This window comes from Mycobacterium sp. (assembly GCF_965277065.1).
Classification (GTDB): domain Bacteria; phylum Actinomycetota; class Actinomycetes; order Mycobacteriales; family Mycobacteriaceae; genus Mycobacterium.
In genome coordinates this window covers 338081-393914 of record NZ_CBDIBT010000016.1, presented here as the reverse complement: position 1 = coordinate 393914, position 55834 = coordinate 338081, and the positions used below count along the sequence as shown (strand labels likewise).

At 67.1% G+C, this 55834-nt stretch carries 54 protein-coding genes, 1 tRNA gene and 3 pseudogenes (2 of these 58 cut by a window edge); 25 read left to right on the top strand and 33 right to left on the bottom strand.

Annotated elements, in window-relative coordinates:
• Positions 1-178: the 3' end of an aminodeoxychorismate/anthranilate synthase component II gene (locus ACQY5A_RS07680; protein ID WP_428339776.1), read on the top strand. 515 nt of this gene lie to the left of the window's left edge; 178 of the gene's 693 nt are visible here — the last part of the coding sequence; the start codon falls outside the window, past its left edge; it ends in the stop codon at positions 176-178.
• Here ACQY5A_RS07680 and pknB read toward each other — a convergent pair.
• The 7 genes from pknB to ACQY5A_RS07645 all read right to left on the bottom strand — a co-directional run bounded on the left by pknB (position 156) and on the right by ACQY5A_RS07645 (position 9800).
• On the bottom strand, positions 156-2036 hold the full coding sequence (pknB, locus tag ACQY5A_RS07675) for a Stk1 family PASTA domain-containing Ser/Thr kinase (protein WP_428339775.1): 1881 nt from the start codon (positions 2034-2036) through the stop codon (positions 156-158). The two genes, ACQY5A_RS07680 and pknB, sit on opposite strands and share 23 nt — an antisense overlap.
• Positions 2033-3343: a serine/threonine-protein kinase gene (locus ACQY5A_RS07670; RefSeq protein ID WP_428339774.1), complete on the bottom strand. Its 1311-nt coding sequence runs from the start codon at positions 3341-3343 to the stop codon at positions 2033-2035. Before ACQY5A_RS07670 ends, pknB begins: the two co-directional genes overlap by 4 nt.
• The gene (gene pbpA / locus ACQY5A_RS07665; protein ID WP_428339773.1) at positions 3340-4821 is read right to left on the bottom strand and encodes a D,D-transpeptidase PbpA; all 1482 of its coding nucleotides are present in this window, start codon (positions 4819-4821) and stop codon (positions 3340-3342) included. The genes ACQY5A_RS07670 and pbpA overlap by 4 nt, the downstream gene beginning before the upstream one ends.
• The gene (locus ACQY5A_RS07660) at positions 4818-6227 is read right to left on the bottom strand and encodes an FtsW/RodA/SpoVE family cell cycle protein (RefSeq protein ID WP_428339772.1); all 1410 of its coding nucleotides are present in this window, start codon (positions 6225-6227) and stop codon (positions 4818-4820) included. The genes pbpA and ACQY5A_RS07660 overlap by 4 nt, the downstream gene beginning before the upstream one ends.
• A complete protein-coding gene (locus tag ACQY5A_RS07655; protein WP_428339771.1) occupies positions 6224-7699 on the bottom strand; it encodes a protein phosphatase 2C domain-containing protein in 1476 nt (491 codons plus the stop codon). Before ACQY5A_RS07655 ends, ACQY5A_RS07660 begins: the two co-directional genes overlap by 4 nt.
• Positions 7696-8163, bottom strand: coding sequence for an FHA domain-containing protein FhaB/FipA (locus ACQY5A_RS07650; protein WP_428339770.1), 468 nt, complete (start codon positions 8161-8163; stop codon positions 7696-7698). The genes ACQY5A_RS07655 and ACQY5A_RS07650 overlap by 4 nt, the downstream gene beginning before the upstream one ends.
• 116 nt (positions 8164-8279) lie before the next feature.
• Positions 8280-9800: an FhaA domain-containing protein gene (locus ACQY5A_RS07645; protein WP_428339769.1), complete on the bottom strand. Its 1521-nt coding sequence runs from the start codon at positions 9798-9800 to the stop codon at positions 8280-8282.
• Between the two features lie 218 nt (positions 9801-10018).
• Here ACQY5A_RS07645 and ACQY5A_RS07640 point away from each other — a divergent pair.
• The 4 genes from ACQY5A_RS07640 (at position 10019) to ACQY5A_RS07625 (ending at position 12053) form a co-directional block, all read left to right on the top strand.
• Positions 10019-10101: transfer RNA gene (locus tag ACQY5A_RS07640), tRNA-Leu, on the top strand.
• 440 nt (positions 10102-10541) lie between these two features.
• The gene (locus ACQY5A_RS07635) at positions 10542-10748 is read left to right on the top strand and encodes a CopG family transcriptional regulator (RefSeq protein WP_428339768.1); all 207 of its coding nucleotides are present in this window, start codon (positions 10542-10544) and stop codon (positions 10746-10748) included.
• Entirely contained in the window at positions 10745-11128 is a 384-nt protein-coding gene (locus ACQY5A_RS07630; protein WP_428339767.1) for a type II toxin-antitoxin system death-on-curing family toxin, read from the top strand. The genes ACQY5A_RS07635 and ACQY5A_RS07630 overlap by 4 nt, the downstream gene beginning before the upstream one ends.
• A gap of 43 nt (positions 11129-11171) precedes the next feature.
• Positions 11172-12053: a TIGR03854 family LLM class F420-dependent oxidoreductase gene (locus ACQY5A_RS07625; protein WP_428339766.1), complete on the top strand. Its 882-nt coding sequence runs from the start codon at positions 11172-11174 to the stop codon at positions 12051-12053.
• On the opposite strand, the gene ACQY5A_RS07620 is transcribed toward ACQY5A_RS07625, so the two are convergent.
• The 3 genes and pseudogenes from ACQY5A_RS07620 to ACQY5A_RS07610 form a co-directional block, all read right to left on the bottom strand.
• Entirely contained in the window at positions 12050-12382 is a 333-nt protein-coding gene (locus ACQY5A_RS07620) for a GNAT family N-acetyltransferase (RefSeq protein ID WP_428339765.1), read from the bottom strand. The genes ACQY5A_RS07625 and ACQY5A_RS07620 overlap by 4 nt on opposite strands.
• 5 nt (positions 12383-12387) lie before the next feature.
• Entirely contained in the window at positions 12388-13770 is a 1383-nt protein-coding gene (locus ACQY5A_RS07615) for an acyl-CoA dehydrogenase family protein (RefSeq protein ID WP_428339764.1), read from the bottom strand.
• An 81-nt stretch (positions 13771-13851) separates the two neighbouring features.
• Positions 13852-14067 (bottom strand): annotated as a pseudogene (locus tag ACQY5A_RS07610) (transcriptional regulator); the annotation flags it as partial.
• On the opposite strand from ACQY5A_RS07610, the pseudogene ACQY5A_RS07605 reads away from it, so the two are divergent.
• A pseudogene (locus ACQY5A_RS07605) lies at positions 13979-14818 on the top strand (AAA family ATPase); the annotation flags it as partial. The pseudogenes ACQY5A_RS07610 and ACQY5A_RS07605 overlap by 89 nt on opposite strands.
• Here the strand turns inward: ACQY5A_RS07605 and ACQY5A_RS07600 are convergent.
• Both ACQY5A_RS07600 and ACQY5A_RS07595 read right to left on the bottom strand, forming a co-directional pair.
• A complete protein-coding gene (locus ACQY5A_RS07600) occupies positions 14819-15262 on the bottom strand; it encodes a nitroreductase family deazaflavin-dependent oxidoreductase (protein WP_428339763.1) in 444 nt (147 codons plus the stop codon). It lies immediately after the preceding pseudogene.
• A gap of 15 nt (positions 15263-15277) precedes the next feature.
• Positions 15278-16113: pseudogene (locus tag ACQY5A_RS07595) on the bottom strand (NAD(P)H-binding protein).
• Between the two features lie 104 nt (positions 16114-16217).
• Here ACQY5A_RS07595 and sigI point away from each other — a divergent pair.
• Positions 16218-17081: an RNA polymerase sigma factor SigI gene (gene sigI / locus ACQY5A_RS07590; RefSeq protein ID WP_428339762.1), complete on the top strand. Its 864-nt coding sequence runs from the start codon at positions 16218-16220 to the stop codon at positions 17079-17081.
• On the opposite strand, the gene ACQY5A_RS07585 is transcribed toward sigI, so the two are convergent.
• Entirely contained in the window at positions 17078-18199 is a 1122-nt protein-coding gene (locus ACQY5A_RS07585; protein WP_428339761.1) for a MinD/ParA family ATP-binding protein, read from the bottom strand. The two genes, sigI and ACQY5A_RS07585, sit on opposite strands and share 4 nt — an antisense overlap.
• A gap of 697 nt (positions 18200-18896) precedes the next feature.
• Here ACQY5A_RS07585 and gltB point away from each other — a divergent pair.
• The 4 genes from gltB to ACQY5A_RS07565 all read left to right on the top strand — a co-directional run bounded on the left by gltB (position 18897) and on the right by ACQY5A_RS07565 (position 26144).
• Positions 18897-23498 carry a glutamate synthase large subunit gene (gene gltB, locus ACQY5A_RS07580; RefSeq protein WP_428339760.1) on the top strand — a complete coding sequence of 1534 codons (4602 nt, stop codon included), beginning with the start codon at positions 18897-18899 and terminating at the stop codon, positions 23496-23498.
• A complete protein-coding gene (locus tag ACQY5A_RS07575) occupies positions 23491-24966 on the top strand; it encodes a glutamate synthase subunit beta (RefSeq protein WP_428339758.1) in 1476 nt (491 codons plus the stop codon). Before gltB ends, ACQY5A_RS07575 begins: the two co-directional genes overlap by 8 nt.
• A 143-nt stretch (positions 24967-25109) precedes the next feature.
• A complete protein-coding gene (locus tag ACQY5A_RS07570; protein ID WP_428339948.1) occupies positions 25110-25250 on the top strand; it encodes a hypothetical protein in 141 nt (46 codons plus the stop codon).
• A gap of 312 nt (positions 25251-25562) precedes the next feature.
• Positions 25563-26144, top strand: coding sequence for an RDD family protein (locus ACQY5A_RS07565; RefSeq protein ID WP_428339757.1), 582 nt, complete (start codon positions 25563-25565; stop codon positions 26142-26144).
• 99 nt (positions 26145-26243) lie between these two features.
• On the opposite strand, the gene ACQY5A_RS07560 is transcribed toward ACQY5A_RS07565, so the two are convergent.
• Both ACQY5A_RS07560 and ACQY5A_RS07555 read right to left on the bottom strand, forming a co-directional pair.
• Entirely contained in the window at positions 26244-27092 is an 849-nt protein-coding gene (locus ACQY5A_RS07560; protein ID WP_428339756.1) for an LLM class F420-dependent oxidoreductase, read from the bottom strand.
• A gap of 147 nt (positions 27093-27239) precedes the next feature.
• On the bottom strand, positions 27240-27809 hold the full coding sequence (locus ACQY5A_RS07555; RefSeq protein WP_428339755.1) for a TetR/AcrR family transcriptional regulator: 570 nt from the start codon (positions 27807-27809) through the stop codon (positions 27240-27242).
• Positions 27810-27976: 167 nt separating this feature from the next.
• Here ACQY5A_RS07555 and ACQY5A_RS07550 point away from each other — a divergent pair, with 167 nt between their 5' ends.
• The 3 genes from ACQY5A_RS07550 (at position 27977) to ACQY5A_RS07540 (ending at position 31098) form a co-directional block, all read left to right on the top strand.
• Complete coding sequence (locus ACQY5A_RS07550) at positions 27977-28837, top strand: bacteriorhodopsin (RefSeq protein WP_428339754.1); 861 nt, start codon at positions 27977-27979, stop codon at positions 28835-28837.
• Between the two features lie 42 nt (positions 28838-28879).
• Positions 28880-30001 carry a beta-carotene 15,15'-dioxygenase, Brp/Blh family gene (locus tag ACQY5A_RS07545; protein WP_428339753.1) on the top strand — a complete coding sequence of 374 codons (1122 nt, stop codon included), beginning with the start codon at positions 28880-28882 and terminating at the stop codon, positions 29999-30001.
• Between the two features lie 92 nt (positions 30002-30093).
• Positions 30094-31098 carry a PHP domain-containing protein gene (locus ACQY5A_RS07540; RefSeq protein WP_428339752.1) on the top strand — a complete coding sequence of 335 codons (1005 nt, stop codon included), beginning with the start codon at positions 30094-30096 and terminating at the stop codon, positions 31096-31098.
• 67 nt (positions 31099-31165) lie between these two features.
• Here the strand turns inward: ACQY5A_RS07540 and dinB are convergent, their stop codons facing one another.
• Positions 31166-32383 carry a DNA polymerase IV gene (gene dinB, locus ACQY5A_RS07535; RefSeq protein WP_428339751.1) on the bottom strand — a complete coding sequence of 406 codons (1218 nt, stop codon included), beginning with the start codon at positions 32381-32383 and terminating at the stop codon, positions 31166-31168.
• A gap of 27 nt (positions 32384-32410) precedes the next feature.
• Complete coding sequence (locus ACQY5A_RS07530) at positions 32411-33049, bottom strand: TetR/AcrR family transcriptional regulator (protein WP_428339750.1); 639 nt, start codon at positions 33047-33049, stop codon at positions 32411-32413.
• 76 nt (positions 33050-33125) lie between these two features.
• Here ACQY5A_RS07530 and ACQY5A_RS07525 point away from each other — a divergent pair, with 76 nt between their 5' ends.
• Positions 33126-34595 carry a flavin-containing monooxygenase gene (locus ACQY5A_RS07525; RefSeq protein WP_428339749.1) on the top strand — a complete coding sequence of 490 codons (1470 nt, stop codon included), beginning with the start codon at positions 33126-33128 and terminating at the stop codon, positions 34593-34595.
• Here the strand turns inward: ACQY5A_RS07525 and rraA are convergent.
• The 9 genes from rraA to ACQY5A_RS07480 form a co-directional block, all read right to left on the bottom strand.
• Entirely contained in the window at positions 34592-35083 is a 492-nt protein-coding gene (gene rraA, locus ACQY5A_RS07520) for a ribonuclease E activity regulator RraA (protein ID WP_428339748.1), read from the bottom strand. The genes ACQY5A_RS07525 and rraA overlap by 4 nt on opposite strands.
• 19 nt (positions 35084-35102) lie before the next feature.
• Entirely contained in the window at positions 35103-35657 is a 555-nt protein-coding gene (locus tag ACQY5A_RS07515) for a nucleoid-structuring protein H-NS (RefSeq protein ID WP_428339747.1), read from the bottom strand.
• A gap of 106 nt (positions 35658-35763) precedes the next feature.
• Complete coding sequence (locus tag ACQY5A_RS07510; protein ID WP_428339746.1) at positions 35764-36279, bottom strand: copper resistance CopC family protein; 516 nt, start codon at positions 36277-36279, stop codon at positions 35764-35766.
• Entirely contained in the window at positions 36276-36959 is a 684-nt protein-coding gene (locus ACQY5A_RS07505; RefSeq protein WP_428339745.1) for a YcnI family protein, read from the bottom strand. The genes ACQY5A_RS07510 and ACQY5A_RS07505 overlap by 4 nt, the downstream gene beginning before the upstream one ends.
• Positions 36960-36994: 35 nt before the next feature.
• Positions 36995-37651: a DUF6474 family protein gene (locus ACQY5A_RS07500; RefSeq protein ID WP_428339744.1), complete on the bottom strand. Its 657-nt coding sequence runs from the start codon at positions 37649-37651 to the stop codon at positions 36995-36997.
• 94 nt (positions 37652-37745) lie between these two features.
• Positions 37746-38144 carry a helix-turn-helix domain-containing protein gene (locus ACQY5A_RS07495; protein WP_428339743.1) on the bottom strand — a complete coding sequence of 133 codons (399 nt, stop codon included), beginning with the start codon at positions 38142-38144 and terminating at the stop codon, positions 37746-37748.
• Positions 38145-38612: 468 nt separating this feature from the next.
• Complete coding sequence (locus tag ACQY5A_RS07490) at positions 38613-39146, bottom strand: peptidase (protein ID WP_428339742.1); 534 nt, start codon at positions 39144-39146, stop codon at positions 38613-38615.
• A 202-nt stretch (positions 39147-39348) separates the two neighbouring features.
• On the bottom strand, positions 39349-39972 hold the full coding sequence (locus ACQY5A_RS07485) for a superoxide dismutase (RefSeq protein WP_428339741.1): 624 nt from the start codon (positions 39970-39972) through the stop codon (positions 39349-39351).
• Between the two features lie 152 nt (positions 39973-40124).
• The gene (locus ACQY5A_RS07480) at positions 40125-40283 is read right to left on the bottom strand and encodes a hypothetical protein (protein WP_428339740.1); all 159 of its coding nucleotides are present in this window, start codon (positions 40281-40283) and stop codon (positions 40125-40127) included.
• 481 nt (positions 40284-40764) lie between these two features.
• Between ACQY5A_RS07480 and ACQY5A_RS07475 the strand changes: the two genes are divergently transcribed.
• From ACQY5A_RS07475 to ACQY5A_RS07465, 3 genes are all read left to right on the top strand, one after another.
• Positions 40765-41109, top strand: a complete 345-nt coding sequence (locus ACQY5A_RS07475) for a rhodanese-like domain-containing protein (protein ID WP_428339739.1) — start codon at positions 40765-40767, stop codon at positions 41107-41109.
• Positions 41110-41371: 262 nt separating this feature from the next.
• A complete protein-coding gene (locus tag ACQY5A_RS07470) occupies positions 41372-42496 on the top strand; it encodes a DUF4328 domain-containing protein (protein WP_428339738.1) in 1125 nt (374 codons plus the stop codon).
• Between the two features lie 4 nt (positions 42497-42500).
• Positions 42501-43325: a glycerophosphodiester phosphodiesterase gene (locus tag ACQY5A_RS07465; RefSeq protein ID WP_428339737.1), complete on the top strand. Its 825-nt coding sequence runs from the start codon at positions 42501-42503 to the stop codon at positions 43323-43325.
• A 21-nt stretch (positions 43326-43346) separates the two neighbouring features.
• On the opposite strand, the gene ACQY5A_RS07460 is transcribed toward ACQY5A_RS07465, so the two are convergent.
• Genes ACQY5A_RS07460 through ACQY5A_RS07450 form a run of 3 tightly spaced genes read right to left on the bottom strand, consistent with a single transcriptional unit; the run spans position 43347 to position 46092 of the window.
• Complete coding sequence (locus ACQY5A_RS07460; RefSeq protein ID WP_428339736.1) at positions 43347-44486, bottom strand: LCP family protein; 1140 nt, start codon at positions 44484-44486, stop codon at positions 43347-43349.
• 1 nt (position 44487) lies between these two features.
• Positions 44488-45255, bottom strand: coding sequence for a CPBP family intramembrane glutamic endopeptidase (locus ACQY5A_RS07455; protein WP_428339940.1), 768 nt, complete (start codon positions 45253-45255; stop codon positions 44488-44490).
• A 33-nt stretch (positions 45256-45288) separates the two neighbouring features.
• Positions 45289-46092 (bottom strand): DUF2470 domain-containing protein, encoded by an 804-nt coding sequence (locus ACQY5A_RS07450; protein WP_428339735.1) that lies wholly within the window; start codon positions 46090-46092, stop codon positions 45289-45291.
• Between the two features lie 88 nt (positions 46093-46180).
• Here ACQY5A_RS07450 and pheA point away from each other — a divergent pair, with 88 nt between their 5' ends.
• Both pheA and ACQY5A_RS07440 read left to right on the top strand, forming a co-directional pair.
• Entirely contained in the window at positions 46181-47107 is a 927-nt protein-coding gene (pheA, locus tag ACQY5A_RS07445) for a prephenate dehydratase (protein WP_428339734.1), read from the top strand.
• On the top strand, positions 47104-47781 hold the full coding sequence (locus tag ACQY5A_RS07440) for a histidine phosphatase family protein (protein WP_428339733.1): 678 nt from the start codon (positions 47104-47106) through the stop codon (positions 47779-47781). Before pheA ends, ACQY5A_RS07440 begins: the two co-directional genes overlap by 4 nt.
• Position 47782: 1 nt before the next feature.
• Here ACQY5A_RS07440 and ACQY5A_RS07435 read toward each other — a convergent pair whose 3' ends face one another.
• Genes ACQY5A_RS07435 through ACQY5A_RS07425 form a run of 3 tightly spaced genes read right to left on the bottom strand, consistent with a single transcriptional unit; the run spans position 47783 to position 49790 of the window.
• The gene (locus ACQY5A_RS07435) at positions 47783-47983 is read right to left on the bottom strand and encodes a hypothetical protein (protein ID WP_428339732.1); all 201 of its coding nucleotides are present in this window, start codon (positions 47981-47983) and stop codon (positions 47783-47785) included.
• Between the two features lie 60 nt (positions 47984-48043).
• On the bottom strand, positions 48044-48394 hold the full coding sequence (locus tag ACQY5A_RS07430; RefSeq protein WP_428339731.1) for a metallopeptidase family protein: 351 nt from the start codon (positions 48392-48394) through the stop codon (positions 48044-48046).
• Positions 48395-48398: 4 nt separating this feature from the next.
• Positions 48399-49790 (bottom strand): septum formation family protein, encoded by a 1392-nt coding sequence (locus ACQY5A_RS07425; RefSeq protein ID WP_428339730.1) that lies wholly within the window; start codon positions 49788-49790, stop codon positions 48399-48401.
• A 98-nt stretch (positions 49791-49888) separates the two neighbouring features.
• Between ACQY5A_RS07425 and serS the strand changes: the two genes are divergently transcribed.
• The 3 genes from serS to ACQY5A_RS07410 all read left to right on the top strand — a co-directional run bounded on the left by serS (position 49889) and on the right by ACQY5A_RS07410 (position 53600).
• On the top strand, positions 49889-51148 hold the full coding sequence (serS, locus tag ACQY5A_RS07420) for a serine--tRNA ligase (protein ID WP_428339729.1): 1260 nt from the start codon (positions 49889-49891) through the stop codon (positions 51146-51148).
• Complete coding sequence (gene purT / locus ACQY5A_RS07415; RefSeq protein WP_428339728.1) at positions 51148-52347, top strand: formate-dependent phosphoribosylglycinamide formyltransferase; 1200 nt, start codon at positions 51148-51150, stop codon at positions 52345-52347. Before serS ends, purT begins: the two co-directional genes overlap by 1 nt.
• Before the next feature lie 119 nt (positions 52348-52466).
• On the top strand, positions 52467-53600 hold the full coding sequence (locus ACQY5A_RS07410; protein WP_428339727.1) for a diguanylate cyclase domain-containing protein: 1134 nt from the start codon (positions 52467-52469) through the stop codon (positions 53598-53600).
• Here ACQY5A_RS07410 and ACQY5A_RS07405 read toward each other — a convergent pair whose 3' ends face one another.
• On the bottom strand, positions 53601-54095 hold the full coding sequence (locus tag ACQY5A_RS07405; RefSeq protein WP_428339726.1) for a DUF2834 domain-containing protein: 495 nt from the start codon (positions 54093-54095) through the stop codon (positions 53601-53603). It abuts the gene before it with no gap.
• A gap of 71 nt (positions 54096-54166) precedes the next feature.
• Between ACQY5A_RS07405 and ACQY5A_RS07400 the strand changes: the two genes are divergently transcribed.
• Positions 54167-54790 carry a TetR/AcrR family transcriptional regulator gene (locus ACQY5A_RS07400; protein WP_428339725.1) on the top strand — a complete coding sequence of 208 codons (624 nt, stop codon included), beginning with the start codon at positions 54167-54169 and terminating at the stop codon, positions 54788-54790.
• 63 nt (positions 54791-54853) lie between these two features.
• Positions 54854-55834, top strand: the 5' portion of a protein-coding gene (locus tag ACQY5A_RS07395; protein ID WP_428339724.1) for a phytoene desaturase family protein. It continues 582 nt past the right edge of the window; the window shows 981 of its 1563 coding nt (coding positions 1-981); its start codon is at positions 54854-54856; the stop codon falls past the right edge of the window.

The window sequence follows — 55834 nt, the reverse complement described above, 5'->3', positions numbered from 1 at the left end:
CCCCGAGTCGATCCTCACCGAGGGCGGGCACCGGATGCTGGCCAACTGGCTGGTCGACTGCGGACAGGTCCGCGATGACGGCTTGGTGCGCAAGCTGGAAAGCGAACTGGTGGACAGCCTGGCCTCGGTGCGGCACTCCGCCGAGAACTCGCGGGCTATTGACCGAACTTCAGCGTGATGCTGCCGTCCCGGTTGGCACCCTGACCCGCGCTCGGGCTCTGGAACACCACCCGGTTGTGCTGCGACCCGCCCGCGTCGACGTCGGAACCCTTCACCAGGATCCCGGTCCAGCCCAGCGCGCGTAGTTGCGGCTCAGCTTCGGTCCACACCAGGCCCGACAGGTCCGGCATGATGAATTGGTTGCCCTTGGAGACCTGCAGTTCGATGATCGTGTCGACCGGTACGTTGGCTCCCGCAGGCGGATTGGTGCCGATGACGTCGCCGGCCGGCCGCGGGCTGTCCACCGGCGCCTGGCTGAACTTGCTGAAGCCGTAGACCGTGAGGTTCTTCTGCGCCGAGTCGGCGTTCTGCCCGCCGACATCGGGAACTTGCTTGCTCGACGGACCGGACCCGACGATCACGGCGATCTCGTTGGTGACCGCCGATGTCTGATTGGCCGGCGGGTTGGTGCCGATGACTTTGTCTTTGGTCTCCGGTGTCGACGGTGAGTTCACCTGCTTGAAGCGGTTGAATCCGGCGGCCTTGAGTTTCTTGACCGCCGCTGAATAGCTCAACGAGGAGACGTCGGGCACCTCGCGCTGCTCGGGGCCGGTGGACACGTTGACCGTGATCAGTTCGCCCGCACCGACTTTGGTGTCAGCACCCGGATCGGTGCCGATGACGTGGTCCGGCGGGACGGTCGAATCGGGCTTCTGCTGGGTGCGGGTTTTGAAGCCGTGGTTCTGCAGCGCGGCGATCGCATCGGCGGACGCCTGATTGCGGACGTCGGGCACCTGCACGTTGCGCATGCCGCCGCCGAGGGTGTTGATCAGGACCGTGACGGCGACGGTCAGCACGGCCAGCACTGCGACGGCGATCACCCAGCGGCTCAGCGACCCGGGATTGCGCGGGCGGTTGAAGTCGAGTTGCTGACGAGGCAGCGGATTGGTCTGCGATCCAGACGAATCCGACGAATGCGGGGCGGTCATCAGCGACGAGCGCTCGGCTTCGGTGAAGACCTTGGGCGCCTCGGGTGGCTCCCCGTTGTGCACCCGCACCAGGTCGGTGCGCATCTCGGCGGCGGTCTGGTAGCGGTTTTCCGGGTTCTTCGCGAGCGCCTTGAGCACGACGGCGTCCAGGTCGCCGGAGATGCCCTCGTAGCGCCGCGACGGCGGAACCGGGTCTTCGCGGACATGCTGGTAGGCCACCGCGACCGGCGAATCACCGACGAAAGGCGGTTCGCCAGTGAGCATTTCGTAGAGCACACAGCCCAGCGAGTAGACGTCGGAGCGGGCGTCGACGCTGTCGCCGCGGGCCTGCTCGGGCGAAAGATATTGCGCGGTACCGATGACCGCGGCGGTTTGGGTGACGCTGTTACCGCTGTCGGACAGCGCCCGCGCGATTCCGAAGTCCATCACCTTGACCGCGTTGGTGTGGGAGATCATGATGTTGGCCGGCTTGACGTCGCGATGGATGATGCCGTGCTGGTGCGAGAAGTTCAGTGCCTGGCAGGCGTCGGCGATGACCTCGATGGCCCTTGTCGGCGTCATCGGTCCGTCGGTGTGGACGATGTCGCGCAGGGTCACCCCGTTGACGTACTCCATGACGATGTAGGGCAGCGGGCCGGCGGTCGTCTCGGCCTCGCCGGTGTCGTAGACCGCGACGATCGCCGGATGGTTGAGCGCGGCGGCGTTCTGCGCCTCCCGGCGGAACCGCAAGTAGAAGCTGGGGTCGCGGGCCAGATCGGCGCGCAGCACCTTGACCGCCACGTCCCGGTGTAACCGGACATCACGAGCCAGGTGGACCTCGGACATGCCACCGAAGCCGAGGATTTCACCAAGTTCATAGCGGTCGGACAGGTGCTGCGGGGTCGTCATCGCGGTTTCTCGTGTTGGGACGCCATCGCGCACGAGAAGGTCAGCGCGGACGCCCGCCTGGGTGTGGGCAGGATGCATTGCCCTCTAGAATTACCTGCGTCCCCCCGATACGTCCAATTAGTTGGATGCGCCGGAGCCGACTCTGACTTGCTGGGGGGTGCGCCGGTGTCGGTCACGGTAGGTGCGGATGGTTGCTGCTGCGAATTGTTGCCGTGCGAGTTCATCACGATGAGAATCGCGATGATGATCGCCAGCGCACCCAGTACTCCGGCGGCCCACAGCAGCGCGCGCTGACCGGACGAGAAGGTGCGCCGTGGCGGCGAGGTGCGGTGACCGCCGGTAGTCGGTCGCGTGCGACGCGCGGCGGGCGCTCGGGTGGTGGCCGCGGCGGCGGCCCGGGTCTGCGACCCCGACGGGATGGCGGCCGGGGTGGCGCGGGCTCCCCCGGCGCCCTGATTGGGCCGCGGCGGGCGGCGGCCGGCGCGAACGGCGGCGACCGCGTCGGCGAAGGGTCCCCCGCTGCGGTAGCGCATGCCCGGGTTCTTGACCAGGGTGATCTCGATCAGCTCGCGCACGTTCGGCGGCAAGTCGGACGGCAGCGGTGGCGGGGCTTCTTTTATGTGCTTCATCGCCACGGTTAGGGCGCCGTCGCCGGTGAACGGCCGCTTACCCGAAACCGCTTCGTAGCCAACAACTCCCAGTGCATACACATCGCTCGAGGGCGTCGCGTCGTGGCCCAGCGCCTGCTCGGGGGCGATGTACTGGGCAGTGCCCATCACCATGCCGGTCTGGGTCACCGGCGCGGCGTCGACGGCCTTGGCGATACCGAAATCGGTGATCTTTACCTGGCCGGTCGGGGTGATCAGGATGTTTCCCGGCTTGACGTCCCGGTGCACCAAACCGGCAGCGTGCGCGACCTGCAGCGCGCGGCCGGTCTGCTCGAGCATGTCCAGCGTGTGCCGTAGCGAGAGCCGTCCGGTCCGCTTGAGCACCGAGTTCAGCGGCTCACCGTTGACCAGCTCCATCACCAAGTAGGCGGTGCGGCCTTCGCCGTCCATCTGCGTCTCGCCGTAGTCGTGCACGCTGGCGATTCCAGGGTGATTGAGCATGGCCGTCGTGCGCGCCTCGACTCGGAAACGCTCGATGAACTCGGAGTCTTCCGAGAATTCAGCCTTGAGGACCTTGACCGCGACCCGTCGGCCCAGCCGACTGTCGACGGCCTCCCACACCTGCCCCATGCCGCCGGTGGCAATCAGTCGCTGCAGCCGGTAACGGCCAGACAGCGTCACACCTACTCGCGGGCTCATGGTCCTCCCTGCAGCGCGGCCTCGATGACGGCGCGCCCGATCGGTGCGGCAAGCGCACCTCCGGTCGCCGATGGACTGCCGCCGTCTGCCGTTCCCTCTACGAGCACCGCAACGGCGACCTTCGGAGCCTTCGCGGGCGCAAACGCGATGTACCACGCGTGCGGCGGCGTGTGGCGCGGGTCGGGGCCGTGCTCTGCCGTGCCAGTTTTGGATGCGATCTGCACGCCGGGGATCGCCCCTTTCTGCTGTGTCATATTCTCGGCGCCGACCATCAACTCAGTCAGCTTAGCCGCGACCTGCGGGGACACCGCACGGCGCTGTTGGTGCGGCGCGGTCGTGCTGATGTTAGCCAGGTCAGGTCCCTGCAGGCCGTCGACCAGGTAGGGCTGCATGCTGATGCCGGCATTGGCGATGGTAGCCGCAACGACCGCATTCTCCAGCGGCGTCAAGGCGACATCCTTCTGCCCGATGCTGGACATGCCCAGCGCCGCGGCGTCCGGAATCGGGCCGACAGTGGACTCGGCGACCTGCAGCGGCGTCGGCTCGGGCACCAGGTCCAGGCCGAACGACTGGGCCATGCCGCGCAGCGCGTCGGTGCCGGTCAGCAGGCCTAGCTGCACAAACGCGGTGTTGCAGGACCGCGCGAATGCCTCACGCAGCGTGACGGTTTCGGCGGGGACGCACGGCGTCCCGCCGTAGTTCTCCAGGCTGGCGGTGCTGTCCGGCAGCGGAATCGACGCCGCCGCGGTGAGCTCGTCGTCCTCGGTCATGCCGTTCTGCAGCGCGGCCGCGGTGGTGATCACCTTGAATGTCGAGCCCGGCGGATAGGTCTGGGATATCGCGCGGTTGATCAAGGGCGAGTGCGGATCGTCGCGAAGTTGCTGCCACGTCTTGGCCTGCTGCTCCGGGTCGTGCGAGGCAAGCAGATTGGCATCGAACGACGGCGAGGACACCATCGCCAGGATCTTCCCGGTCGACGGCTCCAGCGCCACGACCGCGCCGCGGCACGGCCCGTTGCAGCCCTGCTGCATGGCGTCCCAGCCGGCCTGCTGGATCCGCGGGCTGATGGTGGTGTCCACGGTGCCACCGCGCGGGTCGCGGCCGGTGAAGAAGTCGGCCAGCCGCCGGCCGAATAGCCGCTGGTCGGACCCGTTGAGCAACGGATCCTCGGCCCGCTCCAGGCCGGAACTGGAGTACCGCAGTGAATAGAACCCGGTCACCGGCGCGTAGACCGCGGCGTTGGGATACACCCGCAGGAAACGGAATCGGCTGTCGGTGGCCACCGAATACGCCAGCAGCTGGCCGCCGGCGGTGATCTGACCGCGCTGCCGGGAGTACTCGTCGAACAGCACGCGCTGGTTGCGCGGGTCTGACCGCAGCCCATCGGCCGTGAACACTTGGGTGAGGGTGGCGTTGAGCAGCAGCAGCACGATCAGCGCCATCACGGTCACTGAGATCCGGCGTAGAGAGGTGTTCATACCCGCTCGATTACCTCGGTGTTGGCACCGGCGATCGGCGACGTGTTACGTGCCGTCGAGCGGAACGGACGGCGGGCGGCGTGGGAGATGCGCACCAGGATGGCCAGCAGCACATAGTTGGCCAGCAACGACGAACCGCCGTAAGACATCCACGGTGTGGTCAGCCCGGTCAGCGGAATGAGGTTGGTGACGCCGCCGACGACGATGAACAGCTGGATCGCCAGGGTGGAGGCCAGCCCCGCGGCGAGCAGTTTGCCGAAGCTGTCGCGCACGGCGATCGCGGTGCGCATCCCGCGGACGATCACGATCGTGTAGAGCATCAGAATGCCCGCCAGACCCACTAATCCAAGCTCCTCCCCGAACGCAGCGGAGATGAAATCCGTTGCGGCCGCGGGCACCGTGTCCGGCTGCCCGTTGCCCAGCCCGGTGCCGAACACTCCCCCGGTGGCGAAGCTGAACAACGACTGCACGATCTGGTAGCCGGCGCCGTCCGGATCGGCGAACGGATCCAGCCAGGTCTGCACCCGGACCCGGACGTGACCGAACGCGAAGTACGCCAGCACGCTGCCGAGCGCGAACAACGCCAGCCCGAGTACCACCCAGCTGAACCGTTGAGTGGCCAGGTAGACGACCACGAGGAAGGACGCGTACAGCAAAAGCGAAGTGCCCAAGTCCTTTTCAAAGACCATCACGGCTATCGACGCGGTCCATGCGCCCAGCAGCGGGGCGAGGTCGCGGGGGCGGGGCAGGTCCATCCCCAGCACATGCTTGCCCGCGCTCGTGAACAGTCCGCGTTTGGCGACCAGGACGGCCGAGAAGAAAATCAACAACAAGATCTTCGAGAACTCTGCGGGCTGAATCGAGAAGCCCGGCAACCGAATCCAGATCTTGGCGCCGTTCTGCTCGGACAGCGATTTCGGCAGCAGACCCGGGATGGCCAGGATGATCAGACCGGTCAGGCCGCATACGTAGCCGTAGCGCGCGAGTTGGCGGTGGTCCTTGAGCAAGATCACCACCGCGGAGAAAGCGCCGACGCCGACCAGCGTCCAGAGGATCTGCGGGTTGGTGACGGCGCGGCCACTCCCCTCGGCCAGCCGCTCGTCGAGATCGAGCCGATGGATCATCACCAGACCCAGTCCGTTGAGCAGTGCCACAATCGGCAACAGCAGCGGATCCGCATATGGCGCATAGCGTCTGATCGCCAGATGCGCGACGGCGAACACCGCAAGGAAGCCGGCGGTATAACTGAACAGCTGCCAGCTGAGCCCACGTTCCTGGTTGGCCTGCACGATGGCGAACGCCGCGGCGGTGATCACTGTCGCGAAACACAGCAGCGCCAGCTCGGCATTGCGCCGGTTTGGCAACGAGGGTGTGACAGTGACGGGCGCCTGCGGCTGCGTCGTCATTCCGGAGTCCGGCAGTCGGTGCCCGGCTGGGGTGGCGGCGGGGATAGTGCTGTGACGGTGGGCGCGGCCGGTGCCGTCGGCACCGCGGGCGAGGTGCTCGCCGAAGGCTCTTGCGCGACGGAGGTTTCCGCGCCCGGCGCGGGTGCGGCCGACGGCACGGGCGTCGGGGTGGGGGCCGGCGACTGGGCGCGCGCCAGCGGGCACAGCGGCAGCAGCGATTCGGTAGCCAGCCTGCGCAGTTGGGCGTTGGCTTGCTCCAGCGTTCCGACTGGAAGCCCGGCGGCGACCTGCGCGCGGGCCGACTCGGCCAGATCGGAGGGCTTCATCGGTCGGCAGTCGTGATTGGCGGCGGCGGTGCCGTAGCGGTTCACCGACAGCTGGTTGAGACTGTTCAGGCAACCTTGCGAATACGGTTGGTGCAGCGGCACACCCAGGATGGACACCTGCACGCCCTGCATGATCGACACCGCGCCGCTGTAGTCGGTGACGTAGTAGTAGCTGCGGATCACCGTGCGGCCGACGGCCAGCGCCGCAAGCACCAGCAAGGTGCTCAGCGCGACGCCGATCAGCAGGCGACGTCGCGACCGCGGTGCGGGCGGCGCCGAATCCATCTGCGTCGGAACACGTTTGGTGACTTCTTTCCGCGGAGTGAACGCCGAGGCGCGTCCGGCGGAGGTGTTCGGCCGGGTCAGTTGATCGTGAACGCCGGAGTCGCCGGACACCGCGCCCGCGATGATCGGCTGGGTGGGGCCGTAGTCGTTGTCGACGACGTCGGCCACCACCACGGTCACATTGTCGGGGCCGCCGCCGCGCAGCGCCAGCTCGATCAGCCGGTCGGCGCTGTCGGTGACGTCGGGAATCTTCAGGGCATCCTGAATAGTCTCGTCGCTCACCGGGTCGGAAAGCCCATCGGAGCAAAGCAGATAACGGTCGCCGAGGCGGACCTCGCGCATGGTCAGCGTCGGCTCGACCTCGTGACCGGTCAGCGCCCGCATGATCAGCGACCGCTGCGGGTGGCTGTGGGCCTCTTCCTTGGTGATGCGGCCGTCGTCGACCAGCGTCTGGACGAACGTATCGTCCTTGGTGATCTGGGTGAGCTCGCCGTCGCGCATCAGGTAGCCCCGCGAGTCGCCGACGTGCGCCATCCCAATCCGGTTGCCGGCGAACAGGATTGCGGTCAGTGTGGTGCCCATGCCCTCGAGGTCGGGCTCCATCTCGACCTGGGCGGCGATCGCCGAATTTCCGGAGTGGATCGCTGAATCGAGTTTGGCCAGTAGATCGCCGCCGGGCTCGTCGTCGTCGAGGTGGGCCAACGCGGCAATCACCAACTGCGACGCGACTTCACCGGCAGCGTGACCGCCCATGCCGTCGGCGAGCGCCAGCAAGCGCGCACCGGCGTACACCGAGTCTTCGTTGTTGGATCGAACCAAGCCGACATCGCTGCGCGCTGCGTAGCGCAAGACCAAAGTCACGGACGCAACTCAATCACTGTTTTGCCGACACTCACCGGCGTGCCAATGGGAACCCGTACCGCCGTCGTCACTTTCGCCCTGTCAAGGTATGTACCGTTGGTCGATCCTAGATCCTCGACGTACCATTCCGAGCCTCGCTGGGAAAGTCGCGCGTGCCGCGTCGAGGCGTAGTCGTCGTTGAGTACCAACGTAGAGTCGTCGGCCCGGCCGATCAGCACCGGCTGGCCGCTCAAGGTGATTCGCGCGCCGGACAATGCGCCCTCGGTGACAACGAGATAGCGTGCCGCGCCACCACGCTGCCGCGCCGGCAACAGCGTTCCGCGCAGCGTCAGACCGCGGCGCACCATGACAGCGCCGGTCGGCGCGTAGATGTCGGTGCGAAGGATCCGCAAGACCGACCAGATGAACAGCCACAGCAACATCAGGAAACCGGCGCGCGTCAGTTGCAGTACAAGTCCCTGCATCCGGCGTCCTCTCCGTCCTGGTGCCGCGTGCCCCATCTGCCCGGCTGTAGCAACGTCACGATACTTGGACGGTGGTCGACGCGGGCTGAAGCGGGATGGCCGCGCGACCTGAGGGCTCAGTGGATGTGCACGACGATCTCCGAGTGCCCCAGCCGGATCACATCGCCGTCGGCCAACTGCCACTCCTGCACGGGTGCGTTGTTGACGGTGGTGCCGTTCGTGGAATTGAGGTCCGACAACAGCGCGACGTGGCCGTCCCACCGAATCTCCAGGTGGCGACGAGACACACCGGTGTCCGGCAGCCGGAACTGGGCGTCCTGGCCGCGACCGATGACGTTGGGGCCCTCACGCAACTGGTAGGTGCGCCCGCTGCCGTCGTCGAGCTGCAACGTGACCGCCGAACCCGAGGCCGAATAGCCGCCTTGGCCGTAGCCGGACTGGCCGTATCCGCCGGGTTCCGCGGGCTGGCCGTAGTCGTAGTCGGGCTGGGGTTCCCCATACCCACCGGCGCTCGGTGCGGCATGTGACTGGCCGTAGTCGGGCTGGCCGTAGTCCTGCCGACCGTATCCGGGTGCGCCGCCGTAGCCCTGGTCGTAGCCGCCACCCTGCTCGGGGTAGCCGCCACGCTGGTCGGGTGCGCCGTACCCACCGCCGTCTTCCGGGCGACCCGGCCCCCGGCCGTAGCCCGCGTACTCGTCGTAGCCCGGACTGCCACCGGCAGGCGGTTGGCCGTAGCCGCCCTGACGGTAGCCCGCGTCCGGGCCGCCGCCGTAGCCCTGGTCGGGATAGCCGCCCCGCGGCTGCCCGTAGCCGGCCTGGTCGGGGTAGCCGCCGTGTTGCTCCGGGTAACCGCCGCGCGGGTCGGGTGCGCCGTAGCCGGGCTGGTCGGGGTAGCCGCCGCGCTGCTCGGGTGCGCCGTAACCGCCGTGGTCCGGGTAGCCGCCGCGCTGGTCGTAACCGCCGCCCTGGTCGGGGTAGCCGCCGCGCGGGTTGGGTGCGCCGTAGCCGGGCTGGTCGGGGTAACCGCCGCGCTGCTCGGGATAGCCGCCACGTGGGTCCGGCGCGGCATGCGGGTCCTCGTGCGGCTGCGCGTACTGGTCGTCGTAGTAGTCGTCGCCGGGCCGACCCTGACCTGGGCCACCGCCATAGCTCGAATTCTCAGTCATCGCTGGCACTCCTGGTTCTGCGTTGAACGCGTGGTCTGATTGTGGCGGGGAGAGTTCGCCGGCCCTTGGCCGGGGCTCGACATCGGGGTTGACAGCACCGCGGGTGCGGAACTGGCCGGTGTGCAGGTTCGATGACTGCTCGAACCGGACGACCAAGTCACCATATGTTTGCCACCCCTGTTCGCCGATGTATCCCGCCAAATCCTTGGCGAAAGCATCCGAAGTGAGGTCCGGGTCGGCGCCCACTTTCTGGTAGTCGTGCATACCGAGGGTAATGATGTATTCGTTGGGAGCCAAAAAGCGGTTGCCGGCGAACGAGCGGATCCCTTCGGCCGCCTCCCGTCGCAGCATCGCCTTGACCTCTTGCGGGACGATGGAGCCCCCGAACACACGGGCCACAGCGTCACCGACAGAGACCTCGAGTCTGCGCTCGATGCGCTGAACAAGCCCCCGCTGGCTGCTCGTGTCCAAACGTCTGCCTCAGTCCTGGTGTGGGTGCTGCACCGCCGACCCCGTTTCGGCGTGTCGCACTACGCGTGTCGTATCGAGCATGCTATCCGGCCACCGCATTGCAGCGGCACCTCCAGAACTCTGAGAATCCCATTGCGGCAGGTCAAACCGTGGCGCTGGATGGTCCATCCGATTTGGGAGTGCCGACCCCTGCAGTGATAGGCTCCACCGGTTGTTTAGGGCGAGTGGCGGAATGGCAGACGCGCTGGCTTCAGGTGCCAGTGTCCTTCGGGACGTGGGGGTTCAAGTCCCCCTTCGCCCACTTAAATGTGGTCTACCGTCGCGGCGGCATGAAGTCACGAACTCGGTAGAGGGCGTGAGCTTTTTGTTAGCCGAGACCTCGGGGCCGCCGTGGCGCGTTCGGTGCCAGCGGCCCCAATATATTTAGCCGGCAGGAAGATTCCCTCGATACTGGACCAGGCCAGTCGACAGCAGCGCACATGGCGATCGCCGTCTTGGTCGGCCGCGGCCGCGCGCACCCTGGTCGCTAGTGCCGCGGGGCGGCGATATGCCCCGGCGGGGTGGATCGCGACCGCGATCATCTACTTGGTCTGGTTGTGAGCCAGCGTCGCCAGCCTCAGCGGCGTTGCCTTCCGGCTCATCGCCATCATTCACCACTACCGTGCAAGTGATCCGGTCGCTGAACGGCCTGTACAGAAGAAGATCGGCCCAAGGATGGTATCACTCAGGTATCGTCGTGACATGGGGATGACTCTGCGGCCCAGCGAGAAACAGGCGGACGCGCTGCGCCGGCAAGCCGCCGACGAGGGCCGGTCGATGCAGGCCGTCGCACTCTCAGCCATCGACGAATACATCGCCCGCCGCGCACACACCGCGAAGGTTGCTGACGCGTTACAGCGCGTTGTACGCGAAGAGGCCAGGGTTCTGGAGCGCCTCAAGGACGCATGATCGAGTACCTGGATCTCGACGATCTGCTCGAGATCGCCCGCGCGGCAATCGGCGACGACGTCGCGGTCCGGGACTACGGCTTGTTGGCATCAGCTTCGGCCAGGCCGCAAGCGTCCGTCTTCGGTGAGGACGCCTACCCCGACCTGCATCTCAAGGCCGCCGCATTGTTCCACTCGCTCGCCCGCAACCACGCTCTGATAGACGGAAACAAACGACTCGCGTGGACGGCCTGCCGGACTTTCTTGGCCGTCAACAAGCAGCGGGTTACCGCCTCGGAAGACGACCGCTTCACCTTCGTGATCGAGGTCGCAACCGGCGCAATGCCCGAACTCGACGAGATCGCCGACCAGTTGCGCGCGTGGAGCTTCCAGGAACAGTGACGCGTCGGGCACAACCGCCGGCTCCCGTGCGTTGGCATGGGGCATGAAGGTTCGCTTTGGAATCAGCCTCGGTGCCGACACTCCACCCGACGAGCTGGGACCCATCGTCGACCACCTGGAAAGCAGCGGGGTGGATTCACTGTGGTTCTCCGAACTGGTCTATTCACCGGCGGTCGATCCGATGATCGGCATGGCCTATGCCGTAGCGCGGACCAAGCGGCTGAAGGTGGGCACCTCGGTCGCGGTGCTGCCGGGGCGTCACCCGGTTCTGGTGGCCAAGCAGCTGGCGTCGCTGGCCGCGCTCGCGCCCAAGCGGGTGCTGCCGGTGTTCGGCCTGCGCTCGGCCATTCCCGCCGAACGTGAGGTGTTCACCGTGCCCGATGGTGAGCGCGGCGCAGTGTTCGACGAATCGCTGCGCATCCTGCGCGCGGCGCTGGTCAAGGAATCGGCCAGCTATGACGGCACGTACTTCTCTGTGACCGCGGCGGCCGTCGCACCCCGCCCCGATCCCCCGCTGGACATCTGGCTCGGTGGCTCGGCTCCGGCGGCCTTCCGGCGGATCGGCGCGCTGGCCGACGGCTGGCTGGGCAGCTTCCTCACCCCGGACGAGGCGCGAGCCGGACGCGAGGCGATCCAACAGTCAGCGGCGGAAGCGGGCCGGCAGATCGAGCCCGATCACTTCGGCATCTCGCTGGCCGTGGCCGGCGGAGAGCTGCCGCCGGAGCTGGCCGCGGCGGTGCGCCATCGTCGCCCGGACGTCGATCCCGCCGACCTGATTGCCGCCGACTGGGATCAGCTGCACCGTCAACTCGACGCCTACGTGGACGCCGGTCTGACGAAGTTCGTTATCCGGCAGGCGGATTCGGCACCGGTCGAGGCGTTCATCGACCGCTTCGCCGCAGAACTCGCCGGCCGGGAGAACTAGAGCGTCCCGACCCACTGCAGAATGCTGGGCGTCACCGGATCAGCGATGTCGCCGAATTCGGGGTGCTTCTTGATGAACGCGGCCACCATGGGGCAGGTCGCGACGACACGTTTCCCATCGGCCCGCGTGGCCTCGAGCGCCTGCTGAATCAGAATCGTGGCCAGCCCGCGGCCGCCGAACCGCTCGTCGACCTCGGTGTGATAGAAAACCCGCTGTTCGCCGCGGTCAGCGACGGCGGCCAGGCCAACGGTGTCACCCTCGACCGCGATCGTGTAGTTCCCGTCGGCGGCGCAGACGGTGGCCTCGGCGCCGGTTTTGTCTGTGGTCATGGCTCCTATTTTCGCGGCGGCTTGATGACCTGCATGGCCAGGCGCATCAGCGGTTCGGGAACCCGGTCCTTGGCGGCCAGCGCCGCGTCGGCGACCCGGCCCCGTACCTGCGTGCCGCGACCGAACGCCCGGTTCAGCGGACCACCGGACGGCTCGAGGACGACGTGCAGCGGCGGCGCGCCTTCGGTGGCACCGAGAGCGGTGGAGATGACGATCCGCTGGATCTCGCTGGTGCCCTCGAAGATGGTGTACAGCTTGGCATCTCGATACCACTTCTCAACCGGATGGTCGTTGATGTAGCCCCAGCCGCCGAGCGTCTGGATGGCCCGCTCGGTGGCCCGCACCGCGACTTCGCTGGCCGCCATCTTCGACATCGAGCCCTCGCCGCGCTCGAACGCGATCCCCTGGGCGGCCATCCACGACGCCCGCCAGGTCAGCAGCCGCGCCGCGTCGATCTGGGTGGCGATCTCGGCAAGCGGGAAGGCGATGCCCTGGTTATCGATGATCGGCGCACCGAACGCCTCGCGATGGGTGGCGTAGGTGGTCGCGTATTCCAGCGCCGCGCGTGCGATGCCGATCGCCTGCGCGGCGACCATCGGGCGAGTCTGCTCGAAAGTGCCCAGTGTGGCTGAGCCGGAACGCTTTCCGCCGGCCACCACCTCGCGCGCCTTCGCCAGTTTGTGCTCGAGCTTCTCTTCCCCACCCAACAGGTTCTCGGCTGGAATCCGGACGCCGTGGAATTTCAGCTCGGCGGTATGCGAAGCCCGACAACCCAGCTTGTCGAGCTTGCGCACCAGTTCCAGGCCCGGGATGCCACCCGGGACAATGAACAACGCCTGGCCGCGGTGGCCGAGTTCTTCGTCGACGACCGCATTGACGACATGGACGTCGGCGATGCCGCCGTTGCCGATCCACATCTTGTGGCCGTCGAGGATCCAGTCGCTGCCGTCGCGGCGGGCCGTGGTCCGCAAATTGCGGACGTCGCTGCCGCCTTCCGGTTCGGAGATCGCCAGCGCCGCGAGCTTGAGGTCGCCAGGTGTGCCGAAACATTTCGGCGCCCACTCCAGCATCTGCTCGGGAGAGGCGGCTTGCCCGATCGCCGACAGTGCCAGCGCCGGCATGACGATCGCCAAACCGATTCCAGCACAACCCCAGAACAGCTCTTCCATGAACATCGGCAGCGACAGCCCGCTGGGGTCGCCGATGAGATCGCGGTAGAACAGCGGACTGTAGAAGCCGCGCTGGGAGGCCTCTTCGAGGACCGGCCACGGGAACTCTTGCTTCTGGTCGTACTCCAGCGCAACGGGACGGATGACGTCCTCGGCGAACGCGTGGGCACGCTGGGCCAGATCGTGCTGCGCGCCGGTCGGCGTCAGGTCGAAACTCATGGAAGCGTGGTCCTCCGGGGTCAGTTGACCGTTTATTACCCCGTGCCCGCTGATTCAACCCTACTCGTGAGTCAGATCGAGTCAGGCCGCCGACCGAGGCTGGCAGACGGGGAGGTGAAACACCGTGGCGGTGACCGGCGCGGTGTCGTTCTCGCGGCGCGTCAGCAGCGCTGCATTCTCGGCGAGCTGCCGGGAGCTGATCTCCCCTGCGGCGATTCGGCGCAGGGTGGCGTGCGCCTCGGCGAGTTGCTCGCGCTTGCGATACTGGCCGCCGGGCAGTTTCACGCCGGCCCACATGGTCTTGGTCGGCCCGCCCGGTACCGGTAAGACGACGACCGCCGAGGCGCTGGGCAAGATCTATGCCGGGCTGGGCATCGTGCGGCACCCCGAGATCATCGAAGTCAAGCGGGCCGATTTCTGCGGGGAGCACATCGGTGCCTCGGGCCCGAAAACCAATGAGCTGATTGCCCGTTCACTCGGCCGCATCCTCTTCATGGATGAGTTCTACAGCCTGGTGGAGCGTCACCACGACGGGCGACCGGACATGATCGGCATGGAGGCGGTCAACCAGCTGCTGGTGGCGCTCGAGGTGCACCGGTTCGACTTCTGTTTCATCGGCGCGGGATACGAGAAAGAAGTCGACGAATTCCTCACCGTCAACCCGGGTTTGGCGGGCCGATTCAATCGTAAGCTGCGGTTCGCGTCCTACGCGCCCGACGAGCTGGTCGAGATTGCCGTGCGTTACGGCGAACCGCGGGCGACGGTGATCGAGCCCGCGGCGCGCGAGGCGCTGAACATGGCCTGCAAGACGCTGCGGGCCTACCTGGCGCCGGACGGCTTGCACGGCATCGACGTGATGCAGAACGGCCGGTTCGCCCGCAACGTCGTCGAGCGCGCTGAGCGGCTACGCGATTCCCGGGTGGCCGCACAGCATCGCACCGACCGCGGCTCGGTGACCGTCGAGGACCTCGAGACGCTGCGCACCCAGGACATCATCGCCGCGGTCACCGATGCCTGCGCGGAAAAGCATGTGCCGCTGCAGCTTTGATCAGGCGATCGGGTCGAACCGGAAGACCGCGATGCGGCCCGCCAGTGCCTCGAACTCGTCGGGTGTTCCCTCGGTCACCATGCCAGAACTCTTCGCGAAACTGACGCCGACCGGCACCTCGGCCGGGTAGATTCGCAGTATCGGGCGGGCTTGCGCTGCAGTCAGTTCCACGATGTTGACCGTCTCCGACCGTCGGCCCTTACTGAGAGTGCCGGTGCCGGCGGCCCGGGCGTTGGCGGCCCAGTCCGCGCCGGGATACCCCGCGACGACGTAGAGGCCGCCGTCGCATCGGAACGGTGTCATTGGTGTGCTGCGCGGCTTACCCGACTTGCGGCCGGGCACGGTCAGCACCATCGCGGGCCCGGTCGGTATGCCGAGCTTCTGCACCGCCATCATCAGCTTGTTCATCGGTTTGAGGTAGCGCGGCGGACGCGGATCGGACATGTGTTGTCTCCTTGGCTAATTGGTGAAGAACTGACGGTGATCGGCAACCCAGTCCGCGAAGGGTGTCGCCGGTTGCCCGGTGATCTTCTCGACGTCGTGGGTGACCAGTGCCGGATTGTCGACCGCGTCGGCGAGCATCAGCAGATACGCGTCGGCGAAGTCGGCGCCCAGACCGATGCTGATGAAGCGCTGCCGTACGGCCTCGAGCGGGGCTTCGGCGTAACGCAGCCGCCGACTCAGCACGGTGCCGATGACACTGACCAGCTCGGCATTGGTGAGTGCCTGCGGCCCGGTGAGCGGAATCCGCTGACCGACGAACTCATCGGTCAGCAGCGCGCGGGTAGCGACCGCGGCGATGTCGGCCTCGACGATCGGCGCGCTGGAGGCTTCAGGATAGGGCCCACCGACGACGTCGCCCGCCCGGATCTGCGCCGACCACATGCCGGCGAAGTTCGTCGCGAACACCGACGGTCGCAGGCTCACCCACGCCAGGCCGGAGTCGACGCAGAGCTGTTCGACCCCTTGTTGCGGTCGCCGCGAACCCGCGACGGTTGCCGCGCGGCATCGTCGTCGGCGTTGATGGCGGACAACGCCACCAGCTTGGTGACCCCGGTCTGCCGCGCCGCGGCCACCACCGCGGCGAGGTCGTCGCCGAGCGCACGGGAGTTCAGGAACACCGCCGATGCTCCGGGCACTGCGTCGAGGGCTGAACTGAGCGCCTGCACCCCGTCGGGAAACCCGGCGGTCTCCGGTTTCCGGGTGATGGCGCGTACCTGGGCGCCCGCGGCGACGAGCAGCGATACCAGCGGGCTCCCGACGTTGCCGGTCGCGCCGGTCACAACAATGGTCACGGTGGCCTCCTTGTCAGGGTTCTTTTCATCAAGGACGGGCCGCGAGGTGGGAAAGTTACGGCTGCACCGTGTAACTTTTCGCCCACCCAGATCGTCGTGAACACATGACCAACTCCGCTTCAGCACAGCTCGCCGAAGCATGGCGACACCATCGCCCTTATCTGGTTAACCTGGCCTACCAGATGCTCGGCGACGTCGGCGACGCCGAAGACGTTGCGCAGGAAGCCTTTCTGCGGCTCTCGCGAACCGACGTCGGCACCATCGACGATGTCCGCGCCTGGTTGACCGTGGTGGCGGGCCGGCTGTGTCTGGATCATGTGCGCTCTGCGCGCGCCCGCTACGAGCGGCCCGACGACATCAGCTCCGAGGCGGTCACGCTCAACCAGCCCGGCCGGCTCAGTCCGGCCGACCGGGTGACCCTCGACGACGAGGTGCGCACCGCGTTGTTGGAGGTGCTGCGCCGACTGAGTCCCGGCGAGCGGGTCTCGTTCGTTTTGCACGACGTGTTCGGGGTGCCCTTCGACGCGATTGCGGAGACGGTCGGACGCCCGGTCGGCACCTGCCGGCAGCTCGCCCGGCGGGCGCGGACGAAAGTCGCTCTCGCGCAACCGAAGCCGGGTGAGGTCTCGGCCGCGGAGCATCAGCTGGTCACCGAGAAGTTCATCACCGCGTGCGCGAACGGCGATCTGCAGGCGCTGGTCGAGGTGCTGGATCCGACTGTGTGGGGCGTCGGCACGGTGCTCGCTGATCCCGCGCCGCCGCCGCAGATCAACCACGGTCCCCACGACGTCGCGATCAATCTGCTGCGCTACCTGGGCCCGGGAGCGACGGTGGTGAGCGGTCCGGCCGGCCAGCCCGTGCTGTTGGCCTTCGCCGAGCGACGGCTGTTCGCCGTCATCGTGCTCACCATCGGCGAGCACCTGGTGACCAAGATCGAAGCCACCGCCGACCCGTCGGCACGTATCTAGCGGTTCTCCCGCGGAGTGTCCGGCCGGGCGGCGAAGAACCCGGCGACGCTGGCGGCGATCTCCAGGAACGTGCGGCGAGTCCGGCGGGCCAACTCGCTCCGCACGTCGATGACCCCGCCGGGCCGCAGATGCGGATCGAAGGGCACCTCGACCACCGTCTGACCGCGCTCGACGAACTGTTGTGCCAGCGCAGATCGGTGGCGTTTGTCCGAGTGACCGTCCGAGTCGTTGAGCACCACCACGGTGCGCTGCAGTAGACCGGTGCGGCCGTGCGCCGCGAGCCATTCCATCGTCTGCGCCGCAGCACCGGCACCATCCGCCCACGGCGAGGACACCACGATCAACGCGTCGAGGTCGCTCAGCGCCTCCTGGGTCACGGGTGCATCCATCGTCGAACCGCAATCGATGATCGCGATCGTGAAATGGCGGTCGAGCCGCGAGGTGGTCTCGCGGTACAGCGCCGGGTCGAGCACCCGCCGGGCGCCGGCGGTCGGTTCGCCGGCGAGCACGTAGAGGCCCGCCGAGTTGCTGCCGACGCGGGTGCTGACGTCGGCAAAGGACCGGAGGTTCTGGTCGGAGGCGATCTCCCAGTAGGAGCCGTTGGTGCGCGGGTCAATCCGGCTGCCGAGCCGGCCGAAGGCGGTGTCGGCGTCGATCGCGACGACGCGGTCCTGCCGGCGCAGCTCGGCGAAGATCGACCCGACGCTGGCGGCGACGGTCGTCTTGCCGACGCCGCCTTTGCCCAGCACGCCGACCTTGTAATTGCCCCGAAGCGTCGCCCCGATGGTGGCCTCGCAGGCGGCGTCCTGCTTCTCCCCGGCCGACGGCCCGAGGTTGAGCAGCCCGAATGTCGCCTTGAATACGGCTCGCCGCCAGCCGTAACCGGGTCCGGGTGGACGGAGCTGATCGTTGCGTGGGGTGAAGTCGATGTTGCTCCACGGAGTGCGCTCCGGGGGCGGCGGAGCTGCCGGGCGTTCCGACGGCGGTGGGGGAGCAGGCCGCGGGGGCCGGGGATCGCCGGTGTGCGGGCGGGGCGGCGGAGGTAGAGGTGGTCCGGCCGGGCCGCTTGGTGGAACAGATCGCTGCCGGTCCCGCAGGAAGTCGTCGGACTCGGTCATCAGCTCCTCGGAATCGGTATGTGGGATCCGCCCAAGCTCATGGAAGCATCGTAGAGGCGCCGGGACCGGGACCGGTGATTGCGCTGGTCACTGACGTCCGGGGCCGGCGGGGCCGAAAAAGATTCGGCAACTTTGCACCGCGGCGACCCGACCGGATGCCGCACCGGCGATTCGGCGCGACCCCGACCTTCGCAGCGTCCCGTTCAGCCCTTGCTGCCACGCCTTTTGGTGAGCTGAGTCACTCGCCGACCGTCGGCGCTGTGAGCCAGGCAGGTTTCACTGCTCGGCGCCGTCGGCAATCACAGCAAACTGCCTGTCCGCATTGCGCGAAAAGCGGCCTTCGGTCCCGCTCGGCGCAGCGGACTCTGCCGCACCCAATTGCCCTGCGGCACAGCCCGACCGGGTGCGGCTGGAAGTGGATGGCGCCACAGCCGCGCGGCGCCGGCCGCCGTCGGGTTATCATGGGCCAAGTTGGCATGTCAGGCGGGTTTTGTCATATCGTTTTACGACTTGTCGAGAACCGGTTACCGGGCCGCCGTTCAGCGCCGTACGGATACTCCCCAGCCGGGATCGTCGTTATCCGGCGAGCAGCACATCGACAGGACCGAGGGGGCTCAGCCCGCAGCCATCAGGGCGCGGCCTCCAACGGACAGCTTGTGAATGCTGCGACAGAATTCTGGTGAAGGAGCAGGTGCGAATGGCGCCCAACCGCCCGGGCTCTCAGGGGCTCTACAACCCCGCATACGAGCACGACTCGTGCGGGGTGGCCATGGTCGTCGACATGCACGGTCGCCGCTCCCGCGACATCGTCGATAAGGCGATCACCGCGCTGGTCAACCTCGAGCACCGCGGCGCCCAGGGCGCCGAACCACACAGCGGTGACGGCGCCGGCATCCTGATCCAGGTCCCCGACGACTTCTTCCGTCAGGTGGTCGACTTCGACCTGCCCGAGGCGGGTAGTTACGCCACCGGCATCGCGTTCCTGCCGCAGTCGTCGAAAGACGCCGTTGCCGCGGCTGCTTCGGTCGAGAAGATCGTCGAGGCCGAAGGCCTGCAGGTGCTGGGCTGGCGCAACGTTCCCACCGACGACTCCTCGCTGGGCGCGCTGGCCCGCGACGCGATGCCCACCTTTCGGCAGATCTTCATCGCCGGCGCCGAGGGCATGCAGCTGGAGCGCCGCGCCTACGTCATCCGCAAGCGGGCCGAGCACGAGCTGGGCACCAAAGGTCCCGGGCAGGATGGCCCCGGACGCGAAACCGTCTACTTCCCAAGCCTTTCCGGTCAGACCTTTGTGTACAAGGGCATGCTGACGACGCCGCAGCTGAAGGCGTTCTACCTCGATCTGCAAGACCAGCGGCTGAGCAGCGCCCTGGGCATCGTGCACTCGCGGTTCTCCACCAACACCTTCCCGTCGTGGCCGCTGGCGCACCCATTCCGGCGCATCGCGCACAACGGCGAGATCAACACCGTCACCGGCAACGAGAACTGGATGCGCGCCCGCGAAGCGCTGATCGAGACCGACGTGTTCAGTGACCACGGGGACGCTGAAAATCCGGTCAAACTGTTCCCGATCTGCACGCCGGGCGCCTCGGACACCGCGCGCTTCGACGAAGCGCTCGAGCTGCTGCATCTGGGCGGTCGCAGCCTGCCGCATGCGGTGCTGATGATGATCCCGGAAGCCTGGGAGCGGCATCCGTCGATGGACCCCGCGCGCCGGGCGTTCTACGAGTACCACGCGTCGCTGATGGAGCCATGGGACGGACCGGCGTCGATGACGTTCACCGACGGGACGGTCGTCGGCGCGGTGCTGGACCGTAACGGCCTGCGCCCGTCGCGCATCTGGGTGACTGAAGACGGCCTGGTCGTGATGGCCTCCGAGGCCGGCGTGCTGGACCTGGACCCGTCGAAGGTGGTGCGCCGGATGCGGTTGCAGCCCGGCCGGATGTTCCTGGTCAACATGACCGAGGGCCGCATCGTCTCCGACGAGGAGATCAAGGCCGAGCTGGCCGCCGCGCAGCCCTATCAGGAGTGGCTCGACAAGGGTCTGATCCCGCTGGCCGAGCTGCCGCAAGGCAACTACGAGCGGATGCTGGAGCACCGGGTTGTGTTGCGGCAGTTGGTGTTCGGCTACACCTACGAAGAACTCAACATGCTGGTCGCGCCGATGGCGCGGACCGGCGCCGAGCCGATCGGCTCGATGGGAACCGACACGCCGGTCGCTGTGCTCTCGCAGCGCCCGCGGATGCTCTACGACTACTTCCAGCAGTTGTTCGCCCAGGTGACCAACCCGCCGCTGGACGCCATCCGCGAAGAGGTGGTGACCAGCGTGCAGGGCACCGTCGGGCCGGAGGGCGATCTGCTCAACCCGAACGAGGATTCGTGCCGCCAGATCATCCTTCCGCAGCCGATACTGCGTAACCATGAACTGGCCAAGCTGATCAACCTCGACCCCGATGTGGAAGTCAACGGTCGTCGGCATGGCTTGCGGTCCAAGGTGATCAGCTGTCTGTACCCGGTCGCCGAGAATGGCGCCGGGCTCAAGGCCGCGCTCGACGCCGTGCGGGAGCAGACCTCCGCGGCGATCGCCGACGGGGCGCGGATCATCATCCTGTCCGACCGGGAGTCCGACGAGAAGCTGGCGCCGATCCCGTCGCTGCTGGCCGTCTCGGCAGTGCACCACCACCTGGTCCGGGAACGCAGCCGCACCAAGGTCGGCCTGGTCGTGGAGACCGGCGACGCCCGCGAGGTGCACCACATGGCCGCGCTGATCGGCTTCGGTGCTGCGGCGATCAACCCGTACATGGCCTTCGAGTCGATCGAGGTCATGCTCGACCGCGGCGACTTGAAAGATCTCGACCGCGAAGCAGCGCTGAACAACTACATCAAAGCCGCCAGCAAGGGCGTGCTCAAAGTGATGTCCAAAATGGGCATCTCGACGCTGGCCTCCTACACCGGCGCGCAACTGTTCCAAGCCGTCGGGGTCGACGAGGACGTGCTCGGCGAGTACTTCACCGGGCTGGCCTGTCCCACCGGCGGAGTCAACCTGGCCGACATCGCCGCCGACGTCGCGACCCGGCACTCGCTGGCGTTCCTGGACCGGCCCGACGAGCGCGCGCACCGAGAACTCGAAGTGGGCGGGGACTACCAGTGGCGCCGCGAAGGCGAATACCACCTGTTCAACCCGGACACTGTGTTCAAGCTGCAGCACTCCACCCGCACCGGCCAGTACAAGATCTTCAAGGAATACAGCGCGCTGGTCGACGATCAGAGCGAGCGGATGGCCTCGCTGCGTGGCCTGCTGAAATTCCGCGACGGGCTGCGGCCGCCGGTACCGATCGACGAGGTCGAGGCGGCCAGCGAGATCGTCAAGCGCTTCTCGACCGGCGCGATGAGCTACGGCTCGATCTCCGCCGAGGCCCACGAGACGCTGGCCATCGCGATGAACCGGCTCGGCGGCCGGTCGAACTCCGGCGAGGGCGGCGAGAGCGTCACCCGCTTCGACCCCGAGACCAACGGCGACTGGCGCCGCAGCGCGATCAAGCAGGTCGCTTCGGCGCGCTTCGGTGTCACCTCGCACTACCTGAGCAACTGCTCCGACATCCAGATCAAGATGGCCCAGGGCGCCAAACCCGGTGAGGGTGGCCAGCTTCCGGCCAGCAAGGTCTATCCGTGGATCGCCGAGGTGCGGCACTCCACTCCCGGTGTGGGCCTGATCTCGCCGCCGCCGCACCATGACATCTACTCGATCGAGGATCTGGCCCAGCTGATCCACGACCTCAAGAACGCCAACCCGTCCGCCCGGATCCACGTGAAGCTGGTCTCGGAGAACGGCGTCGGCACCGTTGCCGCCGGTGTGTCCAAGGCGCACGCGGATGTGGTGTTGATCTCCGGCCACGACGGCGGCACCGGCGCCACCCCGCTGACGTCGATGAAGCACGCCGGCGCGCCGTGGGAGCTCGGTCTGGCCGAGACTCAGCAGACGTTGCTGCTCAACGGGTTACGCGACCGGATCGTCGTCCAGGTCGACGGTCAGCTCAAGACCGGGCGCGACGTGATGATCGCCGCACTGCTCGGTGCCGAGGAATTCGGTTTCGCCACAGCACCTTTGGTGGTGTCGGGCTGCGTGATGATGCGGGTGTGCCACTTGGACACCTGCCCGGTCGGGGTAGCCACACAGAACCCGGTGCTGCGCGAGCGGTTCGCCGGCAAGCCCGAATTCGTGGAGAACTTCTTCCTGTTCATCGCCGAAGAGGTCCGCGAATACATGGCGCAGTTGGGATTCCGCACCGTCAACGAGGCGGTCGGCCAGGTCGGCGCACTGGACACCACGCTGGCGCGGGCGCACTGGAAGGCGCACAAGCTGGACCTGTCGCCGGTGCTGCACGAGCCGGAGTCGGCCTTCATGAACCAGGACCTCTACAACAGCTCCAAGCAGGACCACGGCCTGGACAAGGCGCTGGACCAGCAGTTGATCGTGATGAGCCGTGAGGCGCTGGACTCCAAGAAGCCGGTGAGATTCTCCACCACCATCGCCAACGTCAACCGCACCGTCGGCACCATGCTCGGTCATGAGGTGACGAAAGCCTACGGTGGCCAAGGCCTTCCGGACGGCACCATCGACATCACCTTCAACGGCTCGGCCGGCAACAGCTTCGGCGCGTTCCTGCCCCACGGCATCACGCTGCGGGTCTATGGCGACGCCAACGACTACGTCGGCAAGGGCCTGTCCGGTGGACGGGTCGTGGTGCGGCCTCCGGACGACGCGCCGCCGGACTATGTCGCCGAAGACAACATCATCGGCGGCAACGTCATCCTGTTCGGCGCCACCAGCGGCCAGGCGTTCCTGCGCGGGGCGGTCGGCGAGCGATTTGCCGTGCGCAACTCCGGTGCACATGCGGTGGTCGAAGGCGTCGGTGATCACGGCTGCGAATACATGACCGGCGGCAAGGTGGCGATCCTGGGCAGCACCGGCCGCAACTTCGCGGCAGGCATGTCCGGCGGAATTGCCTACGTCTACGACCCAGAGGATGCGTTGGAAGCCAACCTCAACTCCGAGATGGTCGGCCTCGAGGCTCTCGATGAGGACGACCTCGAGTGGCTGCACACAATGCTGCAGGCACACATCGATGCCACCGACTCCGCTGTCGCTCAACGCATCCTGGTCGACTGGGACGCCCAGCAGCGGTGCTTCGCTAAGGTGATGCCGCGCGACTACAAGCGGGTGCTGGAGGCGATCGCCGAGGCCGAGCGCAACGGAACTGATCCCGACGAGGCGATCATGGCGGCCGCCAGTGCCTGATCCCAAGGGTTTCCTCAAGTACACCCACCGCGAGACGCCCAAGCGCCGGGCGGTGGATCTGCGCCTCAAAGACTGGAACGAGGTCTACGAAGACTTTCCGCACCCGAACCTGCAGCACCAGGCGAGCCGTTGCATGGACTGCGGAATTCCGTTCTGCCACAACGGTTGTCCGCTGGGCAACCTGATTCCGGAGTGGAACGACCTGGTTCGCACCGACCGGTGGCGGGAAGCCGTCGAGCGACTGCACGCGACCAACAACTTCCCCGAGTTCACCGGCCGGCTCTGCCCGGCGCCGTGCGAATCGTCCTGCGTGCTGGGCATCAACCAGGATGCGGTGACGATCAAGCAGATCGAAGTCGAGATCATCGACAACGCCTTCGAAGAAGGCTGGGTGGTCCCGCTGCCGCCGGACGAGCACACCGGCAAGAAGGTGGCCGTGGTGGGCTCCGGGCCGGCAGGTCTGGCCGCCGCGCAGCAGCTGACCCGGGCCGGTCATGCGGTGACGGTGTTCGAGCGCTCCGACCGCATCGGCGGCCTGCTGCGCTACGGCATCCCCGAGTTCAAGATGGAAAAGCGGCACCTGGACCGTCGGCTCGACCAGATGCGGGCCGAGGGAACCGAATTCCGTGCCGGCGTCAACATCGGCGTCGACATCACCGCCGAAGAGTTGCGCTCCGATTTCGACGCGGTGGTGCTGGCCGGCGGAGCAACCGCCTCGCGTGACCTGCCGATCCCCGGCCGCGAGCTGGACGGCATCCACCAGGCAATGGAGTACCTGCCCTGGGGCAACAAGTACGCGGCGGGGGACTTGGACAACTCGGTGCTCGACGCCGACGGGCAGCCGCCGATCACCGCGAAGGGCAAGAAGGTGGTCATCATCGGCGGCGGTGACACCGGCGCCGACTGCTTGGGCACCGCACACCGTCAGGGCGCGACGAGCATCCACCAGTTCGAGATCATGCCGCGGCCGCCGGAGACCCGTGCGTCGTCCACGCCGTGGCCGACCTACGCGATGATGTTCCGGGTGTCCTCGGCGCACGAAGAAGGTGGCGAGCGGGTCTTCTCGGTCAACACCGAGGAATTCGTCGGCCGCGACGGACACGTCTCTGCGCTGAAGGTGCACGAGGTGACGATGCAGGACGGCAACTTCGTCAAGACCGAGGGCACCGACTTCGATCTGGAGGCTGACTTGGTGTTGCTGGCGATGGGTTTCGTCGGTCCGGAGCAGGAGGGCCTGCTGGCCGACCTCGGCGCCGACCTCACCGATCGCGGCAACGTGTCGCGCAGCACCAACTTCGAGACGTCGGTGCCGGGCGTGTTCGTCGCCGGGGATGCGGGTCGGGGCCAGTCTCTGATCGTCTGGGCGATCGCTGAGGGCCGCGCTGCGGCCGCCGGAGTGGACCGGTTCCTGATGGGCGAGACTGCCCTTCCGGCCCCGATCCTGCCGACCGCCGCCCCGCAACGCTAGTCACATTCGTCACAGCAGAAACATTTGATAAATACTGCGGCGCGTCTTACACTGTTTGCCAGCAAAAGGCTGTCTAATAGTTCGATACGGGCGCCGCGGGGTGTGACGTCCGGTTGAGCTGATCGACCGCAGGAGTAAGCGCTGTGTCTATGAACCCGATGACCCGCACCCGGGTCGGACGTATGGCCTGGTCATGGTTCCGCCACCCAGTCAAGAGCCGCGAATTCCCGGCCAGGCTCGAGCGCCTGGTAACCGCCGACGACATGGTTCGCTTCGGCGTCTGACCGCCCTCCGGGCCGCCCGGAGATAACAACGAGCGTTTGCTCGCCGTGGCCGGCCCGTGACTTTCCTGAGATGCGGTAGACGTTCGCATCCTTGTTGTCTGCTTACCAGGTCGGCTCCGGCACCACGCCGTGGAGTCGACCGCCTCAACCCGGCCAAGCGGCGTCCGCGGCGCCTCGACCTGCATCGACGTTGGGTCGGGCGCAATAAACGTCCAACCGTATTCCAACTGGACGTTGTTAGCGTGCGCCGTTGACTGGCAGCCGACTCAGGTTTGCTCGGCACCACGGCCGAGACCTCATAGGAAGGTGTCCATGACCATCACGCCGCCTCAGGGCAACTACCCGCCGCCTCAGGGCGATTACCCGCCCCAGTATGGATACTCGACGCCGCAGGGTGCCGGCCCGGGCGCGCCGCTTCCCTCCGACGCCTACACACCGTGGCTCACGCGGGTGATCGCGGCCCTGATCGACTACGCGCCCTACGCCGCCATCCTGGGTATCGGATTCGGAATCGAGGCGGCCACGCAGGAAACCGTCTGTCTCACAGACACTTCCGGCATGAACCTCGGCGACGTGTGTGCGACCGGAAACTCCACGCTGGGCGTGGCCGCGGTCCTCGTCTCCGCTTTGGCCGGGATCGTGTACGTGATCTGGAATCTGGGCCACAAGCAGGGCACCACGGGCTCCAGCATCGGCAAATCGATCATGAAGTTCAAAGTGGTCAGCGAGCAGACCGGCCAGCCGATCGGATTCGGCATGTCGATCCTGCGCCAGCTCGCCCACGTGGTGGACGGGATCATCTGCTACGTCGGTTACCTGTTCCCGTTGTGGGATGCCAAACGGCAGACGCTCGCCGACAAGATCTTGTCAACAGTGTGCCTGCCGATCGCCTGAGACGCCCTCGACGCATGGGTCCATCAGGTGTGCCCGAGGTGAGCTGGGCCGTTGACGGACCCGACTCGCTCGTCGAAGCACTGCGGGCACGGAAGGGACTCAGGTGATCAGCCCGGAATCCCGGATCGCCTCGGCCAACGGTTCCAGGACGGCCGGGTCGTGCGGCGGTGGGATGTACACGATGCCCAGATCGAGGCCCTCGGCGGCCAGCCCGGCGGCGTCTTCGATGACCTTCGCGTAGTCGAGGTCAGCCTCCAGCCGTAGGTGCGCCGACGTCATGATCTCCTTCGGGTCGCGCCCGATGTCGGCGCAGTGCGACGCCAGCACCTCGCGCTTGTGCCGGAAGAGATCCGGTGGTCCGCCGACGAAGTTCCAATGCTGGGCGTATTTGGCGGTGATCCGCAGCGTGCGCTTTTCGCCGCTGCCGCCGATGCAGATCGGCGGATGCGGACGTTGCGGGCCTTTCGGCTCGTTGCGGGCGTCGTTGAACTGATAGAACTTCCCGTCGAAGTCGGTGGTCTCCTTGCTGAGCAGGCTGGTCAACACTTCGCAGGCCTCTTCGAACCGGTCGAAGCGCTCCTTGATGCTGCCCAGCTCGATGCCGTACGCGCTGGACTCTTCCTCGTTCCAGCCGGCGCCGATGCCCAGTTCCAGTCGGCCGTCGGAGATGACGTCAAGGGCCGCAGCCATATTGGCCAGCACTGCAGGATGGCGGTAGTGGATGCCGGTGACCAGGGTGCCCAGCCGCAGTCGGGTGGTCGCCTGGGCCAGCGCGGTGAGCGTGGTCCAGCCCTCCAGACATGGCCCGGAGCTGTCGCTGAAGATCGGATAGAAGTGGTCGAAAGTCCAGCCGGACTCGAAGACGTCGATATCGTCGGCGGCCTGCCAGACAGCCAGCATCTGTGCCCAGGTGGTGTTTTGGGGTGAGGTTTTGAACGCAAATCGCATGAGCCCGACGGTAGTCCAGCCATTCGAGTCGTGCCGTGATGCGTTGCGTTACGACGTCAGGATCACGCTGCGGGCGCCAGATGCTGCTCGCCGAGATCGAGGACATGCCGATGGTCGTGGCCGTTGATGCCGGCATGCTGCGATACCTCAGCCCACGCTCTTCAAGACGACGTCGACTGCGGCCTCGATGACGTCGTCGTCGGGGAGTGTGCCGAACATCAGCGACGGGCAGGCGACGACGCCGGTGAGCATCGAGATCACCGCTTCCAGTTGTGGGCCCTCAAAGGACTGTTCGAGGATGTCGCGGATCGGTCGCTGACCGTCGGTATTGACTTTGCTTCTGATCTGTTTCATCGTCTCGACCGTCGCCCATTGGGCCATCGCGGCGAGCACTCGGTCGAGCCGCAGGTCGAGCACCGCCTGTCGGAACGTCGTGAGCTGCCCGACCAGATCGGTGCGCAGGTCGCCGGTGAGCTCGTGTTGCCGGACATCTCCAAGGGCCTCCAGCGCCAGGGTGGCGAGGTCTAACCGCGACGGCCAGTGTCTGTAGAGGGTGGTTTTGGAGTAACCGGCCCGTTCGGCGATGCGAGCGTGGCTGAGCGCCTCGGCGCCCTCGTGAATCATCACAGCCAGGGCCGTGCGGGCAACGTCGGCCCGGGTTCGGACGACCCGCGCATCCTCGCCCGCCTCGATCGCCTGGTGCCCACGAGGTGCCATCTGGCGGTCCTCTCTGTAGTGAACGGCGCGACGCTCTGTCACAGATCTTGCCGGATGTAGCTGCTGAACAGGAAGATCACCAAAAGTAACAGGTTGGCCTCTAGTGAACTACCAGTTCATTACTGTACTATTTGACCGTCGGTCCCTACATCGCTCAAAGGTGAGAAATGATTCCCGAACACCTGACTCCGTCTCAATTCAGTACGGTCTACAACGTTTTGTCTTTTTCGATCGCGGCGCAGTTGTTCACCGCGATCTTCTTGTTGGCAATCCAGGCGCGGGTGTTGGCCCGCTATCGGCAGGCGCTGGTGATAGGCGCGATGGTGTGCGGCATCGCCGCATACCATTACTTCCGTATCTTCGATTCGTTTAGGGCAGCGTTCGTCACGGCCGCTCAGGGTGGACGCGGGACCTACGTCCAGGCCGCCGGCGAGTCATTCAACGAGGGTTACCGCTACGTCGACTGGCTGCTCACAGTGCCGTTGCTGCTGACCGAGCTCGTCGTGGTGCTGGCGCTGGCCCGGAAACTGCAGACCTCGCTGCTCTACCGACTGATTCCCGCCTCGTTTCTAATGATCGCCCTCGGCTACCCCGGTGAGATCAGCGGTGACAACGGCCTGCGCAACATCTTCGGGTTGCTGTCCACCATTCCTTTCCTCTACATCCTATACGTGTTGTTCGTCGAGCTGACGCGCTCGCTGGACCGTCAGCCCGAGGCGGTGCGAAACACCGTCGGCAGAATCCGGTTCTTGCTACTGGCCACCTGGGGCGTCTACCCGCTGGTCTACATCATCCCGCTCTACGCGTCCCATTGGGGAGCGGCCGCGTGGGTTGCCAAGCAGGGTGGCTACTCGGTCGCCGACATCTTATCCAAGTGCCTGTACGGCCTGTTGATCTACAAGATCGCCCGCCTGAAATCTGACGCCGATGACCCCGACTTTGCCCACCTGGAGGGTTATCACGGCGACGGGCAAGCCGTCTCTCAGACGACGAGGAGCACGTCGGCCACACCCGCGGCGACGGCCTAGGGCCACTCGAGACCTTGTGGTCTGCGTGAAACGATTCGCCGCATGGTGGTACGGGGCGCCGCGTCCGTCCCCGGGGGAGTAAGCCCGACGGACGGTGGTCTGTGGGCGCCGCCGGCCCGGCCGTCCGTCATTCGGCGGTTGGCGGTCGGGCCGGGAACCGTTTCGGTCGCTGGTGGTCCGTTGGGAATCGCTGCGAGGTGGTCGCGCCTGCTGATCATCGCCGCGGTGCTGCTGAGCACTGGACAGTTTGGGCTGCCCACCGTAACGGCCCCGGTCGTGCTGGTGGTGGCCGGGCTGGGCCTGGTGGCCGGCATCCCGCACGGTGCCGCCGACCACGTGATCGCCACGCAACTTGCCGCTGGCAGACCGATGCCGCTGGTCGTCGCCGCGTACGCCGGGGCGGCCGCGGCGGCTTGGGCGCTGCTGCAGTGGGGTGGTGCGGTTGCTTTGCTGGGTGTGGTGGCCCTGAGCGCGCTGCACTTCGGCCTCGGCGAACTCGAGGTGTCCCACCAGCTCACCGGGTGGCAGCCCTCCCGCGTGGTGGCGGTTTCGCTTGTGGTCGCCGGCTCGGGGGCGCTGATCCTGCCTCTTGCTCGTGCTGGCGATCAGCTCACCGCGGTGGCGACGGCCGTCTCGCCAGCTCTGGCGCAATTGATCGGCGGGCCTACGGTACAGATCGGTCTCGTGGTGACGTGGCTCGTCGCGGCGCTGGTCGCAGTGATCGCGTCGCTCTGGTCGGGTCATCCCACGGTCGCACTCGACGTCGTGCTCCTCGGTGCGCTAGGCATCCTCGTGCCACCGTTACTCGCTTTCGCCCTGTGGTTCGGTGGCTGGCACGCCCTGCGCCATGATGCGCGGATCTTGACCGTCGAGCCCGGCTGCGCCGCGCTGGTCACCACCGGCCGACAACGGGCGGCGGTCCTGCGACTGATCCGACTCGCCGCCGTGCCATCGATTGCGGCATTGACAGCAGTTGCCGCACTCGCCTGGCTCACGGTGACGGCATCTGACCCCACCGCAGTCGTGGCGGAGGTTCTACGCCTTCTGCTCGCCCTCACGGTGCCGCATATGCTAGTCGTGCTGTGGGTCGACCGAACCGCTCGCCAGGACTCGACAATGATCAGCCAGCGCGGTCAACCCGCTTCATCGCGAATGGCTGGATAACTCTGGCGGATAAGTCCCCACTCCCACTAGCTACTCCGTTTCGCCGAGTTCGTCGCCGGACAGTTCGTCTAGCCGGCGGGCACACTGGGACGATGGACCCGGTAGCCGCTCTGCGCCAGATCGCCTACTTCAAAGACCGCGCGCGGGACGATTCCCGGCGGGTGATGGCGTACCGCAACGCCGCCGACATCGTCGAGAGCCTGGACGAAGCGGAGCGTGAGCGACACGGCCAGGCCAACAGCTGGCAGTCGCTGCCTGGCATCGGACCGAAAACCGCCAAGGTGATCGCGCAGGCCTGGTCCGGCCGCGAGCCGGACGCGCTCGTCGAATTACGTTCGGCAGCAACTGATCTCGGCGGCGGTGAGATCCGCGCCGCGTTGCGCGGCGACCTGCACCTGCACTCTAATTGGTCGGACGGCTCGGCGAACATCGACGAGATGATGGCCACCGCTCAAGCGCTGGGGCATGAGTACTGCGCGTTGACCGACCATTCGCCACGTCTGACGATCGCCAACGGACTCTCCCCGGAGCGCCTGCGTAAGCAGCTCGACGTCATCGACGGGTTACGAGATCGGTTCTCGCCCATGCGCATTCTGACCGGCATCGAAGTCGACATCCTCGACGACGGCAGCCTCGACCAGGAACCGGAGTTGTTGGAGCGCCTCGACATCGTGGTGGCCAGCGTGCATTCCAAGTTGTCGATGGATTCCGCGGCGATGACCCGCCGGATGGTCCGCGCCGTCAGCAATCCGGACGTCGATGTTCTCGGCCACTGCACCGGACGGCTGGTCGCCGGAAACCGTGGCATCCGCAAGGAGTCGACGTTCGATGCCGAAGCGGTGTTCAGCGGGTGCCTCGAGCACGGCACCGCCGTCGAGATCAATTCGCGGCCCGAGCGCCGCGATCCGCCGACCCGGCTGCTGAACCTGGCGCTGGAGATCGGTTGCGACTTCAGCATCGACACCGACGCACACGCGCCGGGCCAACTCGATTTCCTGGGCTATGGCGCGCAGCGCGCGCTCGACGCCGGTGTCCCCGTCGAGCGCATCGTCAACACCTGGCCGGTGGACAAGCTGCTGGAGTGGACCCACCAGTAACCAGCCAAGTGGCCAGTTATGGCATGGATTTTCCGGGCGCGCAATAAGCCGCCACTCGGCGACAGCGTCAGTCCGGCAGGTGGGGCATTTCCAAGCCGGCGTCACGCCCGACCAGCACGCCGCGGGTCAGCGCCGCCCTGCCGTAGCGGCGGCGCACGCTGTCGACCGCCGCGTCGACGGCTCCGACGTCCGTGGGCTGCCGCCCCGATGTCGTGAAGGGCAGCACCAGTTGCTCGGCGCCGTCGCGGTCGATCCCGGAGACCGCGAACCCCACCAGCGTCAGCCCCCGTTCGGCGATCAGCGGTGCGGCGGCCGCGACCAGCTGCCGGGCGGCGCCGAGCAGGGCCTGCGTTGAGCACGTCGCCCACGGCAGGGTTTGCGAGCGGGTGGCCCGGCCAAAGTCGTTGAAACGCAACCGCAATGTGACGGTCCGGCCGGTTCGCCCGGCCGCGCGCATCCGGCCGGAGATCCGATCGATCAACCCGATCACCACCGCGTCGACCTCGGCTGCCGACATGCTGTTGCCCGCGCGGCCCAGCGCCCGCTGCGCCCCCACCGACCGCCGGCGAACCCCCGTCGTCACCCGACGGCGATCGATGTTGTGCGACAAGGCATACAGCTGCCGGCCCATCGCGCCACCGACCATCGACGCCAGCATGGACTCGCTGAGCTCGGCGACATCGGCGACCGTCTCGATGCCGTGCACCCGCAGCTTGTCGGCCGTCACCGCCCCGACACCCCACAACCGGCGCACCGGCAGCGGATGCAGGAACGCCAGTTCACGGCCGGGCGGAACCAGCAGCAGCCCATCAGGTTTGGCCTCTTGGCTGGCCACCTTCGCGAGGAACTTGGTGCGCGCGATGCCAACCGTGATCGGCAGCCCGACCCGGTCGCGGACCTCGATGCGCAGTTTGGCCCCGATCTGCACCGGGGTCCCCGAGACCCGCCTCAAGCCGCCGACGTCCAGAAACGCCTCGTCCACCGAGATGGCCTCCACCAGCGGAGAGGTGTCGCGGAAAACCTCGAACACCGCGTCGCTGGCCTGGCTGTAGGCCGACATCCTCGGCGGAACCACCACAGCCTGGGGGCACAGCCGCCGGGCCTGGGCGCCGCCCATCGCGGTCCGCACGCCGAAAGCCTTGGCCTCGTAGCTGGCTGCGAGCACCACGCCGCCGCCGACGATCACCGGCCGGCCACGCAGCCCCGGGTCGTCGCGTTGTTCGACGGAGGCATAGAACGAGTCGAGGTCCGCGTGCAGGATTTCGGCGTCACTCGACACGAACACATGTTCGCATCAATCACCGACTAGTGGCTAGACCTGTTCGCCGTAGATGCTGGTCACCCAGATGTGGACCAGCGTCTCGAGCAGCCGCTCCTTGGGCACCGACGGGCTGTCGCCGGCGAAGGAGCTCAGCATCATCTTCTCGTTCAGCAGGTTCAGCGCCGCCGAGAGTTCGCCGGCCGGCAGGGTCACCGGCGCCGCGCCGCGGGCTCGCTCGGTCTCGATCACCGTAGTGATATGGCCGACCCACTTCTGCATGAACCGCGACCAGAGTTCGCGAAGGTCCTTATTGGCGCGGGCGGAATCGGCAGCCAGTGAGACGGCGCGGTGCGAGCCGAATGTTTCGACGAAGACGTCGATGCCGATGCGCCACAGTGCTTTCAGATCGCCCGTCAGATCGGCGACCATGCCCTCCAGCGCGGAGTCGGCTTCGGTGACCACCTGCTCGAACAAGGTGAGCAGCACTGCGTCCTTGGACGGGAAATAAAAGTAGAACGTCGGGCGGGAGATCCCGGCGCCTTTGGCCAGTTCATCAACCGAGATGTCGGCGAGCGGGCGCTGCTCGAGCAGATGTTCGGCGGTGGTCAGGATGGCTAGCTCGCGGTCGTCGCCGGACGGGCGCGCGGAGCGGCGGCCTCTTGGAGCACGGCTGAAGCTGACGGTCGCCACCTGCGTTACTTTACACGATGTCGAGTATTCCGACGCGATGTTGACGCACTCAACACAGTGTTGATAGCGTATCGCCATGACTGAACATCTCGACGTTGTGATCGTCGGCGCCGGCATCTCCGGCATCAGCGCGGCCTGGCACCTGCAGGACCGCTGTCCGTCCAAGAGCTACGCGGTGCTCGAGCGCCGTGACGACCTCGGCGGTACCTGGGACCTGTTCAAATATCCCGGGATTCGGTCCGACTCGGACATGTTCACCCTCGGGTTCCGGTTCAAGCCGTGGGAATCGTCGACCTCTATTGCCGACGGCGCCTCAATCAAGGCGTACATCAGGGAAGCCGCGACGGAGAACGGCATCGACAAGAACATCCGCTACCGCCACAAGGTGCTCGGCGCGGAATGGTCGGACGCCGACGAACGCTGGACGCTGACCGTCGACAACGACGGCCAACAGCAGGAATTGACGTGCTCGTTCCTGTTCGCCTGCAGTGGTTACTACAACTACGACGAGGGCTACCTGCCGAAATTCGAGGGCTACGACGACTTCGGAGGCACCACCATTCATCCGCAGCACTGGCCGGAGGATCTCGACTACGCCGGCAAGAAGATCGTGGTGATCGGATCGGGCGCCACCGCGATCACGCTGATCCCTTCGCTGGTGAAGTCGGGCGCCGGTCACGTGACGATGCTGCAACGCACACCGTCCTACATCGGATCGCTACCCCTGAGCGACCCGTTCGCCGAGCAGGCCATCAGGTGGCTGCCGACCAAGGTCGCGCACGCCGCGAACCGGTGGAAGTGGATCGCGTTCAGCACCGTCCAGTACCAGTTCTCCCGCAAGTTCCCGCGCCAGATGCGTAAGACCCTGTTGACCATGGCCAAGCGGCGGCTGCCGAAGGACTACGACGTCGAGAAGCACTTCGGCCCGAGCTACAACCCGTGGGACCAGCGACTGTGCCTGGCGCCCAACGGCGACCTGTTCAAGACCATCCGCAAGGGCCAGGCCGACGTCGTCACCGACACCATCGACCGGTTCACCAAGACCGGGATCAAGCTCGGCTCCGGTGCGGAGTTGGACGCCGACATCATCATCACCGCAACGGGTTTGAACCTGCAGCTGTTCGGTGGTGCCGAGATCCGGCGCAACGGCGCGCCGATTGAGCTCAACCAGCTGATGGCTTACAAGGGCATGATGTTGACCGACATGCCGAACATGGCGTTCACCATCGGCTACACCAACGCGTCGTGGACGCTGAAAGCCGACCTGGTGTCCGAGTTCGTCTGCCGCGTCATCAATTACATGGACGAGAACCACTACGCGACCGTGGTGCCGCAACACCCGGGCAACTCGGTGGATGAGCGTCCGCTGATGGATTTCACTCCCGGATACGTGCTGCGGGCACTCGACTATCTGCCCAAGGGCGGATCAGTACCGCCGTGGTGTCTCAAGCAGAACTACTTCTTGGACTTGCAGCTGATCCGGCGCGGAAAAGTCGATGACGAGGCCCTGAGCTTCGCCAAAAAGCCTGCGGCCCTGGCAGTTTAGTTCGGGTCGGCCGCAGCGACGATGACGATCCCGTCCTCGTCGCTGTAGGCGATGTCGCCGGGGATGAATTCGACCCCGCCGAGGCTGACCGTGACGTCGCGGGTGCCTGCGCCGGTCTTGCTGCTCTTACGCGGGTTGGTGCCCAGCGCCTTGATGCCGAGCTCGATGGCACACAGCGCGGCGGAGTCGCGTACCGCGCCGTTGACGATCACGCCGGCCCAGCCGTTGTGGCGCGCCAGGTCGGCGATCAGGTCGCCGACGAGCGCGGTGTGCAGCGAACCACCCCCATCGATCACCAGCACGCCGCCGTGGCCGGGCTCTGACAGCACCGACTTCAGCAGGGCGTTGTCCTGGTGGCAGCGCACCGTGCTGATCGGACCGGCGAACTCGGTATGCGCGCCGAACTGGCGGAACTGGACGTCGCAGCTACGGACCTCGGGCCCGATGTCGTCGACAAGGTCGGCGGTCGGTCGGAATGTCAGAGTCACCGGGTCAGACCAATCATCGTCACTCGTCTTGATGGCGGAGGTGGCGTACCAGTAGCACCGCCAGGATGCTGATCGCGATTGCCACCGCAAACGGCACCGGGGACCGGCCGGACGACGCCGGGGCGGGCTGCGCGGGGAGCGGGTTGCGGGCCGCATCGACAGTCGACTTCGCATGTGCCGCGGCGTCTTTGGCGGCGGCGGCGAGTTGCCCGTTGGAATCCGGCACTCCCGGGGCGATCTTCCTGGCAGCAGCCTTTTTCACCGGCGCCTTTTTCCCGGGTGCCTTCTCGGCGGAAGCCTTCTTCGCTGGTGCCTTGACGGCGGGTGCCTTTTTCGCCACCGCCTTCTTGACGGCGCCCTTCTTCGCCGCCTTCGCCGGCGCGGCCTTCTTGGCGGGAGCCTTCTTCGCCGGACCGTGTTTTGCCGGCGTGTCCGCCGCTTCGGTGACTGGGGGCGCCGGCACGACCTCCGCCGGCGGCGGTGGATCTGGCGGCCCAGTCAAGGGTGGCTCCGTCAGGGGTGCTTCAGGCGCGGGGTCGGGCGTTTCGTGCGGTCGATCCTGCGGGTGTGCCATCCGGGGAGCTCCTTTGGCGTTTCTCGTCGCGTGCACCGGCGCGGTGGAGTCGAATCCATCATGCCAGGGCAGCGGCGTTGGGTTGGCCGTCGTCGGTTGTGGCTGGTCAGGGTTTGTTTCGAATCGCCCACAGCGCTCCGCCGCCGACCATGATGACGGCGCCCAGCACGAAGGGCCAGATCGGCAGGTCGTCGGGCGAGTCGCCGGATGCTTGCGCCGCCGGGCCGGGTGTTCCAGTGCCCTGCGCCGTCAGCCGAAACGCCCACGACCCGGCCACCACGTGCCCGTCGGCCGACGTCACCCGGTAGTTGACCGTGTAGTCACCGACCGGCCCCAGCGGACGCACGCCGACGCTGACGACCGTTCCGCGCACCTGCGGGTCGCCGACCGCCCACAGGTTGCCATCGGGGCCGACCACCGTCATCGCCGCAAACGTGGTCTGCAGGTCTTCGTTGAACGTCGCGCTGACTCGGGCCGGACCGGTGCTGACCGCGGCGTGGTCCGCCGGATCGACCGCCACCCGGGCCGCGTGGGCGCTGGCCGCACCCGCGGTCAGCGTTGTCGCGAAGGCGCCCGCTGCCAGCAGCAGCGCCGCCACGACGAGGTGTGCCCGACGGGTCACGGCCGCCGCACGATCAGCGCGAGACCCACGCCGAGCGCGCCGACCAGCAGCGCGGCGCCGGCCAGGATTCGGCTGGTGTTGTCGACCACCTTGTGCGGCTGCTGCGCAGCCGGGGTGCCGGCGGGCGCGGCGGTGGCGGTCGGCACCGGGTGATGGGTGGGATTGGGCGTGGAGCCCGCGGTCAGAGCCAGCGTCGGCGCGGGATGCTCCGGCTCGGGGCTTTCGGGCGGGGACGGCTGATCCCACTTCACCACCACGCCGTCGGCGTAGGTCTGGGTCGTCGGGAAGCTGACCGAGTCGGCGTCGGGAAGCTTCAACGCGATCCGGAACACATCGAACTGGTCGACCTGGATCCCGCCGTCGGGCGCCGCGGTCCACGTCACCGACCGGACCTTGTCGCCGTCGCGGTCGATCTTGGCGGCCCACCCGGGTTTGACTTCGGTCCGCACCGCCGATACATCGGGCAACTCGATGGTCAGCGCCGCGGTGGCCGCGCCCGTGGTCGACTCGTTGGGGACTTGGAAGCTGATCGTCGCGTAACCGCCGCGGGTGGCGTCGTCGCTGCTGGCCTGAACGTGTGCTGACGCCGCGCCGATCGCGGCGACCGGGCCGAGGTAGAGCATTCCGGCCGCCGCGGTTCCGATCAGGCTGCGTCGAATGATCCTGCGCGAAGAGGGCATCGGGGTAGCAGCTCCTGTCTGGAGAGGGCCGGGTATCAGGTCAATCCGAGCCGAGCCATCAGGTCGGCGTCGATTTCGTCGAGCTGGCTGGAGATCGCGGTGTGCGCGCCGCGACGTCGCGCGGAGGGCATGTTCTCCGCTGCGGTGACGGCGGCGGCCAGGTCGGCGAGCCGCTCGGAGATGGCCGCAACGAACTGCCTGGTCTCGGCGTCCTTGGGCTTGTTGTTCTGCACGGTCCGCAGCGACTGCTCCGCACCGGCGACACGGGCCGACAACCGGCCGCCGCTGCCGGAAAACTGACCGATCTGGGCTAGGGGCACCCCGAGCTGGTCGGCGCGGCGCTGGTCGATCAGCCCGCGCGCCGCGATTGCGACGCGGTAGGCCACCGGCACGATAATCGGAGCGAGCAGCCGAGACACCGTCAGCAACCGGCGAATCCGGGTCGGCGACAGCAGAGCGCCTTCGCGCACAGCCTTCAGGTTGGCCTCAGCGACCTTCAGGGCGGTCTGGTCGGTGTTGCGCTGCGCCTTCAACTTCTCGCGCAGCGCCTTCGTCTCGGCCCGATGTTCGGCCTTGAAGCGGCGAACCTCATTCTTGGCCGACAGCTTGGCCTCGAGCTTGGCCTTGGCCTTGATCGCGCGAGCTTCGGCACGACGGGTCGCGCGGGTTTTTCGCTTGCCGAACAGGCCCATTCGCGCGTTACCTCCCCGGAATCTCGTCGACTGGCGCCGCGCCTGCGCGGCCTCGCTCGGCCAACCCTAACCGTGCCGGTTGGGACGATCGCCGTCAGGCGTCCAGGTGCTCCTTCCGGCGAAGCTCGTCGACGCGGTGCACGACATCCTCCCGCGCTTCCGCGGACAGCTCGCTGGCGCCCATCGCGATGCGGCGAACTCCTTCGTCACGCATGACCAGGAGCCACGACAGCTCCTTCTCGAGCTTCTCGTAGTACTCGTCGTCGGTGAAGTAGGCGGGTTTGATCCGGAAGAAGTTGGCCAGCGCGGCCATGGTGGTAAGTGACGGGTTGGTGCGGTTGCCAGAACGTAGCTGCGATAAATACGGAGCCGACATCGTCACTCCCTCCGCCTTGAGCGCCGCGATGACTTCAGCCGAGGTGTGCGGACCTCGTCCGGGCGGATAAACCGAGTCGAACAGGCGGTTCAGGCGGGCGGAAAACGTCGTGCTCATCGATATGACCTCCACCGGGTTGGTAGATCCGAAGACTTCTTCAAAGTATTTGCTGATTATCGTAACCAGAGTTAACGCCGCAACCAAGTGTGAAACCTACCGATAATTGACGCTCGCGGTATTTATGGGGATGAAGCGGGGAATTTGCGGCAAGCCCAGGGCGCTGTCCAGGGTATACACAGGACATTCTAAGGAAAATGTGTGAGGTTTCATCGCTTCGGGGACTAGTGGCTTGTAGCTGGCAGCAGGCCGGTGCGCCCATGGCTATTTGCCTGATGGCCTGCCACGGTACAAACCGCATTTGCTGTCGAACGTTCTTTGAGTCGGCTGCCAGCCCGTTTCGGGCGCTGTCACGAACTAGTTATTAGGCATCTGCTGGACAAGGCGTCCGGAAAGCCGGTCGATGCGGCCGGTGGCTCAGAAAACCTGGCCGTAGCGGGCTTCGCCAGGCCCCGGCCGCCGGATTGCCTACGCGGCAAGCAGCATTGCCAAGATTGCTGTGTCGGGGTGGCTGATTGGGTCGACGCCGACTCGGCTGACCATTGATGTGATCGTGCCGTCGGCTTCCGCCTCGACCCAGGCTGCCCGATGTTCGAGCCCCAGGTAGGGCAGGCCGGGCAGCAACACGCAGCCCGATGCCGCGCCATTGCATTCCGGCAGCGACGGTGTGGTCTCCGACGGCGGGTGCAGCATCAGCAGCGCAGGTGGCTGGTGGTCGGCGAAATAGCCTGGCGGAACCGCGGATTCACCGACCACCGGACCTTCGGCCAGCACCAGGCCGACCGTGCCCGGCGCCGGGGTGTCGGGCAACTCCTCGCGGACACCGAATACCGTTGTGGTGCGCAGCAATCCGGGTAGCGATGCGACCCGGACTGCGACCATCAGCAACTGCGCCCACTCTTTGGTCGAGTCCGGCCATCGGCCGGAAATCACGAAGCCTTTCAGGGCACCACGAGAATGGAACGGAGCCACCTCGATGGCCCGGCCTGAACCAGTTTCCATTTCGCCCTCCGCCACACTCGATTCGGGTATCCGCGATACGCCGGTGGGTCGATCCGCTCAGCATGCGGCAGCTTGGCAAGGCCCGCAAGCGGACACGAGTGTTGACGCGCGATGAAGTCCACATGAAACACGGCCGAAATAGCGTCCGGGGCGCCACGCATGATGCGCGACGCCCCGAACGGCAGATTGAGTCGGCTGGCAATCAGGCCGAGATCAAACCCTTGGCCTGCGAGGTCGCCGCCGCGTACCGGGTCTGCACCTCTTCCCAGTTGATGACGTTCCAGAACGCCTTCGTGTAGTCGGCTTTGACGTTCTTGTAGTCCAGGTAGAAGGCGTGCTCCCACATGTCGAGCAGCAGGATCGGGACCACGCCCAGCGGGAAGTTGGTCTGGTGGTCGTAGACCTGGAAGGTCAACAACCGGTCGCCGAGGCTGTCGTACGCCAGGACCGCCCAGCCGGAACCCTGGATGCCGTTGGCCACGGCGCTGAACTGAGCGCGGAACTTGTCGAATGAACCAAACGCGTCGTCGATCGCGGCAGCCAGATCTCCGGTGGGCTTGTCACCACCGTTGGGCGACAAGATCTTCCACCACACCACGTGGTTGACGTGGCCGGCCAGGTTGAAGGCCAAGTTCTTCTCGTTCAGCAGGATCGACGAGTGGTCGTCTTTGGACCGTGCCTCTTCGAGTTTCGCAACCGCGTCGTTGGCGCCCTTGACGTAGGTGGCGTGGTGCTTGTCGTGGTGAAGCTCGTTGATCGCACCCGAGATGTGGGGCTCCAAAGCTCCGTAGTCCCAGTCCAAATCGGGCAAGGTGTAATCAGACACGAGGTTCCTTCCTGGTGATGACCATTTCAGATGTAACTCTTACGCTCCACTCGCAGGCTGTTCGCGACGCGGGTCCGTCACAAGTAACCCTGCTGCAAAGCCGCGCGCGCCGCAAGGACGAGTGCGCTGCGGGAGTACCCCGTGAGTTTGGTTCAGAACCAGACGATGACGGCGAGGACCGCCAGCAAAACCAAGGCGATGAGACCGGCGCGTAGGCCGGCAAGCAAGTAGGAGCGATTGCACGTCGCCGACGTCGTGTACCAATGCGTCGACGATTGCGCCGACTGCGGTCCAATTGGCTGCGTCGTCATCGAATGGCTCCGGCCTGCCTGTCCAATTACTCCCCCAGTGAGATGAGTCACAAAACAACTCGGTGATCGCGATCATAACCCCTTCTGTACCGCCTGAGAAATTGAGTCGATGGCGGCGGGCTGACCAGCGCATTGTTGCTGGGGATATTTTTTTCGCGTGCCAAAAAGGAGTGGTGGGCGGACGCCGGCATGGCAGCGACACGCAAGCGTTCACTGTGACATCTCCCATAAGAGGGACGCCTACGGACACGGTGAGCTTGGCTAAGAATTCGCTGAGGCCCGCGACGGGCTGTCGATCACGAACCGGTTACAGCCGATTGTTATCCACAGCCGATCGGATGACGCGGGCGCGAGAACGTGCGGCAACGCTCGACTGCCGTCCACCGCAGCTTGTGGATAAACCTGTGGAAACTGTGGATACCCGGTTTTAGCTGGACCCGGATCGTCGCGCCGTTTCCGCGTGCGTGCCAAGATCGACACCGTGAGTTCAGAACCGTCGATCGCGCACACCCCCGTCGCCAATCTGCCCGCCGACTTCGGACCGTCGGCAGTGTTGCTGGATGTGCGCGAGGACGATGAATGGCAGCGCGGCCACGCCGCGGCGGCGCAGCACATCCCGATGGGTGAGGTGCCGGGCCGCCTGGGCGAGATCGACCGGTCGGCCACCCTGTACGTCATCTGTAAGGCGGGCGGCCGTTCGGCGAAGGTGGCCGAGTTCCTGGCCCGCGACGGCTTTGATCCCATCAACGTCGACGGCGGCATGTTGGCTTGGGCGGCAGCCGGACGTCCGGTAGTGGCCGCCGACGGCAGCACCGGAAGCGTCTGAGCCGCCCGCACTGCCGCTGCCGGAGTGCCCGATCCCGTTAGGCTTAACAAATGATCCGCGGCGGTGACGATGCCATGCGCAGCAGCGGGGAGGAGCGGCGCCAATGATCCGCGGCGGCGACGATGCAGAGCGGGGCGATGAGGAGGAGCGGCGCCAATGATCCGCGGCGGCGACGATGCCATGCGCAGCAGCGGGGAGGAGCGGCGCCAATGATCCGCGGCGGCGACGATGCAGAGCGGGGCGATGAGGAGGAGCGGCGCCAATGATCCAAGTGTGCTCCCAATGCGGCACACGCTGGAATGTCCGCGACAAGCAACGTTCCTGGTGTCCGCGCTGTAACGGCACGCTGTTGGCCCCGGCGGCCGCCGAGCCGTCCCCGCCGACAAGCCCCAACGGCGGCTGGGGCGCCGCCCCGCGCAACGCCCCGCGGCTGCCACCTGGTTACCGATGGATCGCCGTCCGGCCCGGCCCGCCCCCGCCACCGCGTCGCCGTCGCCGCCCACTCGGGCCGACCCCGCGGTACCCGGTGATTCCGCGCTGGGGCCTGCAGGATCGCGTCGAGCAGGACAGCGGGTCCGGACGCGACCCGCGGCAGGCGCCGCCCGCCGATCGGATCCGGACCTCCTTCTTCGTGTCTGCGGTGGCGCTGGGTGCTGCCGCGCTGGTGCATCTGCTGCGATACCTGCTCCTGGTGATCAACCGCAATACCCTGCTGAACTGGGTGGTCGCGGACGCGGCGGCGCTGCTCAGCGTATTGGCGAGCCTGGCCGCGATCGCGGCGGTGAGCACCTCGGCCTACCTGGTGACGCGCTGGTTGATCGCACGTCGCGCCGCGGCTTTCGAACATGTCGGGCGGTCGGATTCCCGATCGCGGCGTGCGCTGTGGATCGGAACGCTGCTCCCGCCGACGGCCGCGGTGGTGTTGGCCATCACTTTCGCCGTGGTCGCGGTGACGACCGAGCACTCGGCCAGCTGGGCCTTGATGGCGGCGTGCGTGACGTTCAGCTGTCTGCCGCTGCTGGGATCCGTCTGGGCGCTGGTCTACGTGATCGAGCTGGCCAAGACCGAAGACCACTACACCCAGTTCCGGTCGGTCATCTGGGGTTGGTGGCTGATGTGGCTGATCAGCAGCGTGGTCTCGGTGTTCGCGTCGACCACCAGCGGGGCGGCGGACGCCCAGGGCATCGCCAACAACACCGTGGCGATGATCGTCGCCTACCTGATCGCGCTGGCGTCGTTGCTGGTGACGGCGAAGCTCTTCGAGGGATTCGAGCGCAAACCCGTCGAGCGGCCGGCCCACCGCTGGGTGGTGGTCCGTGATGACGAAGTTCCCGCGACGGAATCTGCTGCATCGGTTGAGTTGCCGAGTGAAGTACCGGCAGCATAGGGAGATGACGTACGCCGAGGAAGCGGTCTCTCGGCATCCGTTCGTCGTTGCCCACCGCGGGGCTTCGGCGGCGCGCCCGGAACACACCCTGGCCGCCTACGATCTGGCGCTGCGCGAAGGCGCGGACGGCGTGGAATGCGACGTCCGGCTCACCCGTGACGGGCACCTGGTCTGCGTGCACGACCGCAAACTCGACCGGACGTCCACCGGCGCCGGCCTGGTCAGCATGATGACGCTGGCCCAGCTTCGCGAGCTGGAATTCGGTTCCTGGCATGGCAGTTGGCGCCCGGACGGCACTCACGGCGACACCGGTCTGCTGACCCTCGACGCGCTGATCTCGCTGGTGCTGGACTGGAAGCGGCCGGTGAAGATTTTCGTAGAAACCAAGCACCCGGTCCGCTACGGGGCGCTCGTCGAGAGCAAAGTGCTCGCGCTGCTGCACCGCTTCGGTATTGCCTCGCCGGCGTCGGCCGACCGGTCCCGTGCGGTGGTGATGTCGTTCTCCGCGGCGGCGCTGTGGCGGGTCCGGCGGGCGGCACCGCTGCTGCCTACGGTGCTGCTCGGCCACAGCCATCGATACCTGGCCAGCCGGGCGGCCAGCACGATCGGGGCTACCGCCGTCGGGCCGTCGATCGCCACCCTGCGGGAGCACCCCGAGCTCGTCGACCAGGCCGCCGCGCAGGGCCGAGCGCTGTACTGCTGGACGCCCGACGACTACGACGACGTCCGCTTCTGCCGAGATGTGGGAGTGGCGTGGCTGGCCACCAACCACCCCGGCCGCGTCAAGGCCTGGCTGGAAGACGGCCTGACCGGCGCCGACCCGCACTAGCGCCCGGCGACGACGGCTGGCTCAAGGCTGTTCGCCGCGCACGCTTGACGGCACCGGCTGGTCGGCGGCCAGCGCGTCGAACAGCGCAGCGGCCTTCTCGTGATCCCACACCACCACCGAGCCGGAGCTGGTGCTGCTGAATTCGCCGATCGGCACGGTCAACTCGATGGTCGAGCCCTGCAGCGACCAGGCCAGCCGGGCCAGGTCCCAGACGTGGTCGCCGTGATCGACCGTCAGTGCGCCGACCACCGCGTGCGGCACCGAGTACCAGCGCCACGGGTTGAGCCACACGGCCGGGCTCACCGCCCGATGCAACAGCGACGACATGAACTGCCGTTGGTCAACCATCCGATCCAGGTCTGCTCGCGGGGTGGCCCGGCTGCGGACGTAGCCGAGGGCGTCGCGGCCGGCCAACTCCTGGCATCCGGCGGGCAGATTGATGCCGGCCAGCGGGTCGTCAATCGGGGACTTCGGGCAGACCGTCACCCCGCCCAGTCCGTCGACCAGGCCGGCGAACCCGGTGAAGCCGATCTCGGCGTAGTGGTCGATCCGAAGCCCGGTCGCCTGCTCCACCGTCTCCGCCAGCAGCCGGGCGCCACCCATCGCGAACGCCGCGTTGATCTTGTCGCGGCCGTAGCCAGGGATCGGGACGTAGGAGTCGCGGGGAATGGACACCATCGTCGTCGGGGCGCTCGAGGTGAACGCGGGCACGTGCACCACCAGGATGGTGTCGGTCCGGCCGTTGCCGGTGTCGCCGCCGGTGGCCAGCGCCTCCTGCTGTTCGGTGGTCAGGCCCTGGCGGCTGTCGGAGCCGACCAGCAACCAGGTGCTGCCGGATCCGGCGGCCGGCCGGTCCGGGTAATCCGTCAGCACGCTTTGGCGGTGCAGCGCCGTCTCCAGCCACAGCGCCCCGCCTAGCATCGCGGCGCAGCCCAGCAGCACGGCGATCACCAGGCTCAGCGAAATGACTTGCAGCCGTGCCTTTTTGCGCCGTGGCGGCGTGCCCTTCCGTGGCGGCGTGCCCTCACGAGGGGGCGTGCCCTGAGGCGTCGCGCCCTGACGCGGCGACGCGCCTTGACGCGGACCGCGACGGTTCGGCGCGGTCGGCCGCGGGGGTGGTGTGCCCGGCGGCGGGGGCCGGCGGCGACGGATCTCGGTCATGTCAGTGCAGCCATCGCAGATGCCCGGCCAGTAGGGCGTAGCCGACGAAAGCCACGGTGTCGATCAGCCCGTGCGCGATCACCAAAGGCCACAGCCGGTTGCTTCGCTGCCAGGCGTACCCGAACACCAGCCCCATCACCAGGTTGCCCAGCCCGGAGCCGAAGCCTTGGTAGAGGTGATATCCGCCGCGCAGCAGGCTCGACCACCCCAGCGCCGCGCGCGGCCCGACCCCCAACTGGCCTAACCGCGTGAGCAGATATCCGACCACGATGACTTCTTCGGCCCAGCCGTCGGCGAAGGCGGTCAGGATCAGCATCGGAACCCGCCACCAGGTGTCACCAAGGCCGGATGGAATGACCGAGGCGTTGACGTGCAGGGCCCGTGCGAGGAGATACAGCGCCAGCCCCGGCAGCCCGATCAGGGTGGCCAGTCCCACGCCGCCGAGCAGGTCGGGACGCCACCGGAAACGAGCCAGCCCAATATCGCCAGGCGACAATCCGGTGCGCCACAACAGGTATAGGCCGAGCGCGCCCCAGGCCAGCAGCTGCAGGACGACCGACGCGTTGAGCCCGAGGTCGATCACGTCGAAGTAGGACCGCTTCGGGTTGAGCGGGATTCGCTGCGCGCTCAGATCGCGCAGCACCGAATCCGCGAGCTGCAGCGCCGCGGTGACGGCGCTGAGGCCGAACGTCACGCTGAGCACGATCACCAGCTCGATGCTCAGCGGCCGGCGTTCGGTCCGATCGTCGGAGTCACTGCGGGGCGCAATCACCCCGCCACGGTAACCGGCAGCGGCCGGCGGTCAGTCCTGCCGCGCGCGCAGGCCGTTCACGAACGGGCAGCCCAGCAGCACCCGGATGGCCTTACCCAGCCCGACGACGTCGTCGACCGGCGTATGGAACGGCAGCCTGACGTCGCGGTCGCCCTCGGCGCTTTCCACCCGCAGCCGCATGCCGTAGCGGTCGATACCGAGCGGGCGGACATCCCCGCGTCGCAACCGCGCCGGCAGCCGCGAGGCCAACCGCGCGACCACGTCGCGGTGGGCGGTGTCGAGGTGGCGGATCCAGCAGGATTCGAACGCGCAGAATGGATCCGGCTGGGCGGCCAGCAACGACGCCGAGTCGACGGCCTCGGCGCCGGTGGCGTCGGTAACCACCACCGACTCGATCTCCAACCGCGCCAGCAGGTACTGGGTGTCACCGTCCGCCACGGGCCCGGATGCCGGAGTCTGCACCTGCAGCAGTGCGGGGTGCGGGTGCTCGGCCGCAATCAGGTCGAGCATCTCGCACACTTCCGACGGCGGCACCGGGTGCAGCCGGCCGCGGATCCACACCAGCGAGCGGACCGGTTCGCGCAGTGGCAGGGGCGCATAGTCGGCCAGCTCCAGCACGGTCTGAGCGCCCGAGGCTCCGCCGTCGCTCAGCTGTTCGGCGACGGCGCCGCCGGCCGGGACACCGACTGCGAAGGAACCGTCGGCGAGCAAGTGATGCAGCGGGGTGGTGAGCGGCTCGGCGCTGTCTACTGCGAGCAGCGCACCGCCGGCGCGGACGCAGGTGCTGCGAATCCGCTCGGCAGTCGTCGGCGCCAAGCAGTGGGCGAGTGTCATCGTTGACCGTCCTAACAAGTGAGGTAAGCCTTACTTAACTAAAGACGATCGAGGAGCGCAAGACCTACGACCCGATAGGGTTTTGGACGTGGCCAGCATCGCGTATCTCGGTCCGGCGGGGACCTTCACCGAAGCGGCGCTCTTGCAGATGACCGGAGCCGGCCTGGTTCCGGAGGCTGCGGCGGGCGCCTGGCAGCCGTTGCCGGTCGATAGCACGATCGCCGCGCTCGATGCGGTGCGCGACGGTAAAGCCGAATTCGCCTGTGTGCCCATCGAGAACTCGATCGACGGTTCGATCATGCCGACGCTGGACAGCCTGGCGATCGGGACGCCGCTGCAGATCTTCGCGGAGCTGACGCTGGACGTGGCCTTCAGCATCGCCGTCCAGCCCGGACGTAGGGCTGCCGACGTCCGCACGCTGGCCGCCTTTCCGGTGGCCGCCGCGCAGGTGCGGCAGTGGCTGGCCGCGAATCTGCCCGCCGCGGAGCTACGTCCGGCCATCTCCAACGCCGACGCGGCGCAACAGGTCGCCGACGGACTGGTCGACGCCGCGGTCAGTTCCCCGCTGGCCGTCGCCCACCGGAACCTGTCGACGCTGGCCGACGGCGTGGTCGACGAAGCCAACGCACGCACCCGTTTCGTGCTGGCCGGCCGGCCCGGCGCGCCGCCCCCCCGAACCGGGGCCGACCGCACGTCGGTGGTGCTGCGGATCGCCAACGAGCCGAGCGCGCTGGTCTCGGCGCTCACCGAGTTCGGCATCCGGGGTATCGATCTCACTCGCATCGAATCCCGGCCTACCCGAACCGAATTGGGCACCTACGTGTTCTTCCTGGATTGCGTCGGCCACATCGACGACGATGCCGTCGCCGAGGCACTCACAGCGCTGCACCGGCGTTGTACCGATGTGCGCTACTTGGGTTCCTGGCCGACAGGAGACATCGCGGGGTCACCGCCCCCGCAATCGGACGACGCCGCGCGCTGGCTGACCGGCCTGCGCGAAGGGTCCGGCCGATGAGCGGTCGACTGGTGTTGGTGCGGCATGGACAGTCCGTCGCCAACGTCGACAAGCGGCTCGACACCCGGCCGCCGGGTGCGGATCTGACGGACTTGGGCCGCGAGCAGGCGCGCGCCTTCGCCCGCGCCGCCACCTCGGTGCCCGGTCTGCTGCTGCATTCGGTGGCCACCCGCGCCGCGCAGACGGCGGCGGAGATCAGTACCGAACTCGACGTGCCCGCCCGGGAAGTGGTCGGTATCCACGAGGTCCAGGTCGGCGACCTGGAGAACCGCAACGACCAAGACGCGGTCGACGCGTTCGACGCCACCTACCGGCGCTGGCTGCACGGCGAGCGCGATGTGTCGATGCCCGGCGGGGAAAGCGCCAACGACGTGCTCGAGCGCTACCTGCCCGTGCTGGACGAATTGCGGGATCGCTACCTCGACGACGAGAACTGGACCAGCGACATCGTCGTCGTCAGCCACGGGGCGGCGATCCGGCTGACCGGCGCCCTGCTGGGCGACGTCGACAGCGAGTTCGCGCTCGAGCACCACCTCGCCAATACCGAGGCGGTGGTGCTGCTGCCCGCGGCAGACGAGGGCTGGAGTTGTGCGCAATGGGGCACCCACACGCCCCCGTTCGAATTGACGCCGGACGAGGTTGCGGCCGAATCGATCTCGGACCCGATGGGCTGAGCTAGATCGCGATCCCGGCCGACGCGTCGGTGTTCGCGCAGTCGCACCCGACCGCGTCGCAGTCGAGCACAAACGCGTGGAGTGTCAGTTCCGGGCTGCTGCAGCCCTCGTCGGTGCACTCCGATCGATGCAGCCGATGGCGAATCAAGGCGCCGTGACAGTGCTCCAACCCTGCCAGGCATTCGCGGCAGCGGGTGTTCATCTGGCAGTCATAGCACCGACGGACGACGAATCGGTGGTGCCGCGCCGAGCTGATCGCCGGTTACGCCCAACCCAGTTCGTGCAGCCGCTCGTCGTCAATGCCGAAATGATGGGCGATCTCGTGTATCACGGTGACTTTGACTTCTTCGACGACCTGCTCGTCGTCGTCGCAGATCTCCAGCAGCGCGTCCCGGTAGATCGTGATGGTGTCCGGTAGCGACCCGGCGTAGTGCGAGTCGCGTTCGGTCAAGGCCACACCCTCGTACAGCCCGAGCAGCTCGTCGTCGTCGGGGTGCCGGCCGTCGACCAGGACCACCACGTTGTCCATCACCGCCGCCAGCTTCGGCGGGATCAGATCGAGCGCATCGGAGACCAGTTCGTCGAACCGTTGCGGATCCATCCGAACGGCCACCCGACTACTGCCCCGGCGGCGGAGCGGGTTCCGCGGCGGGTGCCGGTGGCGCGAACGGGTTCTGCGGTGGCTCGGGCGCCGGAGCCGGGGCTTCGGGAGCGGGTGCCGGCGCGGGCGCCTGTGGTGCGGGAGCAGGTTGGCCCGGCAGATGCTGGTTGCCCTGTCGCTGGCTGCTGGACCCTCCCGATGAACCACTCGAGCCCGACGATCCACTGGAGCCCGACGATCCGCTGGAGCCCGACGAGCCGCTTGACCCGGTCGACGAGGCGCCGGTGTCCGGAGTGGTCGGAATCGGGGGGAGGTGGAGCCGCTCCTGCGGGATGTCCGGTGGCGGGACAGGAGCTTGACCGTTGATCTTCAACGGACCCTTGGCGCTGTTGATCAACGTGGCCCAGCCACCGTTGCCCAACGTCGCCCCGATGCTGCAGGCCACCTGACGGCTGCCGGCCGACCAGCTCGGCAACGACAGCGTGCTGTAGATCAGCGTGAGAGTGGTGCTGCGCAGCTGCACCGGCGCGAGGTAGGCGTCCGTCAGCTTCGTGCAGGAGTCTTTGATGAAGCCGTCTTGCTCGGGTTCGGGAGGCAATCCCTCGGGGAAACGGGCGAGCAGGTTGACCGTGCCGGTGACCTCCATCGCGTGCGGCGCGGTGCAGTCGACCGGGATGTCGGTGGGCTGGTTGGTGGACGGGTCGATGCCCAGGCAGGAGCCGTCCGGCCAGACCTTGGACTGGTCGGCGTCGGCGACCTTGCCCTTGTAGGCGACCTGCTGGTTGCCCGCGCCCGGCAGCTGCAGCCCGCACAGCATCCGGCGCTCGCCGAACTGCCGCCAGGCTTTGTCGCCCGACCACAACATGCTGATGACGAACTTGCTGTTTGGGTCGAACTTGGCGCCGAGGTAGCGGCGCACCGCCGATTCGCACTGCTCCTGGCTGATCTGCTCGATGCGGGTGGCCGTCGGCGGCGGGGCGGATGGGCCGTACTCCGAGCCGGGGAAGGTGCGCATGTCTATGGACTCGGAGACCTCGAAGCGGTGCTCGTCTTTGCAGTCGACGATGTTGGCGGCCTCGGGCATCCGGTCTGGCCACATCAGGCAGTTCCCGCTGTTAGCACGGTTGAACGCGTCATTGCCCTTGGCGCCGGTGGGAGGCACCGGGTCGATGTAGCCGGCCAGCCGCCCCGGGCCGCCGCCGATCGGCAGCGCGGTGACCAGGCCGGCGATCAGCAGACCGCCCAGCGCGGTCAGCAGCAGCGCCCGCCTGGTCGCCGAGGCCTGCAGCGTCCCATTCAGCGCGGTCATCCGCGCGACGCGCGGCAGCCGGCGCCCGGGAACGGGCGGCACCGACGCCTCAGAGACGCCGGCGGCGTCACGCTCGTCGAGCTCGGATTCAGGCCACATTGCACCCATTCTGACAGGCGAACTCGGGAAGGTGACGGCTGTTACAGAAGTGAAATGGTTTGCCGGTGATTGAGGCCCACCGCGTAGGGTTCTAGCCCGTGATCGACCTGAAGTTGCTCCGGGACAATCCCGACGCCGTGCGTGGGTCGCAGCAGAAGCGGGGCGAGGACCCGCAGCTGGTCGACACGCTATTGACCGCCGACAGTGTGCGCCGGTCTGCGATCGCGAGCGCCGACTCGCTGCGCGCCGATCAGAAGGCAGCCAGCAAGAAGGTCGGCGACGCATCGCCCGACGAGCGGCCCGCACTGCTGCGGCGGGCCAAGGAAATGGCCGAGCAGGTGAAGTCGGCCGAAATCCGGCAGGCCGAGGCCGAGGCGACGTTCACCGCCGCGCACATGGCGATCTCGAACGTGATCATCGACGGCGTCCCGGCCGGCGGGGAGGACAACTACGCCGTCCTCGACGTCGTCGGCGAACTGCCCGTGATCGTCGACCCCAAGGACCACCTCGAAATCGGTGAGAACCTTGGTCTGATCGACATGGAACGCGGCGCCAAGGTGTCCGGCTCGCGGTTCTACTTCCTGACCGGCCAGGGCGCGCTGCTGCAGCTGGGTCTGCTGCAGATGGCGATCCGGCTGGCCGCCGACAACGGGTTCGTGCCGATCATCCCGCCGGTGCTGGTGCGACCCGAGGTGATGTCCGGGACCGGATTCCTCGGCGCCCACGCCGACGAGATCTATCGCGTCGAGGCCGACGACCTCTACTTGGTCGGGACCTCAGAGGTACCGCTGGCCGGCTACCACTCGGGCGAGATCCTCGACCTGTCCGACGGGCCGCTGCGTTACGCCGGCTGGTCGTCGTGCTTTCGCCGCGAAGCCGGCAGCTACGGCAAAGACACCCAAGGGATCATCCGGGTGCATCAGTTCGACAAGGTCGAGGCGTTCGTCTACTGCAACCCCGCCGACGCCGAGGCCGAGCACGAGCGGCTGCTGGGCTGGCAGCGCGAGATGCTGGCCCGCATCGAGGTGCCGTATCGGGTCATCGACGTCGCGGCCGGCGATCTCGGCTCGTCGGCGGCCCGCAAGTTCGACTGCGAGGCGTGGGTGCCCACCCAACAGGCCTATCGGGAGCTCACCTCGACGTCGAACTGCACCACGTTCCAAGCCCGACGACTGGCCACCCGGTACCGCGACCCTTCCGGTAAACCGCAGACCGCGGCCACACTCAACGGCACGCTGGCCACCACCCGCTGGCTGGTCGCCATTCTGGAGAACCACCAGCAGCCCGACGGCAGCGTGCGGGTTCCGGCCGCGCTGGTGCCCTTCGTCGGCACCGAGGTGCTGGAACCGCGTAGCTGATGACGCGCATCGGAACCCCGCTGTCGCCCACCGCGACCAAGGTCATGCTGCTCGGCTCCGGCGAACTCGGCCGCGAGGTCGTGATCGCGCTGGCGCGCCTCGGCGTGGAGACCATCGCCGTCGACCGCTACGACAACGCGCCGGGGCAGCAGGTCGCCCACCACGCTCGGACCGTCACGATGTCGGATCCAGACCAGCTCAAGGCGCTGATCGAGGCCGAACGACCGGATATCGTCGTTCCCGAGATCGAGGCCATCGCCACCGAGGCGCTGCAGGAGCTGGAAGCGGCCGGCGTCGTCCGGGTGATTCCCACCGCACGGGCGGCCCGGCTGACGATGGACCGCGAGGGTATTCGGCGGCTGGCCGCCGAGACCCTCGGCCTGCCCACCAGCCCATACCGATTCTGCGACTCGCAGGCCGAACTGCAGGCGGCCGCCGACGCCATCGGCTACCCCTGCGTCGTCAAACCGGTGATGAGCAGCTCGGGCAAGGGTCAGAGCAAGCTCGACGGACCCGACGGTGTCGAGGCGGCCTGGGCTCATGCGATGGCCGGCGGCCGAGTCAGCCATGACCGCGTCATCATCGAAGGTTTCATCGACTTCGATTACGAGATAACGCTATTGACCGTCCGGGCGCGCGGCGAAGACGGTGAGGTGGCCACTCAGTTCTGTGCGCCGATCGGCCACAAGCAGGTCAGCGGCGACTACGTCGAGAGCTGGCAACCACACCCGATGCCGGCCGCCGCGCTCGACAATGCGCAGCGAATCGCCCGCACCATCACCGAAGAGCTCGGTGGAGAGGGAATTTTCGGGGTCGAGCTCTTCGTCACGAGTGATAAGGCGTGGTTCAGCGAGGTCAGCCCGCGGCCGCACGACACCGGCATGGTCACGATGATCACCCAGTGGCAGAACGAATTCGAGCTGCATGCTCGGGCCATTCTCGGGCTTCCGGTTGACACTACGTGTAAGACCCCAGGCGCCAGCGCGGTGGTCTACGGCGGCGTGGACGCCGAGGGCGTGGTCTTCGACGGCGTGGACGAAGCACTGCGGGTGCCGCGCACCGACCTGCGCCTGTTCGGAAAGCCGGAAAGCTTCGTCAAACGGCGCATGGGTGTCGCTTTGGCCTACGACGAGAACTTGGACACCGCGCGGCGGAACGCGGTCGAGGCGGCGAGTCGGGTCAGGCCGCGCGAAATCTGAGCGCTGGCGTTCGAGGGGTGTTAGCAAAGCTCAGTTGGCGTTTATGTACTGATCTATCATTTTCTGACCGTCGTCCAGAAGGCGGCGGCGCGTGATGTCGCGTCGGAGGTGAGAGCGCGATGGGTTGGCTCGTCCGGTGGTGGCGCCAGGCCGATCACTACGACCGGTTGAGCGCACACCTGCAGGCCCGCGGCATGGCAGGCCTCACGCGCGCCGTCATCTCCTCGATCGCCGGCGGTTTGGCGGTGGTAGCGCTGGCCACCCTGTGGACCCCCGACAGCTCACTCACCGAAGTTTCGCTTGTTTGCACGGTGATTGCCGCCGTCGGGGCCGCGGGCGGCGCGCTGTTGTGGGCGCTGTGCTGGCCAACACGCACTGCGGCCATCCGATTCGTCGTCGCGGCCACGGGAAGCATCGGCCTGATCGCCCTGGCCCAGCGACATCCGGTGTTCGGCTTGTTGACCTGCACTGCATTTGCGGCCACGGCCAGCTACGTGGCGTTGTTCCACACCGCGCCGGTGATGGCGGCGCATTTCGCGGTCGCCAGTACCGTCGGCGCGGTCCAGACATACCGACTTGCCGCGGAGTACAACCTCGCCGCGGGCGTGTCGTCGTATGCGCTGCTTCTGCTGCTGACGCTGGTCGTGCCGTTCGGCGTCCAGGTGGTCGTGCACGTGCTCGGCACCGACGCCGTCCGCGCCGAACGCGACCAGCTGACCGGCCTGTACACCCGCCGGGCCTTCCACCGGCGTGCCAAGGCCCGCCTGGAACAGGGCAGCCGGCAGCAGGCCTACGTCGTCGTCTCCGTGATCGACCTGGACCGCTTCAAGCAGCTCAACGACAGCTACGGGCACAGCACGGGCGACGACGCGTTGGTCTCGGTGGCCCGTGCGCTACGCGACACCACCGACGACAGTGCGGTGATCGGCCGTTCGGGCGGCGAGGAATTCGTCATCGCCGACATCTGGCTCCCCGACGAGGTCAGCCGACGAGCACAGCAACTCTGCGATGAGATCGCCGCGCTGCCGTTCGGCATCACCGCCAGCATCGGCACGGCCGGCATCCACCCCGCGTACCGGACCGGCAATCGCGGCGATCTGCTGATCGAGCTGATCGCGGCCGCCGACGCCGCGATGTACACCGCCAAACGACGCGGCGGCAACCAGGCCGGCCACCACGAGTGGCCACTGCCGCCGCCGCTGGCCAGCTTCGCCGACGACGAAACGGACTACCGCGACGGGATCAGCGCCTAGCTACGCGTTGACCGGCGTTGCGGCGCTTGAGCTCTGGGCATGCCGGTGCTGGCGCTCCATGGTGGCGAAGTAGAAGGCGAACGCGAACGCGAAGCTGGTGAACAGACTCGAGACGAAGTACAGCCACGGCCGCCGCAGTCCACGCCGGTATCCGTCCACAATCGTGAACAGCGGCAGCAGAACCACATTCGCGATCGTGTAGTCCTGGCTCGCCGAGCTGGCCGCCGGGTTGGTGAACATCAGCCGGATGTATTCGGCCCAACTGCCGTGTTGCCCCCAGAGCGGGTTGGTCGAGCCATGCGAATACTCCTGCACGAAGCGGATATTGAAGTACCAGCCCAAGCCGACCGAGGCGATGCCGATCAGGTAGTACAGCCCCTCCAACGGCGAGAAAAGCGCGCCACCGACGGGACGGGAGAAGACCTGGCGGTTGGAAGTGACGATCCAGGTGATCACCGCGAGGCCGAGAATTGCGTGCGTGAGAAGCGAGACCATTGCGGCAGTCTCACCCCGCTCCCGAAGTTTTGTCAATATTGACATAACGGGTTCTGGGGTAATTTACCAACATGATCCGGCCGGCCCAGACGGCGCGCAGCGAGCGCACCCGCGAGGCGCTGCGGCAGGCGGCCTTGGTGCGATTCCTGGCGCAGGGAGTCGAGGACACCTCAGCCGACCAGATCGCCGCTGACGCCGGGGTCACGCTGCGGACGTTCTATCGGCACTTCTCGTCCAAACACGATCTGCTGTTTGCCGACTACACCGGCCTGACCTGGTTTCGCTCCGCCCTCAACGACCGGCCGGCGACCGAATCGATCGTGGACTCGGTGCAGGCGGCGATCTTCGCCTTCCCGTACGACGTTGATGCCGTTGCAAAAATCGCCGCGCTGCGCGACCACGAGATCGACCCGGGACGCATCGTCCGCCACATCCGGGACGTGCAGGCCGACTTCGCCGACGCCATCGAGACCCAACTGCAGGCGGGTAGCTGTGCGACCGCGCCGACGCCGGACGACCGGGTCCGCTGCACGGTCACGGCGCGCTCGATCGCGGCGGCGGTGTTCGGCGCCATGGAAGCCTGGATGCTCGGCGACGACCGCTCGCTGGGCGAGTTGGCCCGGGTCTGCCATCTGGCGCTGGAGACGCTCCGATCGGGGATCACCGAGTCATGGGCGAGGCAAGTTTCGTCATAATTGACAAAACTTTCCAACCGTGCAAATCTGCGCAGGCAGAGCGGCAGGCCGGAGAGGTGGCAGATGACCGACTACGACGCGATCGTGATTGGCGCCGGACACAACGGCCTGGCCGCAGCGGTGCTGTTGCAGAAGGCCGGTCTGCGCACGGTGTGCCTGGAGTCGAAGCTCTATGCGGGCGGGATGGCGTCCACGGTGGAGTTGTTCGACGGCTACCACTTCGAGATCGCCGGATCGGTGCAGTTCCCCACCGCGCCGGTGGTCCGCGAGCAACTCGGCCTGGACTCGATTCCGGCCATCGACCTGGACGTGATGTCGGTGGCGCTGCGCGGAGTCGGCGATGACCCGATGATCCAGTACAGCGATCCGATCAAGCTCTTCACCCACCTCAACGAGGTCCACGGGGCCGACGCCGTCAACGGCATGGCCGGCCTGATGGCCTGGGCGCAGGCGCCGACGCGCGCGCTCGGCAGGTTCGACGCCGGCGCGGCACCCAAAACCCTCGACGAGATGTATGCCTGTGCCACAAACGAATTCGAGCGATCAGCGATCGACGAGATGCTGTTCGGCTCGGTCACCGACGTGCTTGACCGCTACTTGCCCGACCGCGAGAAGCACGGCGCGCTGCGCGGGTCGATGACCGTGCTGGCGGTCAACACGCTCTATCGCGGACCGGCCACGCCGGGCAGCGCGGCGGCGCTGGCGTTCGGCCTGGGCATACCCGACGGCGCCACTATGCAGATGAAGAAGCTACGCGGCGGAATCGGCGCGCTCACCTCGCATCTGGTGGACGTGCTCGAGCGCGACGGCGGCCAAGTTCGGTTGCGCACCAAGGTGACCGAGATCGTGGTCGGCGACGGGAAAGTGGGCGGGGTCCGCACCGAGACGGGCGAGACCGTCACTGCTCCGATCGTGATCTCCGCGCTCGCGCCCGACCTGACCGTCAACGACCTCATCGATCCCGCGGCGCTGGCCGCCGGTATCCGCGAACGCTATGCGCGAATCGACCACCGCGGCAGCTATATTCAGATGCACTTCGCGCTG

Bases quoted from the DNA above. Each gene is read 5' to 3' on its own strand.
- ACQY5A_RS07565 (WP_428339757.1), top strand. From the start codon at position 25,563: ATGACCATCACGCCGCCTCAGGGCAACTACCCGCCGCCTCAGGGCGAT.
- ACQY5A_RS07555 (WP_428339755.1), bottom strand. From the start codon at position 27,809: ATGGCACCTCGTGGGCACCAGGCGATCGAGGCGGGCGAGGATGCGCGG.
- ACQY5A_RS07400 (WP_428339725.1), top strand. From the start codon at position 54,167: ATGATCCGGCCGGCCCAGACGGCGCGCAGCGAGCGCACCCGCGAGGCG.
- ACQY5A_RS07495 (WP_428339743.1), bottom strand. From the start codon at position 38,144: ATGAGCACGACGTTTTCCGCCCGCCTGAACCGCCTGTTCGACTCGGTT.
- ACQY5A_RS07635 (WP_428339768.1), top strand. From the start codon at position 10,542: ATGGGGATGACTCTGCGGCCCAGCGAGAAACAGGCGGACGCGCTGCGC.
- ACQY5A_RS07615 (WP_428339764.1), bottom strand. From the start codon at position 13,770: ATGAGTTTCGACCTGACGCCGACCGGCGCGCAGCACGATCTGGCCCAG.
- ACQY5A_RS07545 (WP_428339753.1), top strand. From the start codon at position 28,880: ATGGTGGTACGGGGCGCCGCGTCCGTCCCCGGGGGAGTAAGCCCGACG.
- ACQY5A_RS07480 (WP_428339740.1), bottom strand. From the start codon at position 40,283: ATGACGACGCAGCCAATTGGACCGCAGTCGGCGCAATCGTCGACGCAT.
- ACQY5A_RS07550 (WP_428339754.1), top strand. From the start codon at position 27,977: ATGATTCCCGAACACCTGACTCCGTCTCAATTCAGTACGGTCTACAAC.
- ACQY5A_RS07650 (WP_428339770.1), bottom strand. From the start codon at position 8,163: ATGCAGGGACTTGTACTGCAACTGACGCGCGCCGGTTTCCTGATGTTG.
- ACQY5A_RS07460 (WP_428339736.1), bottom strand. From the start codon at position 44,486: ATGACCGAGATCCGTCGCCGCCGGCCCCCGCCGCCGGGCACACCACCC.
- ACQY5A_RS07440 (WP_428339733.1), top strand. From the start codon at position 47,104: ATGAGCGGTCGACTGGTGTTGGTGCGGCATGGACAGTCCGTCGCCAAC.
- pknB (WP_428339775.1), bottom strand. From the start codon at position 2,036: ATGACGACCCCGCAGCACCTGTCCGACCGCTATGAACTTGGTGAAATC.
- ACQY5A_RS07585 (WP_428339761.1), bottom strand. From the start codon at position 18,199: ATGACCGAGTCCGACGACTTCCTGCGGGACCGGCAGCGATCTGTTCCA.
- ACQY5A_RS07405 (WP_428339726.1), bottom strand. From the start codon at position 54,095: ATGGTCTCGCTTCTCACGCACGCAATTCTCGGCCTCGCGGTGATCACC.
- pbpA (WP_428339773.1), bottom strand. From the start codon at position 4,821: ATGAACACCTCTCTACGCCGGATCTCAGTGACCGTGATGGCGCTGATC.
- ACQY5A_RS07670 (WP_428339774.1), bottom strand. From the start codon at position 3,343: ATGAGCCCGCGAGTAGGTGTGACGCTGTCTGGCCGTTACCGGCTGCAG.
- ACQY5A_RS07410 (WP_428339727.1), top strand. From the start codon at position 52,467: ATGGGTTGGCTCGTCCGGTGGTGGCGCCAGGCCGATCACTACGACCGG.
- ACQY5A_RS07500 (WP_428339744.1), bottom strand. From the start codon at position 37,651: ATGGGCCTGTTCGGCAAGCGAAAAACCCGCGCGACCCGTCGTGCCGAA.
- ACQY5A_RS07540 (WP_428339752.1), top strand. From the start codon at position 30,094: ATGGACCCGGTAGCCGCTCTGCGCCAGATCGCCTACTTCAAAGACCGC.
- ACQY5A_RS07660 (WP_428339772.1), bottom strand. From the start codon at position 6,227: ATGACGACGCAGCCGCAGGCGCCCGTCACTGTCACACCCTCGTTGCCA.
- purT (WP_428339728.1), top strand. From the start codon at position 51,148: ATGACGCGCATCGGAACCCCGCTGTCGCCCACCGCGACCAAGGTCATG.
- ACQY5A_RS07425 (WP_428339730.1), bottom strand. From the start codon at position 49,790: ATGTGGCCTGAATCCGAGCTCGACGAGCGTGACGCCGCCGGCGTCTCT.
- ACQY5A_RS07600 (WP_428339763.1), bottom strand. From the start codon at position 15,262: ATGTCCGATCCGCGTCCGCCGCGCTACCTCAAACCGATGAACAAGCTG.
- ACQY5A_RS07470 (WP_428339738.1), top strand. From the start codon at position 41,372: ATGATCCAAGTGTGCTCCCAATGCGGCACACGCTGGAATGTCCGCGAC.
- ACQY5A_RS07450 (WP_428339735.1), bottom strand. From the start codon at position 46,092: ATGACACTCGCCCACTGCTTGGCGCCGACGACTGCCGAGCGGATTCGC.
- ACQY5A_RS07490 (WP_428339742.1), bottom strand. From the start codon at position 39,146: ATGGAAACTGGTTCAGGCCGGGCCATCGAGGTGGCTCCGTTCCATTCT.
- ACQY5A_RS07435 (WP_428339732.1), bottom strand. From the start codon at position 47,983: ATGAACACCCGCTGCCGCGAATGCCTGGCAGGGTTGGAGCACTGTCAC.
- ACQY5A_RS07625 (WP_428339766.1), top strand. From the start codon at position 11,172: ATGAAGGTTCGCTTTGGAATCAGCCTCGGTGCCGACACTCCACCCGAC.
- ACQY5A_RS07465 (WP_428339737.1), top strand. From the start codon at position 42,501: ATGACGTACGCCGAGGAAGCGGTCTCTCGGCATCCGTTCGTCGTTGCC.
- gltB (WP_428339760.1), top strand. From the start codon at position 18,897: ATGGCGCCCAACCGCCCGGGCTCTCAGGGGCTCTACAACCCCGCATAC.
- ACQY5A_RS07505 (WP_428339745.1), bottom strand. From the start codon at position 36,959: ATGCCCTCTTCGCGCAGGATCATTCGACGCAGCCTGATCGGAACCGCG.
- ACQY5A_RS07620 (WP_428339765.1), bottom strand. From the start codon at position 12,382: ATGACCACAGACAAAACCGGCGCCGAGGCCACCGTCTGCGCCGCCGAC.
- ACQY5A_RS07560 (WP_428339756.1), bottom strand. From the start codon at position 27,092: ATGCGATTTGCGTTCAAAACCTCACCCCAAAACACCACCTGGGCACAG.
- ACQY5A_RS07515 (WP_428339747.1), bottom strand. From the start codon at position 35,657: ATGGCACACCCGCAGGATCGACCGCACGAAACGCCCGACCCCGCGCCT.
- ACQY5A_RS07630 (WP_428339767.1), top strand. From the start codon at position 10,745: ATGATCGAGTACCTGGATCTCGACGATCTGCTCGAGATCGCCCGCGCG.
- sigI (WP_428339762.1), top strand. From the start codon at position 16,218: ATGACCAACTCCGCTTCAGCACAGCTCGCCGAAGCATGGCGACACCAT.
- ACQY5A_RS07525 (WP_428339749.1), top strand. From the start codon at position 33,126: ATGACTGAACATCTCGACGTTGTGATCGTCGGCGCCGGCATCTCCGGC.